The 57,405-nt window shown below is 30.3% G+C and carries 56 protein-coding genes; 42 read left to right on the forward strand and 14 right to left on the reverse strand.

Annotation, left to right across the window (positions count from 1 at the left end):
* The coding region (locus SPD90_RS02130) for an ATP-binding cassette domain-containing protein (protein ID WP_320924168.1) at nt 1–653 on the forward strand (653 nt) is incomplete at its 5' end.
* Nucleotides 654–706: 53 nt separating this feature from the next.
* On the forward strand, nt 707–1,345 hold the full coding sequence (locus SPD90_RS02135; RefSeq protein WP_320924169.1) for a TIGR01906 family membrane protein: 639 nt from the start codon (nt 707–709) through the stop codon (nt 1,343–1,345).
* Nucleotides 1,346–1,464: 119 nt separating this feature from the next.
* On the opposite strand, the gene SPD90_RS02140 is transcribed toward SPD90_RS02135, so the two are convergent.
* Nucleotides 1,465–1,731 (reverse strand): cysteine-rich small domain-containing protein, encoded by a 267-nt coding sequence (locus SPD90_RS02140; protein WP_320924202.1) that lies wholly within the window; start codon nt 1,729–1,731, stop codon nt 1,465–1,467.
* Nucleotides 1,732–1,838: 107 nt separating this feature from the next.
* Here SPD90_RS02140 and SPD90_RS02145 point away from each other — a divergent pair, with 107 nt between their 5' ends.
* From SPD90_RS02145 to SPD90_RS02180, 8 genes are all read left to right on the forward strand, one after another.
* Nucleotides 1,839–5,588, forward strand: a complete 3,750-nt coding sequence (locus tag SPD90_RS02145; RefSeq protein ID WP_320924170.1) for an AAA family ATPase — start codon at nt 1,839–1,841, stop codon at nt 5,586–5,588.
* Nucleotides 5,589–5,605: 17 nt separating this feature from the next.
* A complete protein-coding gene (locus SPD90_RS02150) occupies nt 5,606–6,649 on the forward strand; it encodes a hypothetical protein (RefSeq protein ID WP_320924171.1) in 1,044 nt (347 codons plus the stop codon).
* Nucleotides 6,650–6,838: 189 nt separating this feature from the next.
* A complete protein-coding gene (gene hflX / locus SPD90_RS02155; RefSeq protein ID WP_320924172.1) occupies nt 6,839–8,125 on the forward strand; it encodes a GTPase HflX in 1,287 nt (428 codons plus the stop codon).
* Nucleotides 8,126–8,127: 2 nt separating this feature from the next.
* Entirely contained in the window at nt 8,128–8,829 is a 702-nt protein-coding gene (locus SPD90_RS02160; protein WP_320924173.1) for a HEAT repeat domain-containing protein, read from the forward strand.
* Nucleotides 8,816–9,460: a YigZ family protein gene (locus SPD90_RS02165; RefSeq protein WP_320924174.1), complete on the forward strand. Its 645-nt coding sequence runs from the start codon at nt 8,816–8,818 to the stop codon at nt 9,458–9,460. Before SPD90_RS02160 ends, SPD90_RS02165 begins: the two co-directional genes overlap by 14 nt.
* A gap of 53 nt (nt 9,461–9,513) precedes the next feature.
* Nucleotides 9,514–11,091: a tetratricopeptide repeat protein gene (locus SPD90_RS02170; RefSeq protein WP_320924175.1), complete on the forward strand. Its 1,578-nt coding sequence runs from the start codon at nt 9,514–9,516 to the stop codon at nt 11,089–11,091.
* 129 nt (nt 11,092–11,220) lie between these two features.
* On the forward strand, nt 11,221–11,550 hold the full coding sequence (locus SPD90_RS02175; RefSeq protein ID WP_320924176.1) for a PadR family transcriptional regulator: 330 nt from the start codon (nt 11,221–11,223) through the stop codon (nt 11,548–11,550).
* 1 nt (nt 11,551) lies between these two features.
* Nucleotides 11,552–13,000, forward strand: coding sequence for a hypothetical protein (locus SPD90_RS02180; protein ID WP_320924177.1), 1,449 nt, complete (start codon nt 11,552–11,554; stop codon nt 12,998–13,000).
* Between the two features lie 47 nt (nt 13,001–13,047).
* Here SPD90_RS02180 and SPD90_RS02185 read toward each other — a convergent pair whose 3' ends face one another.
* Together SPD90_RS02185 and SPD90_RS02190 are read right to left on the reverse strand one after the other, a co-directional pair.
* Complete coding sequence (locus SPD90_RS02185) at nt 13,048–13,413, reverse strand: sulfite exporter TauE/SafE family protein (protein WP_320624877.1); 366 nt, start codon at nt 13,411–13,413, stop codon at nt 13,048–13,050.
* A 15-nt stretch (nt 13,414–13,428) separates the two neighbouring features.
* Entirely contained in the window at nt 13,429–13,788 is a 360-nt protein-coding gene (locus SPD90_RS02190; protein WP_320924178.1) for a sulfite exporter TauE/SafE family protein, read from the reverse strand.
* A gap of 157 nt (nt 13,789–13,945) precedes the next feature.
* Between SPD90_RS02190 and nadE the strand changes: the two genes are divergently transcribed.
* Together nadE and SPD90_RS02200 are read left to right on the forward strand one after the other, a co-directional pair.
* Entirely contained in the window at nt 13,946–14,698 is a 753-nt protein-coding gene (gene nadE, locus SPD90_RS02195) for an NAD(+) synthase (RefSeq protein ID WP_320624875.1), read from the forward strand.
* Nucleotides 14,699–14,846: 148 nt separating this feature from the next.
* On the forward strand, nt 14,847–15,569 hold the full coding sequence (locus SPD90_RS02200; RefSeq protein WP_320624874.1) for a YebC/PmpR family DNA-binding transcriptional regulator: 723 nt from the start codon (nt 14,847–14,849) through the stop codon (nt 15,567–15,569).
* Nucleotides 15,570–15,819: 250 nt separating this feature from the next.
* On the opposite strand, the gene SPD90_RS02205 is transcribed toward SPD90_RS02200, so the two are convergent.
* From SPD90_RS02205 to SPD90_RS02215, 3 genes are read right to left on the reverse strand one after another with little or no spacing between them, the layout of a single operon-like run.
* Nucleotides 15,820–16,650, reverse strand: a complete 831-nt coding sequence (locus SPD90_RS02205; RefSeq protein ID WP_320624873.1) for a VanW family protein — start codon at nt 16,648–16,650, stop codon at nt 15,820–15,822.
* A 2-nt stretch (nt 16,651–16,652) separates the two neighbouring features.
* The gene (locus SPD90_RS02210; RefSeq protein ID WP_320624872.1) at nt 16,653–17,192 is read right to left on the reverse strand and encodes a YqeG family HAD IIIA-type phosphatase; all 540 of its coding nucleotides are present in this window, start codon (nt 17,190–17,192) and stop codon (nt 16,653–16,655) included.
* Nucleotides 17,193–17,201: 9 nt separating this feature from the next.
* Nucleotides 17,202–17,870, reverse strand: a complete 669-nt coding sequence (locus SPD90_RS02215; RefSeq protein WP_320624871.1) for a hypothetical protein — start codon at nt 17,868–17,870, stop codon at nt 17,202–17,204.
* Between the two features lie 262 nt (nt 17,871–18,132).
* Between SPD90_RS02215 and SPD90_RS02220 the strand changes: the two genes are divergently transcribed.
* Both SPD90_RS02220 and SPD90_RS02225 read left to right on the forward strand, forming a co-directional pair.
* A complete protein-coding gene (locus SPD90_RS02220; RefSeq protein ID WP_320924179.1) occupies nt 18,133–18,753 on the forward strand; it encodes a TetR/AcrR family transcriptional regulator in 621 nt (206 codons plus the stop codon).
* A 3-nt stretch (nt 18,754–18,756) separates the two neighbouring features.
* The gene (locus tag SPD90_RS02225) at nt 18,757–19,977 is read left to right on the forward strand and encodes a cation:proton antiporter (RefSeq protein WP_320924180.1); all 1,221 of its coding nucleotides are present in this window, start codon (nt 18,757–18,759) and stop codon (nt 19,975–19,977) included.
* A gap of 62 nt (nt 19,978–20,039) precedes the next feature.
* Here SPD90_RS02225 and SPD90_RS02230 read toward each other — a convergent pair whose 3' ends face one another.
* Nucleotides 20,040–20,951: a LysR family transcriptional regulator gene (locus SPD90_RS02230; RefSeq protein ID WP_320924181.1), complete on the reverse strand. Its 912-nt coding sequence runs from the start codon at nt 20,949–20,951 to the stop codon at nt 20,040–20,042.
* A gap of 168 nt (nt 20,952–21,119) precedes the next feature.
* On the opposite strand from SPD90_RS02230, the gene SPD90_RS02235 reads away from it, so the two are divergent.
* On the forward strand, nt 21,120–22,457 hold the full coding sequence (locus SPD90_RS02235) for an MATE family efflux transporter (RefSeq protein ID WP_320626842.1): 1,338 nt from the start codon (nt 21,120–21,122) through the stop codon (nt 22,455–22,457).
* 291 nt (nt 22,458–22,748) lie between these two features.
* Entirely contained in the window at nt 22,749–23,495 is a 747-nt protein-coding gene (locus tag SPD90_RS02240) for a cyclase family protein (protein WP_320626843.1), read from the forward strand.
* A 131-nt stretch (nt 23,496–23,626) separates the two neighbouring features.
* On the opposite strand, the gene SPD90_RS02245 is transcribed toward SPD90_RS02240, so the two are convergent.
* Complete coding sequence (locus SPD90_RS02245) at nt 23,627–24,826, reverse strand: aminotransferase-like domain-containing protein (RefSeq protein ID WP_320924182.1); 1,200 nt, start codon at nt 24,824–24,826, stop codon at nt 23,627–23,629.
* Nucleotides 24,827–25,471: 645 nt separating this feature from the next.
* Here SPD90_RS02245 and SPD90_RS02250 point away from each other — a divergent pair.
* The 14 genes from SPD90_RS02250 to SPD90_RS02315 all read left to right on the forward strand — a co-directional run bounded on the left by SPD90_RS02250 (nt 25,472) and on the right by SPD90_RS02315 (nt 39,595).
* Entirely contained in the window at nt 25,472–26,149 is a 678-nt protein-coding gene (locus SPD90_RS02250; protein ID WP_320626845.1) for an ATP-binding protein, read from the forward strand.
* A gap of 46 nt (nt 26,150–26,195) precedes the next feature.
* The gene (locus tag SPD90_RS02255) at nt 26,196–26,411 is read left to right on the forward strand and encodes a 4Fe-4S dicluster domain-containing protein (protein ID WP_320626846.1); all 216 of its coding nucleotides are present in this window, start codon (nt 26,196–26,198) and stop codon (nt 26,409–26,411) included.
* Between the two features lie 30 nt (nt 26,412–26,441).
* Nucleotides 26,442–27,518: a 3-methyl-2-oxobutanoate dehydrogenase subunit VorB gene (locus SPD90_RS02260; protein ID WP_320924183.1), complete on the forward strand. Its 1,077-nt coding sequence runs from the start codon at nt 26,442–26,444 to the stop codon at nt 27,516–27,518.
* Nucleotides 27,518–28,276 carry a thiamine pyrophosphate-dependent enzyme gene (locus SPD90_RS02265; RefSeq protein ID WP_320924184.1) on the forward strand — a complete coding sequence of 253 codons (759 nt, stop codon included), beginning with the start codon at nt 27,518–27,520 and terminating at the stop codon, nt 28,274–28,276. Before SPD90_RS02260 ends, SPD90_RS02265 begins: the two co-directional genes overlap by 1 nt.
* A gap of 1 nt (nt 28,277) precedes the next feature.
* On the forward strand, nt 28,278–28,817 hold the full coding sequence (locus tag SPD90_RS02270) for a 2-oxoacid:acceptor oxidoreductase family protein (RefSeq protein WP_320924185.1): 540 nt from the start codon (nt 28,278–28,280) through the stop codon (nt 28,815–28,817).
* A 284-nt stretch (nt 28,818–29,101) separates the two neighbouring features.
* Nucleotides 29,102–30,034 (forward strand): LysR family transcriptional regulator, encoded by a 933-nt coding sequence (locus SPD90_RS02275; protein ID WP_320626850.1) that lies wholly within the window; start codon nt 29,102–29,104, stop codon nt 30,032–30,034.
* Nucleotides 30,035–30,407: 373 nt separating this feature from the next.
* On the forward strand, nt 30,408–31,310 hold the full coding sequence (ptb, locus tag SPD90_RS02280) for a phosphate butyryltransferase (RefSeq protein ID WP_320626851.1): 903 nt from the start codon (nt 30,408–30,410) through the stop codon (nt 31,308–31,310).
* 83 nt (nt 31,311–31,393) lie between these two features.
* The gene (buk, locus tag SPD90_RS02285) at nt 31,394–32,467 is read left to right on the forward strand and encodes a butyrate kinase (protein ID WP_320924186.1); all 1,074 of its coding nucleotides are present in this window, start codon (nt 31,394–31,396) and stop codon (nt 32,465–32,467) included.
* A gap of 244 nt (nt 32,468–32,711) precedes the next feature.
* A complete protein-coding gene (locus SPD90_RS02290; protein WP_320924187.1) occupies nt 32,712–33,875 on the forward strand; it encodes a B12-binding domain-containing radical SAM protein in 1,164 nt (387 codons plus the stop codon).
* A gap of 187 nt (nt 33,876–34,062) precedes the next feature.
* Entirely contained in the window at nt 34,063–34,827 is a 765-nt protein-coding gene (locus SPD90_RS02295; protein ID WP_320924188.1) for a helix-turn-helix domain-containing protein, read from the forward strand.
* 28 nt (nt 34,828–34,855) lie between these two features.
* Nucleotides 34,856–36,235, forward strand: a complete 1,380-nt coding sequence (locus tag SPD90_RS02300; RefSeq protein WP_320924189.1) for an MATE family efflux transporter — start codon at nt 34,856–34,858, stop codon at nt 36,233–36,235.
* A 125-nt stretch (nt 36,236–36,360) separates the two neighbouring features.
* A complete protein-coding gene (locus SPD90_RS02305) occupies nt 36,361–38,358 on the forward strand; it encodes an NAD(+) synthase (RefSeq protein ID WP_320924190.1) in 1,998 nt (665 codons plus the stop codon).
* 238 nt (nt 38,359–38,596) lie between these two features.
* The gene (locus tag SPD90_RS02310; RefSeq protein ID WP_320625069.1) at nt 38,597–39,007 is read left to right on the forward strand and encodes a hypothetical protein; all 411 of its coding nucleotides are present in this window, start codon (nt 38,597–38,599) and stop codon (nt 39,005–39,007) included.
* 105 nt (nt 39,008–39,112) lie between these two features.
* Entirely contained in the window at nt 39,113–39,595 is a 483-nt protein-coding gene (locus tag SPD90_RS02315) for a hypothetical protein (protein ID WP_320624747.1), read from the forward strand.
* Nucleotides 39,596–39,645: 50 nt separating this feature from the next.
* Here the strand turns inward: SPD90_RS02315 and SPD90_RS02320 are convergent, their stop codons facing one another.
* The 4 genes from SPD90_RS02320 to SPD90_RS02335 all read right to left on the reverse strand — a co-directional run bounded on the left by SPD90_RS02320 (nt 39,646) and on the right by SPD90_RS02335 (nt 45,724).
* Complete coding sequence (locus SPD90_RS02320; protein WP_320924191.1) at nt 39,646–44,025, reverse strand: acyl-CoA dehydratase activase-related protein; 4,380 nt, start codon at nt 44,023–44,025, stop codon at nt 39,646–39,648.
* Nucleotides 44,026–44,057: 32 nt separating this feature from the next.
* Entirely contained in the window at nt 44,058–44,708 is a 651-nt protein-coding gene (locus SPD90_RS02325) for a TetR/AcrR family transcriptional regulator (RefSeq protein WP_320625545.1), read from the reverse strand.
* A gap of 305 nt (nt 44,709–45,013) precedes the next feature.
* Nucleotides 45,014–45,337: a DUF1540 domain-containing protein gene (locus SPD90_RS02330; RefSeq protein ID WP_320924192.1), complete on the reverse strand. Its 324-nt coding sequence runs from the start codon at nt 45,335–45,337 to the stop codon at nt 45,014–45,016.
* A gap of 66 nt (nt 45,338–45,403) precedes the next feature.
* Nucleotides 45,404–45,724, reverse strand: a complete 321-nt coding sequence (locus SPD90_RS02335; protein ID WP_320625543.1) for a hypothetical protein — start codon at nt 45,722–45,724, stop codon at nt 45,404–45,406.
* Between the two features lie 156 nt (nt 45,725–45,880).
* Between SPD90_RS02335 and SPD90_RS02340 the strand changes: the two genes are divergently transcribed.
* From SPD90_RS02340 to SPD90_RS02380, 9 genes are all read left to right on the forward strand, one after another.
* Complete coding sequence (locus SPD90_RS02340; protein ID WP_320924193.1) at nt 45,881–46,456, forward strand: hypothetical protein; 576 nt, start codon at nt 45,881–45,883, stop codon at nt 46,454–46,456.
* A 184-nt stretch (nt 46,457–46,640) separates the two neighbouring features.
* Nucleotides 46,641–47,138, forward strand: a complete 498-nt coding sequence (gene ruvC / locus SPD90_RS02345; protein WP_320924194.1) for a crossover junction endodeoxyribonuclease RuvC — start codon at nt 46,641–46,643, stop codon at nt 47,136–47,138.
* 19 nt (nt 47,139–47,157) lie between these two features.
* Nucleotides 47,158–47,751, forward strand: a complete 594-nt coding sequence (gene ruvA / locus SPD90_RS02350; protein WP_320924195.1) for a Holliday junction branch migration protein RuvA — start codon at nt 47,158–47,160, stop codon at nt 47,749–47,751.
* A gap of 41 nt (nt 47,752–47,792) precedes the next feature.
* Complete coding sequence (gene ruvB / locus SPD90_RS02355; protein WP_290691363.1) at nt 47,793–48,809, forward strand: Holliday junction branch migration DNA helicase RuvB; 1,017 nt, start codon at nt 47,793–47,795, stop codon at nt 48,807–48,809.
* A gap of 95 nt (nt 48,810–48,904) precedes the next feature.
* Nucleotides 48,905–49,930: a tRNA preQ1(34) S-adenosylmethionine ribosyltransferase-isomerase QueA gene (gene queA / locus SPD90_RS02360; RefSeq protein ID WP_320625539.1), complete on the forward strand. Its 1,026-nt coding sequence runs from the start codon at nt 48,905–48,907 to the stop codon at nt 49,928–49,930.
* A gap of 31 nt (nt 49,931–49,961) precedes the next feature.
* A complete protein-coding gene (locus SPD90_RS02365; protein ID WP_320924196.1) occupies nt 49,962–50,471 on the forward strand; it encodes a hypothetical protein in 510 nt (169 codons plus the stop codon).
* A gap of 13 nt (nt 50,472–50,484) precedes the next feature.
* Complete coding sequence (tgt, locus tag SPD90_RS02370) at nt 50,485–51,606, forward strand: tRNA guanosine(34) transglycosylase Tgt (protein ID WP_320924197.1); 1,122 nt, start codon at nt 50,485–50,487, stop codon at nt 51,604–51,606.
* Between the two features lie 74 nt (nt 51,607–51,680).
* Nucleotides 51,681–51,962 (forward strand): preprotein translocase subunit YajC, encoded by a 282-nt coding sequence (yajC, locus tag SPD90_RS02375; RefSeq protein ID WP_320624993.1) that lies wholly within the window; start codon nt 51,681–51,683, stop codon nt 51,960–51,962.
* Nucleotides 51,963–52,017: 55 nt separating this feature from the next.
* Nucleotides 52,018–52,377, forward strand: a complete 360-nt coding sequence (locus tag SPD90_RS02380) for a TIGR04086 family membrane protein (RefSeq protein WP_320624992.1) — start codon at nt 52,018–52,020, stop codon at nt 52,375–52,377.
* An 80-nt stretch (nt 52,378–52,457) separates the two neighbouring features.
* Here the strand turns inward: SPD90_RS02380 and SPD90_RS02385 are convergent, their stop codons facing one another.
* Complete coding sequence (locus SPD90_RS02385) at nt 52,458–53,414, reverse strand: helix-turn-helix transcriptional regulator (RefSeq protein WP_320924198.1); 957 nt, start codon at nt 53,412–53,414, stop codon at nt 52,458–52,460.
* Nucleotides 53,415–53,817: 403 nt separating this feature from the next.
* Between SPD90_RS02385 and modA the strand changes: the two genes are divergently transcribed.
* The 3 genes from modA (at nt 53,818) to SPD90_RS02400 (ending at nt 56,500) form a co-directional block, all read left to right on the forward strand.
* Nucleotides 53,818–54,636 carry a molybdate ABC transporter substrate-binding protein gene (gene modA, locus SPD90_RS02390; protein WP_320924199.1) on the forward strand — a complete coding sequence of 273 codons (819 nt, stop codon included), beginning with the start codon at nt 53,818–53,820 and terminating at the stop codon, nt 54,634–54,636.
* 107 nt (nt 54,637–54,743) lie between these two features.
* Nucleotides 54,744–55,436 carry a molybdate ABC transporter permease subunit gene (gene modB, locus SPD90_RS02395; RefSeq protein WP_320626241.1) on the forward strand — a complete coding sequence of 231 codons (693 nt, stop codon included), beginning with the start codon at nt 54,744–54,746 and terminating at the stop codon, nt 55,434–55,436.
* A gap of 2 nt (nt 55,437–55,438) precedes the next feature.
* Nucleotides 55,439–56,500 (forward strand): sulfate/molybdate ABC transporter ATP-binding protein, encoded by a 1,062-nt coding sequence (locus tag SPD90_RS02400; protein WP_320924200.1) that lies wholly within the window; start codon nt 55,439–55,441, stop codon nt 56,498–56,500.
* 61 nt (nt 56,501–56,561) lie between these two features.
* Here the strand turns inward: SPD90_RS02400 and SPD90_RS02405 are convergent, their stop codons facing one another.
* Nucleotides 56,562–57,026, reverse strand: coding sequence for a low molecular weight protein-tyrosine-phosphatase (locus SPD90_RS02405; RefSeq protein ID WP_320924201.1), 465 nt, complete (start codon nt 57,024–57,026; stop codon nt 56,562–56,564).
* Between the last annotated feature and the right edge of the window lie 379 nt (nt 57,027–57,405).

Here is a 57,405-nt window from a genome sequence, read left to right on the forward strand (position 1 = left end):
TAGAAAAACCAAAAGAAAAAATAAAACCTCAATTTGCTTTTAGAAATGCAAGAGCTGCAGCTAGAATAATATTTGAAACAAAGGACTTAGTGTTAGGATATAATGAGCCATTAACTAAGCCTTTAAATTTCCAGCTAGAAAGAGGTCAAAAGATAGCTCTAAAGGGTATGAATGGTATAGGAAAATCAACTCTTCTAAAGACTTTACTTGGAATTATAAAACCCTTTGAGGGTGAAGTTGAGCTAGGAGATTATTTAGAGGTTGGATATTTTGAGCAAGAAAGCTCTATGGAAAATTACAATACAGCTCTAGAAGATGTATGGCAAGAATATCCAGTTTTAACTAACTACGAGGTTAGACAAGCTTTAGCTAAATGTGGACTTACTAACGAACATATAACAAGTCAAGTTAGAGTTCTAAGCGGGGGAGAAGCTGCTAAGGTTAGATTATGTAAATTAATGCTAAAGGATATAAATTTCTTAGTGCTAGACGAACCTACAAACCACTTAGATGTGGAAGCGAAGGACGAATTAAAGAAGGCTATCAAAGAATTTAAAGGAACTGTACTTTTAGTTTGCCATGAGCCTGAATTCTACGGAGATATAGTAGATGATGTTTGGAATATAGAAGATTTTACTACAAAAATAGTTTAATATCAGTGATACTTATATCGGAAAATGAGTAAACTGAAGGAGGATGATAACTGTTGAATAGGTTATCAAATATTGTTGTATCTCTGTGCTTAGCGTTGGCGATGATAGGAGTATCAGTTATCGTAACTCTAAATATAAGAGATATTTACTATAATGATATAGATAAATTAAATATAGAATCTATGAGTGGATTATCTAAAGAGGAAATTATAAAAAACTATGATTATCTAATCGACTATAATCTTAACTCAAATGTAGGTGAATTCCAATTACCGACACTAGCTTCTTCTAACGCTGGAAAAATTCACTTTGAAGAGGTTAGAGATATATTTCAAAATGTAAAATTGCTTACTATGATTTGCGGAGTTATAGCTATTGTAGGCGGTATTTTACAAGTTAGAAAAAGAGAATTTAAATTTTTAAAAAATTCATCGATATTGATAATAATAATGCCTGTGTTGTTGGCGATTCCAATTGCTATAAATTTTAATGCTTGCTTTATATTATTTCATAAAATAATGTTTAGCAATGATTATTGGATTTTCGACCCGCAGCTAGATCCAGTTATCAATATGCTACCAGAGGAATTTTTTATGCATATGGGAATTACAATTTTAATTATGATGTTGATTGTAAGTATAATACTGCAATTGATATATAAATTAATTAAAAAAATAAATTTCCAAGATTAAAAAAGATTGAAACGAAACAAAATAAATGATATGATTGATTTATCAAGTTAAGACTGAAACAAAAACTATGAGACGAAAAAAATGAGTTAGATGGCGCAAATTCATCTAACTCATTTTTTTTACTCATTATCTAGCTTTGTTATTTCTACAATTTCTTGAAATTTTCCTATGATATAATCGTAATTATCCCTTTTATGTGGAAGAGTGCAATTTGTACAATCTTTTATACCTTTTTCTGTGTATCTAAAATTACCGCCACATTTATCCTTTAAAGCATATAAAGGACAGTAACAGAATAAACAGTTAAAATTTTCTAGGTCATTTGTTTTATGACATGGAAAATACTCGCACTTGTTATTATTAAAAAATTTGTAACTCAATTTAATTGTACCTCCAAAATTTATTTTATAATTATAATATGAGATAATTTTATTATACTATTTTGACTCAATTTATTATACTTATAATATAGAAATTTTTAAGGAGAATGCTTATGAGGGATTTTAGAGAAGTTTCAACTATGGAGTTGTTTTTTAGCATAACTACAGATTTTAAAATTAAAATGCATAGGTTTGAAGAGCTATTTAGAGAAAAATTGTTTAAGATGACTTCAAAACCAGAAAATGAAGATATGAAAAAGGAATTGAAAAATGAAAAGGATTTTAAAATTGCAAATAAAAAAATAAAAAAATCTGTAGTTTTAGAATTAGAAAAGGAAGCAGAAGAAGGCGATTTAGATGCGCAATTTTGCTTGGGAAATTATTATTTTATTTCAGATAAAGGAAGGGATAACGAGGAAAATAATAAAAAAGCATTTAAATGGTATAAAAAAGCAGCAGAAAATGGATTGTCTGAGGCACAATATAATTTGGCAAATTTCTATATGAATGGTCTAGGAACGGAAGAAAGTAGAGACGACGCATTTGAGTGGTATAAAAAAGCAGCAGAGCAAGGTCATATAGAATCAAATATCTGTCTTGCTATTTGTTATGAGCAGGGAATAGGGACAGAAATAGATGAGGAAAAAGCATTTAATATAGTAAAATCGATTGAGGATAAAAATAATCCTAATATAGAGTATTGTCTAGGTATTTACTATGAGCTAGGTGTAGGAACAGATATAGATCTTGAAAAAGCGTTTGACTGTTATAAAAACTGTGCTAATAAAGGATATGATAAGGGACAGCTTAGAGTTGCATATTGTTACGAAAATGGCATAGGTGTAAAGCAGGATTACAAGAAGGCATTTAACAGATATAAAAAAGCCATGAGCAATGGAAATGAAGATGCAAAGTATTTATTAGGACGTTGCTATGAGGAAGGAATTGGCACAAATGTAGATTATAAAAAGGCTTTTTCAATATATGAAGAGCTATACGACATAGAACACGAAGAAGGTATTTTAAAATTGGCACAATGTTATGAGCATGGAATAGGAATAGATGTAGATAAGGAAAAGGCTTTTGAATTGTACAATGAGTTAGCTAGTATAGACAATGAGGATGCTAAATTCTATCTAGCACAATGTAATGAAATCAGTCGTAAAAAAAATAACCAGAATAACGATGATTATATCGAAGAAAGCTGTATAGAATGCGATGAAAAAGAGGACAATGACAGTGTGCAGGTTGAAGAAGATAAAATAGCTGAAGATTATGAAGATGATGCGATTGAAGAAGTAGCTGAGGATATTGAGCTAGAGGACGATATCTTATTTAGCGACGACTTAAATATAAATGTATTCTTAGAGCAAACTATATTTAAACAGGTTAAAGATAGAAATCTAGAAAGAGACTTAAAAAAATTAGTAGTAAAGATTGATAAATGTCTAAATTCAACAAATGGAGCGTTAAATTTCAAGAGTCTAGGTTTTAAAAAATACGAAGGTGTCAATAATAAAATCTATGGGTTTGATTTTAACAATAAGGTTAACGATAGCGACAGAATAATAGCATGCTTTGTAGATGATTACTCTAAGAAGAATGAATTTGATTTTGAAAGATACAGTACTAGAGATAATAAGGATAAACAAGGTATTATATTGTTTTCAATAGCAAAACACAACGATCAAGAGAGAGAAGCGCTAAAGGTATCAAAAAAAATCAACAGTAATTTCTATAAACAAAACAAATTTAAAAGCTTAAATAAAAATAAAAGCAAGAAATATATTCTTAGAGCAGCTGTTTCTGACAATGATATGCAAGAAAATAATATGACATTTAGATCTATGAATTTCAACGACAAAGAAATCATATATCAAGAGGTATTGACTAAGGAGCAAGCAAATAATATAAATTCATTTATACAAAAGTCAGAGCCATTTATACTATCAGGAATAGCTGGAAGTGGTAAAACCTTATCGACTATAAACTTAATTCCAGATATGGTAGAAAAAATAAAAAATAGCGGAACTACAGATAAGATACTATACGTTACTTTTTCTAACAATCTAAAGGAATATGTAAAATCAAAGGTAATGGAGAGTTACTATGAGCTAAACGAATATGTAGACATAAGAACATTTGAGGATATATGCACAGAAATCAATTATAAATACAACGACAAAAAAATAGACAGATTAAAAATAATAACTCAAAACTCCTATGATAAAAGCTTTACAAAGTTTTTAAATTGGCTGTATAGAACTTCAAGAGACAGTAATATTTTAAAATTTATCAAAAAATACGAGAATGAAAAAAATATTATCTACAGTGAAATATTCGGAATACTAAAAGGCTCTATGTATGTCGATTGGGATAGAAAGGAACCTAACATAGTAAATAAAGAATATTACATAAAAAGCAGCAAAAAAATAGTAGAGGATTATAAAATTTTTTCTGAAGAAGATAGAGAGGTTATTTACTCTATAACTGAGAAGTACAACGATTGGCTAGTTGAAAATGGATATTACGATATAAACGATATAGCATTTGAATTACAAGGCTTAATCCAAGAAAAATCTATAGGCTATGAATATGTAGTAATAGACGAGGTTCAGGACTTTACTGAGGTTCAAATATATATGCTGTTTTTATTGGCTAAAGAACAAGAAATCTACGGCAGAAATAAAACGAGAAAGATTTTACTAGCTGGAGATCCAAATCAAATTATCAATCCTACTTTCTTCAAAATAGGAAGACTTACAAAGCTATTTTACCTATATGGATATAAATACGAGGTGCAAAGACTTAACGAGAACTTCAGAAATTCCATAAATATAATGAAGATGAATAATATAGTAAATGGAATTATCAACGAAAAACTTCCTGCAAGAAAAGAAGAAGATAGACAAGATGAGGTTACTAAAAACAATAAATCTGGAATAATAGAGCAGCTTGAAGCTACAGAGGATAACCTTAAAATCGTATTTAGAGAAATAGATGCTTCGGCGAAGGTTGCACTTATAGTTTCTGATGACGAGAGAAAGGAATATTTAAAGGAAAAATACGACTGCAAAAATGCATTTACAATATCAGAGTTTAAGGGCAAGGAATTCGACAATATAATAGCCTATAATATCCTGTCTGATTATGCTGATATTTACGAAGAGATATACAAAAAGGACGATATAAAGGAAGGTCATTACAGCTATTATTTTAATAGATTTTATGTTTCTATAACTAGAGCTAATTACAATTTAGTTTTAATAGAAGAAAAGGAAACACAAATACTAAATGAAATCAAAGAAAAGCTAGGTGACGATTTAAAATATATTGAAAGCATAAGTCGTTTTAAGGATTTGAATTTAGGAGAGGTAGTTGGAGATAGCATAGATTTATTTAATCTAGGTATGAAGTTCTTCAATGATGAAAAATATTCAGTTGCGAAAAACTACTTTATTAGAAGTATAGAGCCAAATTCAAATAGCTTAGCAGATTTATGTGATTTATTTGAACAGGATGGCAATTACGAAGAGAGAGGAGATAAATTATTTGAAATAGGCGAATACAAGCTAGCTCAAGGGTATTACCAAAAATCATATGAGTTTTCAAAATTTGCTATTATGTACTTGTATATAGATAGTTTATCTTACGAAAAACAGCTTAAGGAGTTCTATAATTGTCTAGAAAAGGAAAATATCGATTTTAGCGATTTATACGATGAATATTCATCTAAATTTGATAAATTAAATGATATTTTAAGACATAAAATACTTAAAACAGAAAAATTGCAATCAGAAATTCAAGAAAAAATGAACAGCATAAATAAAATGATGAAAAATATAAACAGTAAGTTTAACTAAAAATGGGGAGAGAAATTATGGCAAATAATGAGATAAATACAAAGGGTATAATAAATTCAATCGATAATTTTAATGAAAATAGTGAAAAAATATGTGTGTCATTAAATGGTTTAGAGGCTAGTTTAAATGAGTTTAATAAATCTATATCTAAATTAGATGGTTTAAAGCAGATAGATTTAACTAAGCAAAAGATAGACCAATTAACAACCTACAAAGACAAGGTATCTCGTACAATAGAGGGCTTAAAGACGATAGATCAGGATTTATCTGGTATAGAAAGTTTAATCGAAACTATTTCAAAGTTCAGCGAAGAGATTCAATCTATTATGAAAAATAGTAACGCGATAAACTTCAATGCTGTATCAAAAAATGTAAGAGAGCTAGATAAAAGGATAACTGCTTTTAATAAGAGGATTGATACATTTGTTCAAAGTGAATTGTTGAAAAAAATGGATGCACAATACGAATCTTTAATCGAACATTTCAATAGTGCATTAGAGAAACAACAAAAAACTATAGAATCAATGGAGGAAAAATTAAGTCAAATTGAAGCACAAAGTGGACAAATAACTGGACTAGCACCAGCAAAAATCGATCCGTCAAAAATAGTTTTTGATGGGTTTGATAATATGGAAAATATGTTTAAGGACTTTATAGAAGAGATTATATCAGAATATAGTAAAGCTGAACCTTCAAAGGCTAGTATCTACCGTGGATTTAGTGAAAATGTATTAAAGGCATTATCTGATGAAGGTGAATTAGAAGCAAGCTACATATTAGGTCAAAGATACTACGAATCAGGTCAAATAGACATGGCAGTAGTTGAATACGAAAAGCTTGTCGATGCTGGAGACGATAGATGCAAGGATAGATTGATTGAGGTCTACAAAGAAAAGTCAAATGAAGGAAATGCATTATATCAAGAAAAATTAGGATTTGAATTATATAGAGGTAAAATAATCGAAAAGGATGTAGATGAAGCAATTAAATTATTAGAAAAGGCGAAAAGTAACGGAAGCCCTAATGCTAAAAAATATTTAGAATTAATAAGATTGAAATAATAGCGAGATAGATTAAAGGGAGTATAGAGGATTTTATTTATACTTCCTTTGTTTTAATTTGCATGAATATAAACTAAATTAAAAAAATACATATAAAAGTTATGGTTTAATGATATAATTATTAGGATATAATAGGACTGAAAATATAAATACGTTTAATTTATAAAATAACTAAAAAGAGGTGATTATGTGGAAGAGAATCAAAAAGAAAAGGCCCTTTTAGTAGGCCTTAACATAACAACTAATGTGAAAAAAATCGACGATATTGATATAAATGAATCTATGCAAGAATTAAAGGAACTAGTAAAGGCAGCTGGAGCAGAGGTAGTAGGCTCTGTAATTCAAAATAGACCAGCGAGAGATGCTGCTTATTTCATCGGAAAGGGTAAGGTCGAAGAAATAAGAGATTATTGCTATGCTCTTGGTGCTACTATGGTAGTTTTCAACGACGAATTATCTGGAGCACATATGAGAAATATAGAAGATCTTATAGGTTTAAAAATAATAGATAGAACTGCCCTAATACTAGATATATTTGCGCAGAGAGCTCTAAGTAAGGAAGGTAAGCTACAGGTCGAGCTTGCTCAGTTGAAATACAGACTTCCTAGACTTTACGGAATGGGTGGAGCGATGAGTAGAACTGGTGCAGGGATAGGAACTAGAGGACCAGGTGAACAAAAGCTAGAAATAGACAAAAGACATATTTTAAATAGAGCAGCAGATATAAGACGCGAGCTTAGAGAGGTAAAGCAAAATAGAGAAACTCAAAGAGTTCAACGTTTAAAATCAAATATTCCAATAGTTGCGCTTGTCGGATATACTAATGCAGGAAAATCTACACTATTAAACGAATTAATAAAGACACACAAGGATTACGAAACAGAAAAAGAAGTCTTTGTAAAGGATATGCTGTTTGCAACGCTTGATGTAACCTTGAGAAAGGCTACTCTACCAAACAAGAGAGACTTTTTAGTAGTAGATACTGTTGGATTTGTAAGTAAATTGCCACATGATTTAGTAGATGCATTTAAAGCAACACTAGAAGAGGTGCAATATGCAGATTTAATACTACATGTTATAGATGCTACAAACAAAAGCTACGAACTTCAAAAACAAACTACAGAAGAAGTTCTAAAGGAGCTTGGTGCATCAGATAAGAAAACTATTTTAGTCTACAATAAAATAGACAAATTAGAATTAGATATTTATCCAAGAAATAGAGAAGATAGAGTTTATATTTCTGCCAAAAAAGGCATAAATATGGATAAGCTTTTAAAAATAGTAGAGAATGCTTTAATGGAAGACACTTATCAAGTTAAATTACTACTTCCATACGACAAAGGTAATATATTCAGCAAAATAAAAGACAAATACAGTGTAGACAACTTCGAATACGTTGAAAATGGAACAAAGCTTGAAGTTAATTTAGATGAAGAAGATTACAATATGTACAAAGGATATATAGTAGAAGAATAGATATGGACATAAGCTGGAGCAATATCGATAATTTAGAGGATTATTTTATCACGTATCTTCTTTATACTGAATCTAAGACAGTGTCACAAATTAGCAGGATTAGAAATATACCGATTTCAGAAGTAAATGATCAATTAATCAAAGCAAAATTAGAAATAAAATCGGCTAACAAGCAAAAAATAGAATCTTCAAAGGATGTATTGGATAAATTTTTAGAATTGGGAAAGGATTCTAGACTTGAATTTATGGAAAATTTAAGCCTAGATCAAGAAAAAGAGCTAAATTTTAAAAGAGAGTTATACAAAAGAATACTTAAAGAGAAAAATGCAGATGATTTAATTGTCTTAATTTGGGCAACTGGAGAAACTAGGGATGATAGATTTTTAAAAATCCTTCATCCTCTGACAAATCACAGACATTCAGATGTAAGAAGGATAACATATTCAGCTATTAGAAAAATATCTTCTTCAAAGAGCAAGGCTGTATTAGAAAAGGGATTATACGATTCTAATCCGCAGACTAGACAGTACTGTGCTAAGGCTCTTGCCAAGGTGGGAGATGATAAGACAGTCGATATCTTGCAAAGACTTATAAAAAATAAAAAAGCAAACGAAAAGGAATACGTTATAAGAGCATATAATGAGGCTATTTTAGCCTTGAAATATTTAACGGCGGGGGGAGAGAAGTGTTATGAAGACGTATAAGACGTTACATGACTTCGGCTCAGATGAATACGTAGTAGAGAAATCTACATTTATAGGATACGCAAAGCCTATAAAATCTGAAGAAGAAGCAGTAGAATTTATAAATCAAATAAAGAAAAAACACACGGATGCAACTCACAATGTATGGGCTTACACTGTAGGAGAAACTATGAATATTCAACGCTACAGCGACGATGGAGAGCCACAGGGAACAGCAGGTATACCTACATTAGAGGTCATAAAAAAGGAAGATCTAAGAGATGTAGTTGTTGTTGTAACTAGATATTTTGGCGGTATCAAGCTAGGTGCAGGTGGACTTGTCAGAGCATATACGAAGGGTGCAAAGATAGGAATTGAAGCAGCACAAATTATTCAAAAGGTAAAATACAAAGAAGTAAGTGTAACTATAGATTACAACCAAATAGGAAAAGTACAAAATGAAATAATGAACATGGGTTACACTATAAAAGACACCTTATACAGTGAAAAGGTAGAAATTATAGTTTATTCTAGGGAAGAAGAGGCTGATTCACTTAAAGCCAAAATGATAGATATAACAAGTGGAACTGCAGATGTAGGCGAAAGTGAGAGCTTCTATCTATCAGAAAAAGATGGGAAAATCCTTTTATAATTAGGTAGACAAAATTCTTTTGACAGTAGATTTATTGAGGGGGGATAGTCCTGATGGAAGGTGAAAGACTTAAAAGATCAAGACATATAGCAATTTCATTAGCTATAATAGGGATTTTATTTTTAGCTATAGTTGCTTTGAAATTATCTAAAAACGAAGAGATAATAATATTCTGTTTTATGTATGGATTTATGGTTTTCATAGCAGTAAATATATTTAAATTAGCGAAGAAGGACAATATAGATATAAAAAATAATATTGAGAATTTAAATAAATTGCAACAAGATTTAGAACGACAAAGCTTCATACAAGATATGTTAAATCACGCCAACATGGAATTTGAAATAAATGAAAAAATGGCATACGTAAATCAAATTATTGAAAAATATAAAGATAGCGCTGATGGATATTACTATCGCGGTGAATTTTATATTAAATTTGAAAAATTTTACGCTGCAATAAAAGATTTTGAAAAGGCTTTAGAAATAGATCCAAACTACAAAGAAGCGTATAGAGGCAAAGGTGTCTGCTATAGTAGATTAGGTGATAATGATTTAGCTATAAAAAATTATAAAAAAGCGATAGAAATAGATCCAAACTACGAAGTTGCATATTACAATTTAGGGGTATCTTATAGCAATTTAAAAGAATACGACAAAGCTATGGTAAATTACACTAAAGCTTTAAAATTAGATGAAAATGATGTAAGTGCTTATTATAATAGAGGTAGAATATTAGCTTATTTAGGTAGATATAAAGAAGCTTTAAAGGATTTTACAAATGCTATTAATCTTGAAAGATACGATGAGAGATTGGTCTATGAAAGAGCAGGAATCTATTATTTGATGAGACAATTTAAAAATGCTCTACTAGATTATAAAGTGTTTATTGAATTGGCTCCAAACATGAAAGAGGGATATTTGGGAATGGCAGATTGCTATTGCCAAATGAATCAAAATAATAATGCAATTGAATACTACAATAAGGCTATTGAAATCGATCCAAATTATGAAGAAGCATATTTAAATAGATCAGTTGCGCACTTAAAACAAGACAATTTAAAGAAGGCTGTGAGAGATTTAGATAAGGTAATTTTATTAGATCCTAAAAATGGAGAAGCTTACTACAACAGAGCTCTTGCATATAGTCAAATGGAAAATCATACAAAGGTAATACGTGATTTTTCAAAGGCTATTAAGATGGGATACAAAGTAGGAAGAACCTATTGCAATAGAGGCAAGGAATACTCTTTAATAGGAAACTTTGAAAAGGCGAAGGATGATTACACTAGAGCTATAGAACATGGATATGATAGCTATATGGTTTATATGGGAAGAGGAGCAGCTAATTTAGATTTAAAGAAATACGATGAAGCTGTAGATGATTTTAATAAGGCGATAGAATTAGATGACAGTCAAAATAGAAACTATTACTATAGAGGATTGGCTTATTACAATCTAAAAAAATATAAGGAAGCTATAAATGATTTTTCTATTGCAATAGAAGGAAATCCTTCAGATATTGAAGCATATCAAAAAAGAGGAGATTCTTATTGTCATATAGGCGATTATGATAATGCTATAAGTGATTTTTTCACTTTAAATAGCTTAGAAAAAAAGATTAAAAATTAACGAATAACAGTAAAAAGCAAACTTTTATAAAAACAAAAAAGTTTGCTTTTTTGTTGTAAAATTACGTTACTTGCATTACAATATACTTAATACTTGCAATACAAGTAACGTGAAAGGCAGGTGATATTTATGATTAATATTACTCAGATGTCGAAGGGAATCTTAGAAGGATGTGTGTTGATGGTTGTAAAGGATAAACCACTGTATTCTAAAGAAATTGTAGAGAGTTTAAGAGAATATGGATTTAATGATTTGACAGGAGGAACTATATTCCCAATGCTTGTCAGACTTGAAAAGCAAGGGCTCTTTGAGATTGAAAAGGTACCCGTAAGTTCTGCACCTAGTCGTAAATACTATTCTTTGAGTGAAAAGGGAGAGCAAGAACTAATTCAGTTTCAAAATGTATGGAATGAATTTCGCAATATTGTAGATAGTATTATGAAGAAAGGGGAAGCTTAACATGACAAATAATAAAAATTTGAAAGCGGAAAACAAAAAGATATTAAAATCTTTGCAGGATAAATATGCAAAAGAGTATAAGAAAATAAAAAGTATGTTAAGTGAAGATATAAAATCAAAAGAGCAAGTAGAGGAAATTTTAGAGGATATCTTGGTATTGCTATTTGATGCACAAGAAGAAGGAAGGGAACCTGAGGAGATTTATGAAGGAAGTTTTGAAGAATTTTATAGAAATTTACTGAATGCTTTATCTTCTAGTGTTGTTACTTCAGAAGAAAAACTAAAAAATAAGAAGCAAAAAAATATTTTAATTGGATTACTGAGTTTTCTTATTGTAATACTTGTGATAGCTGGAGTTTTATGGAAAAATGGCACAATAGGTATTTGGAGATATGGAATGACATTTTTAGAAGCTGATTCTTCATATATTGTGAAAAGTAGAGAATTATATAATTTAAATATTGAAATGCAAATTGATTTAAATGATTTAGATAGTAATGTAGGTAAAATAATATATGACGATGGGAAGTGCAAGATAGAAATTAAATCAGTTTCTTATGAAAATGGAGATTATAAGGTGTATTTTAAATCATATGGAAAATACGATAGAAAAGGTGGAATTTTAATTTCGCCTATTTCACATAGTAATGATTCATCGAAACAAGATGCATTTATACAGACAGGTGTAGATGACAATTTGAATTATTTAGGCAAACTTTGTTACAGTACTTCTTTACTTAAATATGGCGATGAATTTGGTTTTACAATTTTATCTTCAGATGTATTAGAAGAAAAAATTGCAGATAAAAAAGTAAAAGATGTAATTAAGCAGGAGGATGGCAAGGTCAAAGTAACACTTTCTAATTTTATACAATATACTTGGATTAGAGAAAATATTGATTCTCAATATGATGATAAAGTAGATGGATATATAGCTTTAAAAAACATAGCAAGTGAATATCTAGAAAAAATTTATAGCGTATTAAATGATGATGTCGAATACAAGGTATTGGAGTTTTCGTTGAATATAGATGAAAATGATAATATACGTAGTTTATATTTTATAATTTATGAGGATATGTCAAATGGCTCTTGTTATCAAATAGCATACAAGGATGGAGAAACTGATGTAAATAAAATGGAAGATGGTTTTTTGAAGGATTACGACCAGGTTGAATTAAATCAGAAAAATATATATTTAGATCAGTTTTTAGCAATTTTAGAAAAAGTAAATTTTAAGAAATATAAAAATGCTAATGTTTATACATATACATATAATAAGTTTGATGACAATTTAATAAATTATGATGAAGTTTATAAAATCGACAAAAATAATAATTTAAAAGAATCTAACAAATCTAATGAGAAAAAACTTCAATATATTAAATGTATTGCACAGAATAATCAATCGACAGTTAAGCGTGTTATTTATCTTATATCTGATAAGTAAAATTACACAATAAAAATATCTTATTTAAAAATAAAACCTAAAATTTTTTAGGTTTTATTTTTATGAGAGATACCTTTTTGTATTTCAAATATGCCTATAATTAATAAAAATACTCCAAAAAATCTTCTAAGAGATTCAGAAGAAACATATTCAGCTAGTGTAGAACCTAATATAGCTCCCACAATACCGAATAATGCTATAGGTAATACGAGTTGTGTTTCTACGTTTTTCTTCCTTGTGTGTATTATTAACGCTGCAATTGTCATGGGTATAGAGGATAGTAAGTTGATACTTTGAGCGATTTTGGGGTCTATACTTGCAAATAGTACTAATGCAGGTATCAATATTGTTCCACCGCCCATTCCCATTCCACCTATTATTCCTGCAAAAAATCCGATTATTCCAATTAGCATAATTCCTCCTAGAATTTAATAAAAAATCATTCTACATGCAGCTATTATCATAACAATTCCAAAGGCTATTCTCAAAAATTTGCCAGTAACCTTGCTGAGTAATTTAGCTCCGATAAGTCCACCTATTATACTTCCTATCGAAGCTTGAATTGTCGAGGGAATATCGTAGGTACCCTTGGAAATATATATAGCTGAGCTCGCGGTCGTTAAAAATATTATGATGGCAAGCGCTGTAGCATGTGATTTGTGCTCCTCTACTCCTAGAATATTATTTAAGATAGGAACTAAAAGAGTCACACCGCCAGAACCAAACAAACCGTTGATAAAACCAGTAAAGCTGCCGATTAAAGAGTTTTTAAAATTAAATGGATTCATACTTTCACCTACCTTGTATTATTATTTACGATTTTGATAAAAATATGTATAAATAAAAAATAAATATACAAATTAAATAATAAAAATAATAGGATAAATTTTATTAAAAAAATGTGGTATTATAAGAGTATATTTTTATGCGAAAGGGGCAAAATAAATGGAAATAAATCAAAAAATTGACAAAATAGTAGATTGGCTTAGAGAAAAAGTCAAGGAAGCAGGATGCAAAGGTTTAGTAGTAGGAGTTTCAGGAGGGATAGATTCAGCAGTAGTTTGTTATCTTATCAAAAAAGCATTTCCTGATAATTCTATAGGCGTAATTATGAGTATCAACAGCAATCCTAAAGATAGAGAAGATGCACTTAAGGTTATAAACGGATGTGGCATTGATTATATAGATTTAGATTTAACTGAACCACAAGAAATGATATTAAACACTGTTACATCAGCACTTAAAGAAAAAGGACTATACAATGAAAATGGACTAAGATCAGCTGATTCTAACTTAAGAGCGAGAGTTAGAATGAGTACTGTTTACACTGTTGCAAATGATCTAGGATATTTAGTTGTAGGAACAGATAATGCAGCAGAAATACATACTGGTTATTTCACAAAATACGGTGATGGAGGAGTAGATTTAGTTCCAATAGCTAACCTTACGAAGGCAGAGGTTTACGATTGGGCTAGAGCATTAGGAGTACATCAAGATGTAATAGATAGAGCACCATCAGCTGGACTATGGGAAGGTCAAACTGACGAAAACGAAATGGGAACTACATACAATATGATAGACAAGGTTGTATTAGGCAAAAGAGACGAAGTACCTCAAAAAGATCTAGATATTATAGACAGACTTCACAGAATTAGCGAACATAAAAGACATACTGCGGCAAAACCTCCAATATTCTAATTTACTTAATCGTGTTTTTGTGCTAAAATTTACTTTGGCGATAGATTTATAAATGGAAATAATTCAAAATTAAGGGCGAATTTATATCGGGAGATTTATTTATAAATCTATAAATGAACGAAATTAAAGTTAAGGAGTGAAACAAACTATGGGTCGTATACATAATATTATCAATAGAAAAGGTAAACAAGACGCAAAAAGAAGTTCAGTATTTACAAAACATACAAGAGCAATAACAGTTGCTGTTAAAGAAGGTGGACCAGATCCAGAATATAATGCAGCATTAAAAACAGCTATAGATAAAGCTAAGGCTGACAACATGCCAAATGACAACATAAAAAGAGCTATATCTAAAGGTGAAGCATCAGGTTCTGGAGAAGACTATGTTGCAAACACTTACGAAGGATATGGACCAGGTGGAGTTGCAGTTATAGTAGAAACATTAACTGACAACAAAAACAGAACTGCTGGTAACATGAGATTTTATTTTGACAAAAACGGTGGAAATTTAGGAACAACTGGATGTGTATCATTCATGTTCGATAACAAAGGTCAAATATTAATATCAGACGAAAATGGAGTAACAGAAGACCAATTAATGGACGATGCTTTAGAAGCTGGTGCAGACGATATAATTGCTGAAGATGGAGGATTCGAAGTTATAACAGCTCCAGAAGATTTCAATGCAGTTAGAGATGCATTACAAGAAAAAGGATATGAATTCGTATCTGCTGGTGTTAAATTAATACCTCAAACTACTACTGTTTTAGAAAATGAAGGTCAAGTAAAGGCTATGGAAAAATTAATAGACTTACTTGAAGATGATGACGATGTTCAAAACGTGTACCATAACTGGGAAATAACTGAATAATTTCTAAATGGAATACATTTAAAGAATTATGACAAACAGACACCTTTAATTGTTCATATGTGAGTAATTCATATAAGAATAATTGGAGGTGTTTTTTAATGCTTATTTATGTTCTTCTAAATGCAACCTAATTATTTCTTTCTTGTCTTCGTATGTTAATTTAGCCAATAAAAAAACCCTCCTGTCGGCGCTAATATAATAAATATACTGTCCAACATTTGGGGTGCAGTTCACTATTTATCTATATATATTATACTATGATTTGATCTTTAGGAATTAAATCGTAATCGTACATAACTTTTGAACGATTATCCCAAATAAGTTTTTTATCTAATATCTTTCCAGTTGATTTTTCAGTAGTATTTCTATAAATTTTTGAAACTCTATAATATTTATCATCTTTTTTTTCAAAATGATGATTTTCTTCAACTAATTCATAACTCCAAGGAAATTCTTTCTCACTTCGTAGTTCTCCATATAGCTTTCCATCTTGACACCATACAAGCAGTTGAACATTTTGTTTAGTATTATTTTTAAATCGATAATCAATATAATTGTAGCTAATAGATGTTCCAGAGCTAAATGGAACTCTTTTTCCCTGATCCGGAGCCAAAGCGTCAGAGTGTTTATGAAGCTCAGTAATTTCTAGAGGACTATGTAAAATCAATAGATTTATTGTATTCGCTAAATTGCAAAGACCTCCACCAGTTCCAGCTTTTAGCTCATTATTTACTATTACACGACCATCTTTATATCCATTTTTACTTGTAGCAGGCCCTACTGTCTTCCAAAAGGAAAAGACTTCTCCTGGACGAATTATCATACCATTGATTTTTTTACAAGCTAGCATGATATTGACTTCTTTATTTTTTTGGAGGTTTATATCAATTCCTTTTCCTCTTTTAATTATATTAGAGCTGTGGCTAGAAACAATATTAGATAATTTTTCGTTTTCTATAGTGCTAGCAAATTTTTCTTTACTCAAGAAATCTTTTAAGTATCTTTTAAAAATTTCTTTTTTTACAGAAATAGAGTAACAAATAGGATGAAGCTCGCAAAAATTTTTGTTTTTGAATAGCATATTTAATCGACCTCCTTTTGGAAAATATCACCAAGTCGGTGTGTATAAGATTTATTTCTTTTATAGAATTTAAGAATTAGATTTTCTAAATGTCTTCTTTTCCCTATTTTGGTTTCGTTTTCAAGTCGTATGTATTTAACTAATATATTAGCTATTTGGCTTTTATTAGCTCCTAAAATATCTGTAAATATTTGATCGCCTATGAATATACTTTCTTCTTTTTTTATATTCATCATTTCTATAGCTTTCAAATAATTATCTACATTTGGCTTTTTAGCATCATGTATATATAAAGAGTCGATATTTTTTATAAATCTTTTAATTCTTTTTTCGCTGTTATTTGATAATAAGAGTGTTTTAAAGCCTATATTTTGAATTGTTTGAAATAAATCATCTATTTCTTTTGTTGAATCATCACCATGATGTACTAGGGTATTATCTATATCAAATATAATTCCTCTATAGCCCTTATCGTATAATTTCTTGTAATCAATAGAAAAAACGTTTTCGACATATTCATAAGGGTAAAAAATCTTAAGCATTTAATCCTCCTATTTTTCCATATAATCACATACGTTATTAATTTGCTCATTAAAGCTTTCACCAAATTTATTTTCAAAAAAGGCTCCACCGATGGTAAATGTCCATGGATTAGCGTCCTTTAACTCATCAAGTCTTTTATAACTGTTTATACTACCAGCTATACATACTGGAGCTTTTACTTTAGAAACAAATTCTTTATTAAGTTCAGTGGCATTTTCTGTATATCTATATCCTAATAAATCAAATCCGTAGACACCTTTTTCAAGACATATATTGGCCTCGTTTACCATTTCATCAATAGTTCCTTTAAGAATAGACGGGCGGCCTTCAACCCTTCCCACAAATGGCATATATTTAAGATTGTTTTCTTTACAAAATTCATTGACTGAATCGAAAAATTTTGTTCCCATAAGAATATCACATCCACACTCGACCGCCTTCTTAGCACCTTCTAAGCACTTTTCTTCTGTGTATGCCACAACTTCGAGAATAGTTGTTTTACCACATTTTTTCATGTAAGCATATAACTTTTTCATTTGGTCAATTGGTAGAGGTTCTTCTTTAAATCCCCAAAATTTTGCTTTTGAGTCTTTACATTGATCAAAAATTTTATAAGCATTATCAACAGTTTTATCATTATGTGTTAGCATTACGATTAACTTTGGGTTATCGTTCATAATTATAACCTCCAAATATATTATTATATATTTTAAATATATTTACATAGTATCAAAAATGATACGAATTTACAATATTTTACATAGTTTTGTACACATTGTAACTTAATAGATATTTAAAAATCAAAAAAATAAAAGAATAAAAAAATATGATGGCAAATAATAAGGATATAAAAATAATTTTTTAAATTTATTAACCATATGGTCGATAAATGTTAATATAATCATGGTTAACCGAATTATCCATAAATGGAGGCAAATTATGAAAAGAGCAAAACAAAATGAATTAATGATTCAAAAAATTTTAAACAACGCAATTGAAGAATTTAATTCATATGATTATGAATCTGCTTCTTTAAATCGTATTTGTAAGAAAGGGCAAATTTCTAAGGGAATTATCTATCATTATTTCAAAGATAAAGATGACTTGTATTTAAAATGTGTTCAAATATGTTTTGAAACATTAATTGAATATTATAATCAAAAAAATTTCAATTGTTTAGATTTATCAGAAGCAGTTATAGGATATATGCAGATAAGAGCACAATTTTTTGAAGAACATACCGAATTTAGGGGATTATTTTTCAATGCTTTATTGAGAACACCATCACATTTACAACATGAGGTGAATAACTTAAAAAAGGAATTAGATACGATTAATTTATCTTTTCTTAAAAATCAATTATCGAAAATTACATTAAAGGATTCTATATCAGTAGATGGAGCGGTTAAATTTTTAGATATTCAAATAAACTCGTTTAATGAGTATTTTCAAAAAGCAGCGGAAGAAAATAAAAACTTTCATTCGGTTATAGAAAAACATGAAGACATGATAGTAGAATGGTTAAACATAATACTTTATGGAATTGTAAAGGAGGTTTAGTTAATGATATTAAGATATGTACTAACAATTGTATTGGCTATATTACTTGGAAAGGCTGTTTCAAAGTTGAAGCTTCCAGCTATTTTAGGTTGGCTTTTGGCAGGAATGATTTTGGGACCACATGCATTTAATTTATTAAATCAAGATATTTTGGATACCGAATTTTATAAATATGCTATTAATATTTTAGAATGCTCTGTCGGTCTTATGATTGGAACAGAGCTCGTTTGGAGAAAAATAAAATCTGCTGGAAAACAGATTGTTATTACAACTTTAACACAATCATTGGGAACATTTCTATTTGTATCATTGGTATTTAGTATTGTATTTAAAGTCATGAATATAACATTATATTTAGCATTTTTATTTGGAGGTATAGCATTGGCTACTGCTCCTGCACCAGCGCTATCAATAGTTCGTGAGTTTAGAACAAAAGGAGATGTTACTAGTACTCTTATTCCTATGGCAGCTCTTGATGATATGGTAGGTGTTGTTGTATTCTTTAGTACAATTGCAATTGTAAGTAGACAGCTATCTGCTGGTAGTATGCCAATTTATATTATACCTTTGTTTATTTTTTTACCGCTTGGAATTGGATGTCTTGTAGGATTTATCAGTGGATATATTATGAAAAAAACAAGTGATAAAAATTATATATTTATAAACTTGATTATTTCTATTTTGATAGCTTCTATTATAGGAATTACTTTAAATTATTATATACTACCAACACCAATTTTAAACTTTATGTTGATTGGAATGGCATATTCAACAGTATTTTCTAATTTAATAAGTGACGAGCAACTAGAGATTTTAATGAAGGATTTTAATCCTATACTAGCTATTGCTATGATTACAGTAATATTAAATTTAGGAGCACCTCTTGATTATCATTTAATTTTTGGAGCTGGATTATTTACTGTTATTTATATTGTTTCAAGAGCATGTGGAAAATATTTTGGAGCTAGATTTGGTGCAACAATAACTCATGCACCAGATACAGTAAAAAAATATTTAGGATTTACTCTGCTTCCACATTCAGGAGTATCGCTTGTGTTTACAGGGATAGCAGTCAGCACTTTAAGTTCGTCTGCACCAGAGTGCGCAAAAATTATTCAAGGAACAATTGCTGCAGCTGCAGTTATTAATGAGATTATAGCTGTTATTATCGCTAAAAAAGGATTTGAATGGGCAGGAGAATTGTCTACTAGTGAAGAGGCATAAAATATAGATGAAAGTAAAAAATAGGTAATAGCAACATATAAATGTAGTTATTACCTATTTTTTTATGATAATTTTAATAGAAATACGATACCAGGAATTGAATCCAAATGATATTGTAGTATACGCAAAAATATATTTATATATTTAGAGTGATAATCCATATGTTGTATATAATAATAAATTCGCTCAGGAGGTCCATCATCCATTTCATGAATTTCTAAATTACTATTGTTCTGAGCAAGCCAATATCCGATACTAAGTGGAACTATAGCCCAGCTGTTTTTTATTTGAAGAAAATTATCTAAAAGAGACATCTTATCCACGACAATTAGTGATTTTGATAAAGATCCAAACCAGTAATTATGCCACTTATCGAATTCAGGATTCCATGGCAATCTGATTTCTAGCTTGCAATCTAGCTTTGAAGGATGTATAATTTCTGGATAATTATCTTCTTTATTGTAGATAAAACACATTTTTTCGCTGAAAATAGGTACAGTTTTCACATCTTTACTGTACATATCATCAGAAATAAATCCCAAATTTACAACTTTATTTTCGACATATTTATAGCAATCATCAGAATGCAAGCTATGAATCACAAGGTGAATTTGGGTATTTTCTTCTACAAAGGATTTATAAACTTTCGGTAAAATATATGTATTTATACTATCGATAGCTGCTATATGAAATACTGTGTTTTTAGGTAGAGTTTTAATTTCCTTTGTTTCAAGCCAGAGCTGTTGCCATTTTTCTGCAATCGGAATAAACGCCTCGCCTTGAGGAGTTAGTATTACATTTCGAATACCCTTTTGTCTTATAAATAATTCGTATTGGAGTTCGTTTTCTAGTGATTTTATTCGTCGACTTAAAGCTGGTTGACTTATATATAAAACTTCGGCGGCCTTAGTAATACTTCCATATTTTACAATATTTAAAAAAGCTTCAATTTCTAATTGGGTCAGTGGAATCACCTCCTATGTTAAAAAATATAAACTATACTTTATATTATATAGTATAAATATGCATTATATAAAAATATAAATTGGTGTTACAATTTTTATAGTACATAGCAAGATAAATAATTTTGAAATCAAGATGTTCTTATAAATAAAGAGAAAATTAGGAAGGGAGATAAAATTATGGAACAAACATATAATTTGACGGAGGGAAATATAAAGAAACAGCTAATATATCTTTCTATACCACTACTAATAGGTAGTATATTTCAACAATTTTACAACACAATAGACAGTATAATCGTAGGAAAGTACGTTGGACATGATGCCTTTGCTGCGATTGGAATTGCAGGAACTGTAATGCATTTATTTATATTTATAATAATTGGGTGTTGCGCAGGGATATCTATAATAACTGCACAGCTATATGGTGAAAAAAATTACGATTCCATGAGAAATGAAATATTTTTATCTTCAATTTTAGGTGGAGCGGTGAGTGTTATTATAAGTATTTCAGGAATTTTATTTTTGCCTTTTATTTTGAAAATAATTCAAACACCTAGTTCATTGACGGGCTTTGTTACTCAATATATGAATATTATTTTGGGAGGACTTATAGCTACTTTTTTATATAATTTTTTATCGTCTATTTTAAGATCAGTTGGAAATACAAAGATGTCACTTATATTTTTAATAATTTCGATTGTAATGAATATAGTTTTAGATTTATTATTGATAAAAAATTTTTCTATGGGAATAAGAGGTGCAGCATTAGCAACAGTTATATCTCAGTTATTCTCAGCTTTTTTATGTTATTTATACATAATTTATAAAATTCCAATTTTAAAGGTTAAAAAGTCAGATATGAAATATAATTCTAGTTTAGTAAAACAAACTTGTCAGTATTCATTTGTATCTGCTCTGCATCAATCTTCACTTTATATAGGAAAGCTTCTCGTTCAGGGAGCAGTAAATTCACTTGGAGTTGATGCGATTTCAGCATATACAGCAACAGGCAGAATAGAAGATGTAATATTGGCATTTGGAAACAGCGGTTCAGAGGCAACTTCAATATTTATAGCCCAAAATACAGGAGCAAAAAATTATAAAAGAGTTTTAGAGGGCTTTAAAGATGCAATGATATTAATACAATTAGTTTGCATACTTATGATTTTATTTTTATTTTTCCGTTCAGATATTTTACTTAATTTTTTTGTATTTGATGAAGGAAAATCAGTATTAAATTATGGAGTGCAATATTTTAGAATAATATCATTGTTTTATGTCATTAGCTTAGTCGGAAGTATATTTGTAGGATATTATCGTGGTACAGGTCATGTCAATATACCTGTTATAGGGACAACATTGCAACTAAGCATAAGGGTTGTACTTTCTTATTTATTAGTTGGTTCAATGGGTCTAGGTGGAGTAGCCTTGGCAACTGGAATAGGATGGATAGGTATAATTACATTTCAAACAAGTATATTTGTTAAAAATAAATACTATAAATTAGATGTTTAAAATTAATAGCAAAAAATTTAAAAATCGACTACAATATAGATTTCTAAATTTTTTGCTAATTTTTTTAGACAATATTGATATGAACAATTATTCAACTTTATTAAAAAAAAATGTAAATTTACATATACTTTAAGTTAGTGTTATACTTTAGTTAATTAATTAGTAACAAAAAATTAAGTTAAATTTGTTATATTAAAAAATGTTATAACACATATTAAAAAAATTTTACAGAATATTATGACATTTAATTCTCGGAAATCTAATAACTACATTATACAAGGAGGTATATATATGAAACATTTTTTATGGGAACAAATATCTAAGTGGAGAGACGATTGTGAATGGGTAGAACTAAGCCGTGAAGTGAGTCTTGAAACTCCACATCATAGTGCATTTCCTGATATGGAAATGAATATAATTTATGATTATGACAAGGGTGATGGATTCCAAGCTCATGTGTATAAGATGGCTGGACAATATGGAACTCATGTGGATGCTCCTATCCATATGTCTGAGGGTGGTAAGACTTTAGAAGCCTTTGGACCAGCAGAAATGTTCCTTCCTCTATGTGTGGTGGACCTATCAAAAGAGGTAGCTAAAAATCCTAATTATGCCTTATCAGTTGATGATTTAAAGGATTGGGAAGAAAGAAATGGTAGAATTCCTGAAGGTGCTTTTGTAGCATTTAGAAGTGATTGGTATAATAGAAAAACATATGAAGAAATCCAAAATTTAGATGCTGAGGGTAATGCAAATTATCCAGGATGGAGTGTAGAGGCTTTAAAATTCTTAAATGAGGAGAGGGGAGTAGTCGCAATTGGTCATGAACCTGCAGATACTGATCCGGCCGAAATAGCAAGTACAATTGGATGGATAGCTGAAAAGTATTGGCTTTCAAATGAACTTTATCAAATTGAGCTTATGGCTAATTTGGACAAGTGTCCTGAAAGTGGTGCTCTTATTTTCTGTACTTTCCCTAAAATAAAGGGAGGTTCTGGAAGTACAGCTCGTTGCATTGCTTTAGTACCAAAAAAATAGTTAAAATGAGATATCAAAAATATTTTTAAGATAATGAAAAAAGAGAATTAAGCTAAAATACTTAATTCTCTTTATTTAAATTAAATGAAAAGTGAGTATATAAAATATAAAATAAATTATATTTAGCAAATTTATTTAGCTAGTTCAGCTAGCTCTTCTCTAAGAACTTGACCCATTCTCTTAATACCTTCAACTATCTTGTCTTCAGGCATGTTAGAATAGTTTAATCTACAAGTATTATAAACTCCGCCATTTGGATAGAAAGATTCACCTGGAACATAAGCAACGTCCTTAGCTAAGCATTTTTTAGCCATTTCACCAGCATTTATTCCTTCAGGGAATGTAACCCAAGTGAATAATCCGCCTTGAGGATGAGTAAATTCTACACAATCAGGGAATTCTTCTTCCATAGTTTTCATCATAACATCTCTACGTTTTACATAACAAGCTTTTATTTTTTCAACATGAGCATCTAAATCATACATTTCTATGAATTTATTAACTTCCATTTGAGATATAGTAGAAGCTTGAAGGTCAGCACCTTGTTTACAAATATTGAATTTGTTTAATATTTCAGGAGCTGCACAAGTCCATCCTAATCTATATCCAGGACAGAATATTTTAGAGAATGTTCCTAAGAATATAACTAAACCTTTAGTATCTAAAGATTTTAATGATGGTAAGAATTCTCCGTCGAATCTTAATTCTCCATATGGATTATCTTCTATAACAGGTATTTCATATTTATTTATGATTTCCATGAATTTTAATCTTCTATCCATTGGCCAAGTTCTTCCTGATGGATTTTGGAAATCAGGGATAACGTAAATCATTTTAACTCTATCAGTAGTAGCTAATACTTTTTCTAATTCTTCCATAATCATACCGTCATTATCAGTAGGTATTTCTATGAAGTTTGGTTGATAAGCTTTCATTGCATTTAAAGCACCCATATATGAAGGACTTTCACATAATATAACGTCACCTTCATCTATAAATACTTTACCAGCAAAATCTAAACCTTGTTGAGATCCACTAGTTATTAATATATCGTCAGCTTTAACGTTAGTTTTTAATTTAGTATTCATTCTATCAGCGATTTTTTCTCTAAGTGGAGCATATCCTTCTGTAGTTGTATATTGAAGAGCAACTTGTCCTTGTTCTTCTAATACAGCAACTGAAACCTTCTTCATTTCTTCAACTGGGAATAATTCTGGAGCAGGCATTCCTCCAGCGAAAGATATAACTTCCGGTCTTTGAGTAAGTTTTAAAAGTTCACGTATTGCAGAACCTTCTAAATTATCTAATCTTTTTGCAAATTTTATTGCCATAAAAGCACCCCCTATAAATTTTAAACATTTGTAATTAGATTATTAGATTATAAATTTACTTATTCTTCAAATAATAATTTTCTAACATATAAAGAAAAATAATACATTGTTTACAATAATTATACATAGAAAAAGTAAGAATTCGCTAATAAGTAATATTTATAGAAAGGAATAAAAATTACTTATGATTTAAGAAAATTTAATTTGTTGAAATTTAAAAAATGAGCTATTTCAAGGGTTCTAGGGGTATGAAAAATAAAAAATAGTAAAAAATATAAAAAAACGTTTATTTGTTAGAATATAGCGTTGGATAGGTGTAACTTTATTTTTGTTAAATTTTTTTGTTTTTTTTAGGTGATTTACTTTATAAAAAAATGTATTTTAAGGAAAACGTTTTTTATTTAAAATGTAATAAAAAATATTTATACCCAAGGATAAATTTTACATATTAGCGTTTTCCTGTTGAGTGTATGTATAATTTAAGTATAAGAATTGTTCAAGTTTTAATTTTAATTTAGCTTATAAAAAAATATAACATATAATGAATTTTAAAAATAAGATGAATTATTTATTTAAATTTATAACAATTTATAACCATAGAAAAGAAGCTAATTTTATTAGTATCTAAAAGATAGGTGATAAGAAATGATAAAAGATGATAAAAGGGTAAGGCTATTTATTGGACATTATGGAAGTGGAAAAAGCGAGGTCTCAATAAATTACGTTACTAAGCTAAGAGAAGCAGTAGATGGAGAAGTAGCATTTGCAGATTTAGATATAGTAAACGTATATTTTAGAACTAGAGAAAAAAAAGATGAGCTTAGATCTATGGGCATAAATCCAATCGATAGTTCCATTGAAACAAACACATTGGATTTACCAGCAGTATCAGCACAAATAATGACACCTTTACACAACAAAGATACAAATTATGTATTAGATGTTGGTGGAGATAATGTCGGGACAAGAGTTGTTGGAAGATTCGCAGAACATTTTGTAGAGGGTGAATACGATATGTTTTGTGTGGTAAATGCAAATAGGGAACAAACTCAAACTGCAGAAGATGTGATAAGATTTATCAAATCTATGGAGGATAGTTCGAAATTAAAGGTAACAGGGTTGATTAACAATACTCATTTTATAAGACAAACTACTATAGAAGACGTTTTGAAAGGACAAAAATTAGTTAAAGAGGTTTCTGAATTAACTAATATTCCTATAAAATACGTCTCTTGTTTAAAAGAATTAGTAGATTTATTACCGAGTGATTTAGAAGGGGATATACTACCAATAGATTTATACATGAGAGAAATTTGGATGTAGTATGAGTTTTTAATAGAAAAAACACAATGTTAAGGGGGGCTTTGAAATGGCTAAAGGTAAAGTAACTTTCGATGTAGAACGTTGTAAGAGTTGTGGATTATGTGTTGCGGCATGTCCAAAGGAAATATTAGCAATAGATACAGAGTTTATTAACCAAAAAGGATATAATCCAGCAAAAATAGTTGATGAAGAAAAATGTGTTGGTTGTGCAAGCTGTGCACTAATGTGTCCTGACGTAGTTATAACTGTAGAGAGAGATTAATTTTATTTCAAAATTAGGGGGGAATTAATAATGGCTAAAATACTTATGAAAGGTAATGAAGCATTTGGTAGAGCAGCTATAGAAGCTGGATGCCATTACTTCTTTGGATATCCAATAACTCCACAAAGTGAGTTACCAGAATATTTATCAAGAGAACTTCCAAAGGTTGGAGGAGCTTTTGTACAAGCAGAATCAGAAGTAGCTGCTATAAACATGGTTTATGGTGCAGGAGGATCAGGTGTTAGAGTTATGACATCTTCATCATCTCCAGGGGTTGCATTAAAACAAGAAGGAATTACATACTGTGCAGGTGCAGAAGTACCTTGTGTAGTTTTAAATATAATGAGAGGTGGTCCAGGACTTGGAACTATACAACCTTCTCAAGCGGATTATTACATGAGTACTAAAGGTGGAGGAAATGGTGACTACAGAACTCCAGTATACGCTCCAGCTTCAGTTCAAGAAGCAGTTGATATGATTATAGAAGCTTTCGATGTAGCTGATCAATATAGAACTCCAGTTATGGTAGTTGCAGATGGTATGATCGGTCAAATGATGGAACCAGTTGATTTCGAAAAAGAACGTAAACACAGAGATTTACCAGAAAAAGATTGGGCTTCTTGTGGACATGATAATAAGAGAAAACCTAATATAATAAATTCTTTATATTTACAATCAGAAGAATTAGAACAACATAACTTAAAATTAGAAAAGAAATATAAAACTATAGAAGAAAATGAAGTTCAATATGAAATGTACAAAACTGAAGATGCTGATTTAGTATTTGTAGCATATGGAACAGTTTCAAGAATAGTTAAAACAGCTATAGAAGGGTTAAGAAAAGAAGGATATAAAGTAGGTTTAATTAGACCTAAGACTTTATGGCCATTCCCAAATGAAGCATTCAAACAAATACCAAATGCTAAGGATTTATTAGTAGTAGAAATGAGTTTAGGTCAAATGATAGACGATGTTAAATTAGCATGTGAATGTAAATTACCAGTTCACTTCTACGGAAGAAGTGGTGGTATGATACCTACTCCAGCTGCAATAGCTGAAAAGGCTAAAGAAATATTAGGAGAAGTTGCTTTAGGAGGTGTAAAATAATGGCTGTAGTATTTGAAAAAACAAAAGGTTTAACTGATGCTGTAACTCACTACTGTCCAGGATGTACTCATGGTATAATCCATAGATTAGTAGCTGAAGTTTTAGATGAAATGGGTATATTAGGGGAAACTATAGGAGTAGTTCCTGTAGGATGTTCCGTTTTAGCATATAATTATTTTAATGTAGATACACATGAAGCTGCTCATGGTAGAGCTCCAGCTGTAGCTACAGGTGTAAAGAGAACTCACCCAGATAAAACTGTATTTACTTATCAAGGTGATGGTGACTTATCTTCAATCGGTATGTGTGAAATAGTTCATGCAGCTGCTAGAGGAGAAAAAATAACTACTATATTCGTTAACAACGGTATATATGGTATGACTGGTGGACAAATGGCACCAACTACATTAATAGGCCAAAGAGCTACAACAGCTCAAGATGGTAGAGATCCAGAAAGAAATGGATTCCCTATAAGAGTTAGTGAAATGCTTGCAACTTTAACAGGTGCAGTATTTGTAGAAAGAGTAACTGTAGATACTCCTGCTAACGTAAGAAAAGCTAAAAAGGCTATAAGAAAAGCTTTCGAAGTTCAAAGAGCAGGTTTAGGATTTGGTATAGTAGAAGTTTTATCTACTTGTCCAACTAACTGGGGTATGGCACCAACTGATGCTTTACAATGGTTAAGAGACAACATGATGAAATACTATGAACCAGGTAATAAAAAAGATATAGACATAGAAGCTAAGGAGGTGAAATAATATGTCAACAGCTAGAGTAATTTGTGCAGGATTTGGTGGTCAAGGTGTAATGTCTATGGGACAATTGTTAACATATGCAGGTATGCTAGAAGGAAAAGAAGTTGCATGGTTACCTTCTTATGGACCAGAAATGCGTGGAGGTACTGCAAACTGTGCAGTAACTGTATCTGATGAACCAGTTGGATCACCAGTTATAACAGACGATGCAACTTGTGCTGTAATAATGAATTTACCTTCTATGAAATTCGTTGATGACGTAGTACCAGGAGGACATGTTTTAGTAAACAGTTCATTAATAGACACAAAAATAGAGAGAGATGATATAAAAGTTACTTATATACCAGCTAACGATTTAGCAGGTGAAATGGGAATGCCTAAGGTTGCTAATATGATAATGTTAGGTGCTTGCTTAAAGGTAACTAATGCAGTTGATATAGAATCAGTATTACAAGCTTTCTTAAAGGTATTTGGAGAAAGAAAATCTAAATTTATACCAATAAATAGAGAAGCCTTACAAAAAGGCATGGATGCTGTTAGTTAAAAAATTTCATATATTTAGACCAAAAAATTAATAAAAGGCCCAAAGGGAGGCTTAATAGTTTATAACTATTAAGCTTTTCTTTATGTTATGAAAATATAAAAAAAGTATGATATAATGTTAATATAATATATATAAATTAAACTTAAATTTCAATAAATATTTTAATACATATAGATATAAATACATTTATAAAGGGGCCTATGGGAAGGATTTTTATTTACTAATATATAATATATAAAAATATAATATATTAATAAATATAATTAAATGAAATAGGTGATTATATGAAACTAGAACAAATAAGTTATATTTTAGAAATTGCTAAACAAGGCTCAATAGGTAAAGCAGCAAAGAAGCTGTATATGAGCCAACCTAATCTAAGTATGTCTATAAGAATGCTAGAAGAAGAATTAGGATTTAAAATTTTTGAGAGAAGTAATTCAGGTGTGGAGTTGACTGCTAAGGGAATGGAGTTACTTCAATACGGTGAAGAAATTGAGAGAAATATGGATCTAATTAGAAATATGAACACTATAGCAAAGGACGAAAAGGTTAATTTTAGGATTTCTTCATATTACATATCCTTTATAAAGCATATTATTTTAGAACTAGGTAATAGACATAAAGAGGAAATGTTAAATCTAATAATAAATCAAGATACATTTTCTAATGTAATTAGAGATGTTGAGACAGGCCTTTCTGATATTGGAATAATAAAAATAACAAGACCAGTTAGCTTTACAAATAGAAGAACTCTTATGTCTAAGAACTTAGAATTTGTAAAAATTACAGATGGACATGTTTACGTACAAGTAAGACAAGGACATCCTCTTTGTAGTGAAGAGGGAAAGGTTGAAATTGACGACTTAAAAAAATATGTATTATTGACTAATGAATATGTAGATAGAAGCTATATATCTATGTGGATTGGAAATGAGTTAGATTATGATAATTTTAATAATTTCATAACAGTTCAAGATCATGATATGCTATTTTATTTTTTACATGAAATGGATGGCGTATTTTTCTCTTTAAGAGGTGGACCTATTAAGGAAAAAACTTATCTAGATGATGGTACAGTTTTAATTCCTTTGGCTAAAAATATTATTTTAGATTGTGGTTACATAAAGAGAAAGGATGAGGCATTATCTCCTATAGCAGAAGAATTTGTTAATCTTTATAAGGAGTTTGCTGAAAAAGATGATTTAAGAGATTAAAAATACAGAATATATTGAGAGCTATAGGGATTTTTTATCCTTATAGTTCTATTTTTTGTACAAAAAACTAATAAAATAGATTTTTTATATATTAAAAAATTAAATTTAATATTTCATATTAATACAATTAAAAAGATAATTTAAATGTTAAAAAAAATTAAATCGGTTATAAAAAATATTTATAGCAAAGGATAAAAAATACATATTATCTGTTGGGATTAAAAGGAATATATAATTAAATTAAGGATAATAAGTTTTAACTTGTAACAATTCTATGGAAATAAATAATTAAGAAATTAGCTTTTGGAATTATATAATAATTAGACATAAATTAACATGAATATAACTTTAATAGGGAAGAAGAGGTGGCTTTATGAAAATAGAAGATGTTATAAAATTAGCTAAAGAAAGAGGACCAAAAACAGTATCTGTTGCATGCTGTCAAGATAAAGAAGTTTTAGTGGCAGTTGAAAATGCAAGAAAAGAAGGAATAATAAATGGAATTTTAGTAGGGGATATAGATAAAACAAGAGATATTGCTTCTGAATTAAATATAAATCTAGATAATTACGAATTAATAGATATAAAGGATCTTAGTGAAGCATCTTTAAAGGCTGTAGAACTTGTTTCTAGCGGAAAAGCGGATATAGTTATGAAAGGCCTAGTAGATACATCAATAGTATTAAAAGCCGTTTTAAATAAAGAGATAGGTCTTAGAACAGGAAATGTATTAAGCCATGTTGGTGTTTTCTGTGTTGAAGGATACGATAGATTATTTTTCGTAACAGATGCAGCTATGAATATAGACCCTGATTTAAATACTAAGAAACAAATAATTGAAAATGCTGTAAAAGTAGCGAGAGCATTAGATATAGATGAACCAAAGGTAGCTTTACTTTGTGCTAAGGAAAAGGTTAACCCTAAGATGCCTGATACAGTAGATGCTAAGGAACTAGAAGAAATGTATAAAAAAGGCGAAATCAAAAATTGCATAGTTGGTGGACCATTTGCATTAGACAATGCTATCAGTGAAGAAGCAGCTAAACACAAAGGAATAGACCATCCAGTAGCAGGAAAAGCAGATATATTAGTAGTTCCAGATATCGAAGCTGGTAATATATTCTACAAAGCTCTTACATTCTTTGCAAATGCACAAAGTGCTGGATTAGTTTTAGGAGCTAAAGCACCAATAGTATTAACTTCAAGAGCTGACAGCGATGTTACAAAATTAAATTCAATTGCATTAGGAGTATTAGCAGCTTCTAAAAACAATTAATTATAGAAAATTTGATAGTTTAAAATGCAAATTAATTACAAAAATTATATTTTTAAAATTATTAGGGAATAGGAGAATATGTTATGGAAAAAATATATAAAGTTTTAGCAATTAATCCAGGATCAACTTCTACTAAGATAGCAGTTTATGATAATGAAGAAGAAATTTTAGAAAAAACACTTAGACATTCATCTGAAGAAATAGATAAATTTGAAAAAATAGCAGATCAATTTGATTTTAGAAAAAATATAATAGAAGAGGTTTTAAAGGAAGCTGGTATAAAATTCAGCGATTTAGATGCAGTAGTAGGTAGAGGGGGACTTCTAAAACCTATTCAAGGTGGAACATATGCAGTAAATGATGCAATGGTTGAAGATTTAAAAATAGGAGTATCAGGACAACATGCATCAAACCTTGGTGGTATAATTGCAAGAGAAATAGGGGATGAAGTAAATATACCAGCATTTATAGTAGACCCAGTTGTTGTAGATGAAATGGAAGATGTAGCTAGATTATCAGGCGTACCTGAAATGCCAAGAATAAGTATTTTCCATGCTCTAAACCAAAAGGCAATAGGAAGAAGAGCTGCTAAGGATTTAGGTAAAAAATACGAAGATTGCAACTTCTTAATAGTACATATGGGTGGAGGAGTTACAGTTGGAGCTCACAAAAAAGGTAGAGTAATAGACAATACTAACGGTCTTGATGGAGAAGGACCATTCTCTCCAGAAAGAAGTGGAGGACTTCCTGTAGGAGCTTTATTTAAAGCATGCTATGGCGATGAAATGACAAAGGATCAAATAGCTAAGAGAATCAAAGGACAAGGTGGTGTAGTTGCTTACCTTGGAACTAATGATATAAGAGAAGTAGAAGCCATGATAAATGATGGAGATGAAAAAGCTAAGCTTGTTCACGAAGCTATGATTTATCAAATTTGTAAAGAAATTGGTGCATATGCAACTGTATTAAAAGGTGATGTAGATGCGATAATATTAACTGGTGGTATAGCTTATTCTGCTATGGTCAGAGAAATGATAGAAGACAGAGTTAAATTTATAGCAAAGGTTATAGCTTATCCAGGTGAAGACGAAATGACTGCTTTAGTTGAAGGTGGGCTTCGTGTATTAAGAGGGGAAGAAGAAGCTTTAGTTTATTAAAATTTGCTCAAGAAAATTTCATTTAGAAATTTTTAAGAATATATACCTATGAGATGGGGGGTAGCTTTTTAGCTACCTCCTGTTTTTTTGAAAAAATATTTAGGTTAAATAATTGTAAACTAATATTGCTATGTTTGTAAATGATAGGTTACATATTGAAAATACTGGTTTATAGACTGTTTAGGTGTGAATTTATATATTTATACTATAAATTAAATTTGTAACAAGGAGAGGTAGATATTATATGATAAACAAGATTAGATTTATTGAACCAGGTAATTTCTCTAGGTATAAAAAATCGTTTAAAAATATTTATACATACAATAAGTACATTAAAAATCCATCCACAGGATTGATTATTTTAACGACTATTGCTAAGAAAATAATAGATGACACATTGATGTACAGTGAGTCTATTTCAAAAGTTGATTTTAAAGATGTATATAGCTCGGATATAGTTTTTATATCTATTAATACATATAATGCTAAAAGAGGATATGATCTATGTTCGAATATAAGAAATCATTCAAAGGCAATAGTAGTTTTAGGTGGAATGCATGCATCTTTAAATTATTTAGAGGCTGTGGAGTATGCAGATTATGTTTTGATGGGTGATGGAGATGAATTAATTGTAGATTTTATAAATTGTATGAAAGAGGATAAAAAAATTGATTTTAAAGGTGTTGTTTATAAAAGAGGAGATATCTTAATTAATACAGGAAAAAGAGAACAACCTTTAGATATAGATATGATACCAGATAGAAATTTAGTTTATAATTATTCAAAGCTAGCTAAAAGATATAATACATTATGGCCACAGGTTCACGGTTTAAGAGGATGTCCACATAATTGTGATTACTGTGCAGTTATACAACATTTTGGGAGAAAAATACGTCATAGAACGCCTCAAAGTATAGTTCAAGATATAAAAGAAGCTATAGAGTTTCATAGAATAAAATTTATGCCTAGGCTTAGTAATTGTGTGTGGATTACAGATGATAACTTTGCAGAGGATAGGGATTGGGCGGTTTCTGTTTTAAATGAAATTATAAATAGTGGTATTAAGTATAATTTTTCTGTTCAAGCTAGGTTTGAGGTCGGATTTGATAATGAGTTATTAGAGCTGATGAAAAGGGCTGGATTTGTAGAATTGGCACTAGGAATAGAGTTTTTAAATGACGATTCGTTTAAAGAATTTCATAAAAAAAGTAATTACAACGATATAAAAAAATCTATTAAAAATATCAAAAAGCATGGAATTGGAGTCAGAGGCCTATTTATAGTAGGAGCGCCTACTGATACTAAAGGAATATTTAAAATATTGTTTATAGGTGAATTTTTTTGGCAGAGGGAAGTCATTAGAAACTATAAAAAGGAAGTAAAATCTCTAAAAAATATAGAAATTTAAAATGGAATGATGTTTTCATCAAAAAATGTCTCTTAGTATTAAAAAGAGGCATTTTTTGATGAGTTTCAAAAGATTTTAGGCTAGTTTAATAATCTTTAAATCAATACTTTTTTATATTATACTAGAATTATAGCAAGGATTTACTGAATGTAAATCTTTATTTTTGACATTGAAAAAGGGGAATTTTATGATAATAATTGGAGAACAACTAGTGAAATTGAGGAAAGAAAACAATATGTCTCAAGAAAAACTAGCAAAACTATTGGGAGTATCGAGACAGACTATATATAAATGGGAAAATAATAAGGCATATCCTGATATGATAAATTTGGTTACTATAAGTGAAATTTTCGATGTTTCGATGGATGAACTTATAAAAGGCGATAAAAAGAACAATCAAATAGTAAATCAAATCCAAAGTAGAAAAAATAGTTACGAATACAAAAGTGAGAAATATATAGGAAATTTACCATTGATACATATAAACCTAGGCATGAAAAACTGTAAAGCAAAAGGAATAATAGCTATAGGAAATGTAAGTGTGGGACTTATATCTATAGGATTGGTATCAGTTGGATTGTTCTCACTTGGAGCTTTATCATTGGGATTTTTTGCGATAGGCTTGTTGTCTCTAGCTATTATAGCGAGTGGATTTTGTGGGATAGGAGCTATTTCTGTAAGTATAATAGCTGTAGGTATATATACTTTAGGAGCTATATCTCTAGGTTTATTTTCTATAGGAGGACTTAGTTTTTCTAAATATTTATCTGTAGGATATTATGCTAAAGGATCTGTAGCCATAGGTGTAGGTGCTAAAGGTTCAGTGACTTTAGTAAAAGATAATTTTAATGATTTATTAAACATATCTAAATTAGAAATACATAATTTATTTTTATCTAAATATAAATATTTAAATGAAGGGTTACTTTGGTGGTTTGATATATTTTTCTAAAACAATGATTTTATAGGGAGGAAAAGAAATGCAAAAGGATCAAGCACAATTTATTAAAATGACTGAAACTCCAGTACCAAAGCTTATAATATCTCTAGCTATACCGACTATTATAAGTATGCTAGTAACTGCTATATATAACATGGCAGATACTTTTTTTGTGGCAAAATTAGGAACTAGTGCATCTGGTGCAGTCGGGATAGTATTTTCGTTGATGGCGGTAATACAGGCTATTGGATTTACTCTTGGTATGGGTTCTGGGAGTTTGATTTCGAGATTATTAGGAGCAAAACAAAATGAAAGGGCAAATGAAATCGCTTCTTCAGGATTTTTTACTGCTATTTTATTTGGATCGTTGCTTACGATATTTGGATTATTAAATTTAGATAACTTGATGAGGATATTGGGAGCATCTAAAACTATTTTGCCTTACGCTAGTAGCTATGCGACTTATATTTTAATAGGGGCTCCTATTATGTGTGCTTCATTTGTTTTAAATAATATTTTGAGATCAGAGGGAAGAGCTAAGTTCGCAATGATAGGAATTGCGTTTGGGAGTATTTTAAATATATTTTTAGATCCAATTTTTATATTTGTATTAGATATGGGGATATCAGGTGCGGCTATTGCGACTTTGATAAGTCAAGCAACGAGCTTTTGCATACTGTTATCTAGTGTAATAAGGGGAGTTACAGTATCTAGATTGAATATTAAATTTATGTCAAAAAATATTTCAACTTATATACTTATAGTTAAGACGGGACTGCCTTCATTTGCTAGACAGGGGTTGGCTAGCTTATCTACAGTGTTATTAAACTTATGTGCAGTTGGATATGGAGATGCAGCTGTTGCGGCGCTTTCTATATTTAATAAAGTATTTATGTTTATTTTTTCTGTCGTAATAGGATTTGGGCAAGGATTCCAGCCTGTAGTTGGTTATAATTATGGTGCTAAAAAATATGATAGAGTTAAAAAGTCATGCTTTTTTACATTTAAAGTAGGTATGACGATTATGCTTATAGGATCTGTGTTAGTATTTGCTTTTGCGCCTGAAATCGTAAAATTATTTATAAATGACGATTTAGAGGTAATAAGCATAGGAACATCTTGCTTGAGGGCTCAATGTATTGTAATGCCATTTATACCATTTTGTACTGTTTGCAATATGACCTTCCAAATGATAGGAAAATCGTGGACAGCTACATTTTTATCTTCAACTAGACAGGGACTGTTTTTTATTCCGATATTATTTATTGGAAATGCAGTATTTGGTCTTAGAGGTATAGAATGCACTCAAGCCTTGGCAGATATGGCATCTTGTATTTTATCTATACCATTTGCGAGAGGATTTTTAAAGGAATTAAAGCAAAAAATAAGTGAGCAAGAAAATGAGCAATTGCAGGTATAAATGACTTATAATAAGATTTTTTTATAAAAATTATAGATTTGTGATAAAATATCTCATTAATATATGAAAAAATTGTCTAAATAGGATTTTATGAGATTATAAATTCTATAGATTGGAGATATAAGATGAATAATTTATTAAATCACGGGATTGTTGAAGTGGCGACAATTATTCCAAATGAAATAAAGATTGCCGACCCAAAGTTTAACGTAGATGAAATGTTGAGGCTTCTAGATGAGGTTTGTGAGGAAAATAAAACAGGAAAAAGACAAACTAGAATTGTAGTATATCCAGAGTTGAGTATAACAGGATATACTTGTCACGATTTATTCAACCAAAGCAGATTGATACAAAGGGCTTATGAAGAGCTTTTGAGATTTGCAAAGCTTTCAAATAAAGAGTGTAGTCCACTTATATTTGTAGGAGTACCTCTTAGAAAGGACAATCAATTATTTAACTGTGCAGTTGCGATAAATAAGGGAGAAATATTAGGAGTAGTTCCTAAGATATTTATCCCAAATTATTCAGAATTCTATGAAGCGAGACATTTTTCAAGCGCTGTAAATAGAATAGACAATAAAATTGTATTAGATGGAAAAACAGTTCCATTTACTACTAATTTACTGATAGAGGATAACACGACAGGAGCTGTAGTTTCTGCTGAAGTATGTGAAGATGTTTGGGTGCCAATTCCGCCTTCAAAATACCATTGTTTGCATGGAGCCAATATAATTGTAAACTTATCTGCAAGTAATGAGACTATAGGAAAAACTAAATATAGAGAAGATTTAATAAAAATGCACTCAGCTACATCGAATTGTGGATATATCTACGCATCATCTTCAAGAGCTGAAAGTACGACTGATACTGTTTTTTCAGGACATAGCTTAATAGCAGATAATGGATATATAGTATCTGAGAGCAAGTTTTTAGAGGATATAGAAATTACTTATGGAGAAATAGATATAGAAAGATGCTTAAACGATAGAACAAAAACTACATCATATATGACTGTTGTAGATAGACAAGAATACGAACATATTTATATAGAAACATTTAAGCCAGTGACAGATAAATTTATTTCACACAGAGAAATTTCAATACTTCCTTTTGTTCCAGATAACATAGATGAGCGTTCTAGTGAAATATTAAAATTACAGGCAGCAGGACTTGCAGGCAGATTGAAAAAAATAAACTGTAAAAATGTAGTTATAGGCATTTCTGGAGGCTTAGACAGCACTCTAGCGCTAGTTGTAGCGTCAGAGGCATTTGATATAAATGGATTTGATAAAAAGGGAATTCATGCCATTACAATGCCTTGCTATGGAACTACAGATAGAACCTTAAATAACGCCAAGAGCCTGATGAAGCTATTAAACGTAACTTCATATGAAATTAATATAAAAGATGCCTGTGAACAACACTATAAGGATATAGGACACGATAAATCTAAGCTAGATGTTACATTTGAAAATGTACAAGCTAGAGAGAGAAATCAAGTGCTAATGGATGTATCAAATAAAATAGGTGGCTTAGTAGTCGGAACAGGTGACTTATCTGAATTAGCCCTAGGATGGTGTACATATAATGGAGACCAAATGAGTATGTACGGCGTAAATGCATCTATACCAAAAACTCTAGTAAGAGGAATATTAGAGTCTTATGCAAAATGTCATGATGATTTGAGAGAGACTCTACTAGATATTTGTGATACACCGGTAAGCCCAGAGCTACTACCTCCAAATGAGGATGGAACAATAAAACAAAAGACAGAGGAAAAAATAGGTTCATATGTAATTCACGATTTTACGCTTTACTATATGCTAAGGCATGGATTTGGTCCTAAAAAAATATTCGATTTATATATAAATGCAAAAATTATGAAGGATAAAAAAGCAGGCGTGGAGAATCCAGTAGTGGACAAAAAAGCCTTGATTAGAAATATGGAAATATTTTATAATAGATTTTGGACTCAACAATTTAAACGTTCTTGTATGCCTGATGGTATAAAGGTAGGTAGTGTTTCGTTATCACCAAGAGGAGATTGGCGTATGGCTTCTGATGCATGCCAAAATATATGGCTAGAGGAATTAAACGAGTTAAAAGAAATCTATCATAACTAATTTGAAAAAAATATGAAAAAATTTAAAATTAGGTCTGTAAATTATATGATAAGATGATACAATATTATAAAGAGGTTAGCATGATTAGAGTTTGTTATAAAAGCCTTACTGAGGAAGATAATTAAAATATTAAATAAACAATTTTTGTGCACCTATAGCCTACATATACATAAATTTATATGTTTTAGGGAATATATAATAAATAATAATATGGTAACGAGAAAGGGGTAGGATACATATGTTATACACACCAAAATACATTTTAGCAGCAGAGTTAGACAAAAAGGTATGCCAATGCTCTGAATGCAAAAAATTTAGAGTTTTATATAATCACAGCGAAATGACTGAAAGCAAAGACGAAGATATTTGCGATTCTACAAGTGATATAATTGCAGTTTGCTCAAAATGTGGTAGAATGTACAGATTTGATATGAAATACACTAAAAACGGAACAGATCAAAGACGTACAGTTTCAAAAGTAAGAGAAATATCTGAAACTAACAGTCAAGTAAGAGAACACATCAAACGTAACTATGGTTCTTATGAAGCATTATTCACTATAAGATCTGAAGATTTTGTTACAAAAATAGTTGATGAAAAAGAAGTAAAAGAAGGAAAATATACAGAATACGTTTATATGGAAAAATAATTTTGATTTTGTATATGTAGATTTAGAATAAAATATAATAATTAAAATAAAGGCTTTAAAGCCTTTATTTTTTGATTTAATTCTTGAGAAAGTGAGAATGATTCTATGGTTACAGTAAATAAATATCTATATAGAAAAGATTTTGGACGAGGAATATGTCCTTGCTCAAATAAACAAGAATATAAAGTATTATTTAGAGAAGTAAGTGAAACAGAGCTAAAGACAGACGAATTAGAGTTAGATGCTGTTGCAAAGGCTTCTATATATAAAATGGAAAAGCTAGTAGTTATGTGTACTGAGTGTAAAAAAATCTATTTCGTAGCTATGTCTTCTGAAATAAGCTTTAAAGAACAATTTGTTACATTAGAAAGCGTTGAGTTATTTGATGATACACCACTTGAAGCTAGAACGTTAATAAATAGAATATATTCAGAATATAAGGATGTGCTAGTAAATATAGCTACAGATGATTATGTTATAAAGGTGCTAGAACAATCTGAGGATGATGAAAAAATCGACACTAGATATGTTTACTTAAATAGAGAAGATAGTTTATTATACGCTGATTTACAAAATGAAGAAATATAATTTAAATAAAAAGGAATCTAAAAAATAACTTTCTAGATTCCTTTTTTAATTTACATATTTACAGCTTTTTTATTGTTGTTGTGCTTTTGCTTGTCTGAATTAGCATTAATATGAGTCACAGAGAACTCCTTTTGTTTTGATACCTGCTTTTTTATATTTTTGTCCTCTTTATCATTTAAATTTTTAAATGCTCTAGATAGCATAAGCTTTATTCTATTTATTTGGTTGACCTCACTAGCTGATGGGTCGTAGTCTATAGGAATTATATTAGCCTTTGGATATCTAGCCTTTAATTCCTTTATAGGTCCCTTACCGATTATGTGATTAGGTAGACAACCAAATGGTTGCATACAAACTATGTTTTCAACTCCACTTTCGATTAACTCGATCATTTCACCTGGAAGTAGCCAACCTTCACCTGTTTGATTACCTATAGAAACTAATGAAGCAGTTTTCTTAGATAATTCTATTATATTTTCAGGTGCAGTAAATCTCTTGCTCTTTTTCAATTCTTTTACATAAGTTTTTTGGTAGAAGCCGACTAAACCTATGAAGAATTTTGACATGAACTTACCTTTAGTTGTTCCCTCTAGCTTATGGTCTTTTCTGTATATGCTGTTTACAGCAGAGTATAGGAAGAAGTTTGCCATTTCAGGCATTACTGCTTCTGCACCTTCTCTTTCAAGGACTTCTACTATGTTATTGTTAGCTGTTGGGTGGAATTTAACTAGTATTTCTCCAACAAGACCAACTCTAGGTTTCTTGATATCTAGGAGCTCTAGATTGTCAAAATCTCTTATTATATTCTTAATATTTTTACTGAAGGTAGAGAATTTTGCATCTTCTAGTGAGTTCATGCAAATTTTAACCCATTTTTCATATAGAGCATTTGCGCTTCCTTTTACTTTTTCATAAGGTCTAACTCTATATAGAACCTTCATAAATAAATCTCCATATACGACTGCCATGAATCCTCTGTTTAGAAGTTTTAGAGAGATATTATCCATAACGCCGTTATCTTCTAGTCCTTGAGCACTTAGAGAAATAACTGGTACATCTTTAAAACCTGCTTCGTGCATAGCTTTACGTAAAAATCCTATATAGTTAGTAGCTCTACAGCCTCCACCAGTTTGAGTTATAGCAACTGCTACGTTGTTTAAATCGTATTTACCTGATTTAAGTGCGCTTATTAATTGACCTATAACTATTATAGCTGGATAGCAAGCATCGTTGTTTACATATCTTAAGCCTTCTTCAATAATTTCCCTGCTAGTATCTTGAAGAACTTCTATATTCCATCCACTTTCATTTATAGCTTTTTCTACAAATTGGAAGTGAATAGGCGACATTTGAGGAACTAATAATTTACGTTTTATATCGAATCTATCGTTCTTAGTGTAGTTTATTTTATGTTCTTCTATATTTTTGACGCTTATATTGTTGGCTTCTCTTTCTAGCATTGCAGCCTTTAGAGAACGAAGTCTTATTTTTGCTGCTCCTAGGTTGTTACCTTCATCTATTTTAATTACTGTGTAAATTTTTGATTTTTCAGCTAGTATTTCTTGTACTTGCTCTGTTGTTACCGCGTCAAGACCACAACCAAATGAATTTAGCTGAACAAGTTCGATATTATCGTATTTCTTTACAAATTCAGCCGCCTTATAAAGTCTAGAGTGATACACCCATTGGTCTACAACTCTTAAAGGTCTCTCAACTTGAGCAAGGTGACAGATACTGTCTTCTGTAAGCACTGCCATATCTAGTGAGTTAATTAGCTCTGGCATACCGTGGTTGATTTCTGGATCAAGATGATATGGTCTACCAGATAAAACTATTGCTTTTAAGTTTTCCTTCTGTATTTTTTTAAGTGCTTCTTCGCCAGCGTGTCTTATATCGTCTTTGAAGGCGAACTCTTCCTTTGTAGCTGCATCTACAGCATGGTTGATTTCTTCTTTTGAGACCTTCATGTCGGCAAAGTAGTAAGAAAATACTTGGTAAAGTCTTCCTTTTAAGTTTTCCTTGTCATTTAAAGTCATAAATGGATTTAGGAATTTAATGTTTTTTTTCTTTAAGTCTGGAACATTATTTTTAATTATTTCAGAATAAGATATAACTACAGGACAGTTGTAGTGGTTATCTGAAGTTTTATCTTCTCTGTATTCATGTGTTACAGCAGGGTAGAAAATAGTTTCTACACCCTTGTCTATTAGACTTTGGATGTGGCCGTGAACCATTTTACCTGGGTAACAAACTGTTTCAGAGGCTATACTAGTCATACCTCTTTCGTAAAGCTTTTTAGAAGATCTTCCTGATAGAGTAACCTTAAATCCTAAATCTGTGAAGAAAGTAAACCAGAAAGGATAATCCTCGTACATGTTTAGAGCTCTTGGTATACCTATTTCTCCTCTTGGTGCATCTTCAAGCTTTAATGGTTTATAGTGTTTAAATAATCTATCGTATTTGTAGGCAAATAGATTTATAGGTTTTTCTTTGTTTGGGTCAGATTTTTCTGCACCGTATAGAGCAGCACCATTTTCGCATCTATTTCCTGATACAAATATCTCAGTTTCTGAGAATTTATTTATAGTAAGTAGACATTTGTTTGAGCAACCTTTACATCTACGAACTGCACTGTCTACTTTTATGTTTTCTAGCTCTTCTAAGCTTAAAAATTCTGTTTGATGACCTGCTTTGAATTTTTCCTTACTGATTAAAGCAGCTCCAAATGCACCCATTATACCTGATATGTCAGGTCTGATTACATTTCTTCCGATTAATTTTTCAAAGCTTCTAAGAACTAAATCGTTGTAGAAGGTACCACCTTGAACAACTATATTTTTTCCAAGCTCATCTAAATCTCTTATTTTTATAACCTTAAATAGGGCATTCTTTATAACTGAATAAGAAAGCCCAGCAGATATATCTGCAACAGTTGCCCCTTCTTTTTGTGCTTGCTTAACTCTTGAGTTCATGAATACTGTACATCTAGAACCTAGGTCAACTGGGTTTTGTGAGAATGTACCTTCCTTTGCAAAGTCTTCAATTGACATAGAAAGTGATTTTGCAAAAGTTTCAAGGAATGATCCACAACCAGAAGAACAAGCCTCGTTAAGTATTATACTGTCGATTACTCCGTTTTTTATTTGAAGACATTTCATATCTTGACCACCTATATCAAGTATGAAATCAACTTCAGGGTCGAAGTATTTAGCTGCTTTGTAGTGAGCCATAGTTTCGATTTCGCCGTAATCGATTTTTAGAGCTTTTTTAAGTAATGCTTCACCGTATCCTGTAACACAAGAAGAAACTATATTTACATCCTTAGGTAAGCATTTATATATGTCTTTTATTATGTTTATAGAAGTTTGAAGAGGGCTACCTTCATTACTGCTGTAGTATGTGTAAACTAGGTTGCAGTCTTCATCTATTAATGCTGCCTTTGTAGTTGTAGAACCAGCATCAATTCCCAAGAAGCAGTTACCCCTTACATCGCTAAAATCCTTTTTAGTAACCTGTGATTTATTATGTCTATTTAAAAATTCATCGTATTCCTCTTGATTTCTAAATAGAGGTTCTAATCCTTCTGAATTAGATAAATTCACATCATCAATTTTTTTTATTTTGTTTATTAAATCTGATAAATTTACATCAGGCTCATCCTTTGCTAATATAGATGCACCCATAGCTATGTATAACTGAGCATCCTTTGGAAAAACTATATCTTTATCATCTAAATTTAATACGTTTTTAAAGGCAGTTCTAAGCTCTGATAAGAAGTACAGAGGACCACCTAAAAATGCTACCTTGCCTTCAATTGCTCTACCACAAGATAGAACACTTACTGTTTGAACGACAACAGCATTGAATATACTCATAGCTATATCAGCTTTTCTTGCACCATCGTTTATCAACGGCTGAATATCTGTTTTTGCGAAAACTCCGCATCTAGATGCTATAGGATATATGACTTCATAATCCTTAGCCATTTCATTAAGACCAGCTGCATCTGTTTTTAGTAAGCTCGCCATTTGATCTATAAATGCACCAGTACCACCGGCACATATACCATTCATTCTTTGGTCTATACCGCCACTTAAATAAGTTATTTTAGCGTCTTCTCCACCAAGTTCAATTACAACATCAGTTTCTGGATTGAAGGTTTCTATTGCTTTTGTAGATGAAATTACCTCTTGTACAAATTTTAAACCTAGATATTTAGAGATATCTATTCCCCCAGAACCAGTTACTACAGTAGAGATTCTAATATCTCCAAATTTATTATATACTTCTGTCAAAACGTCTTTAACAGCTTTTTTTACGTCAGAAAAATGTCTTGTATATTTTTTGAAAATTACTTTGTCTTGATCTAAAACGACAATTTTAACTGTAGTAGATCCAACATCTATACCTACATTAAATATTTTTTTCATAAATTAAACCTCCTCAAACTGACCCAAAATAATTATAAACTAAACGCATTAACGATTAAATCTTCTATGTATTGAAGTTCTTTTTTATCGTCGTAATTTTTATCGGGATTAAAGATATATTTTTGTACAACATATCCCCCCATATTTGCTAAAATAGTTCTAACTATAAATCCGTTTGGTATATCCTTTATCATTTTCTTTGATTTAAAATAATTTAATATATGGTTAAAGTTATCCATTATAGTCGGCATCAATGTGTCTATAATTTGAACTCGAAGCTCTTCTCGATAAAGTACTTCGGCAAATAAAACATGGGCAACTTTATAATTTTGATTTAAAAAATTAAATCGTTCATATATTAGATTGTGTATAAAAGATCTAAAGTCAGGATAAACTTCATTTATATTTATGTTTTTGAAATCTATTACCATTTCAGGTAGAACATATTCAAATATAAAAGGTGTAATAGAAGAAAGTAGTAAGTTTTCTTTTGTACCAAAATGTTTAAAAATAGTACCTTCAGCTACACCTGCAATTTTAGCTATTTCGCTAGTAGATGTATTTGAATATCCATTTTTAGCGAATAAATCAATGCTAGTTTCTAATATTTTTTTTCTCTTAGCGGTCATAGTCTTATTTTCTAAGATATCTTTCTTATATGAATCTAAAATAGAATATTGCATTTAAAATTCTCCTAAAGTTTGAAGTTTTATATTAAAATAAAATTTTTATTAATAAAGTGAGTAAGCACTCATCATATAAAACATAAAAATAGTGAGTAAATACTCACATATATAAAAGCATTATAGTTATTTATACCATTATTTGTCAATCGAAACATGTATTTTTTGTGTTAAACTTGTGTTAAATATTAATATTAATCTATAATGTGATTTTAATTTTATATATCAAGATAAAATAAACCCTATACAGAAGGTGTTATAAAAAAGTATCTATCTGTATAGGGTATTTTTGAATTTGTCATTAATTATTTACATTTAAAGCTTGAACAATATGTCTCTGAATATAGGTTAGCTGTATCAGCATTAGATGTTATAGTTATATTATCTAAACTACAGATATTGTTGGCGTTATAAGTACATGTTTTGACATTACATCCTATGTAGTCACAGCTACCATTAGTATAAGTGTTACTTGTTAAATTACTATAAGTAGATTGATCTAAGAAGGAAGAGCAACAAGTGTGATTGCTTGTGTGTGCCTTTTTGCCTGTTACGGATATTCTATTTGCGTAACAAACACCTCCGTCATTGTGAGAACAATTTAGTACATTACATCCTATTCTAGCCATTTGTAGACCTCCTATTAAATTTGATTATTAATAGAAGTATTTCCAAAATATTAAAAAATATGTGTATTAAAAGGAATTATTAATTATCAAATTAAAGGAATTTTTATCCAATAAGCATTTTGCTATTAATGAGTATGAAGAAGGATAGCTTTTGATAGGAGGCCATATATCTGTTATAGATTTTTCGTAATCATGTATGGTTAATTTTTCACCACATGCAATTTTTTTGCAAAATTCCTTTGAAAATTCCTTCATTTCAAGGTAAATATCTATATTCAGATCAAAAAAAATAGATGCTTTATGACAAGGCTGTTTTAAAATAAGTAGGTTTTGTCTAAATTCTAGATAATCAAGTCGGTTTAATATATCATAGGCGTTATTTTCCAACTTCAGTACACCTCCATCTTTATAAAAGTATTATTAATTTATATGTAATTAATTTTGAAAATAGACCGAAATATCGATTTGTAGATGTATAAATATTAAAAAAATGGCAAAAATACTAATAAAATTCCTACATATTATATAAGGAGGATAAATGCAATGAGTAGAGATAATTATCGCTGGATTATTCCATCATTGATAGCGCTGGGATTAGTATTATTAAGTGGAGGTATTTTTATAGGAGTTAAGAGCTACGAGACGCTTGAGGCAAGTAATAATAATTTTAAAGAATCAACTGCAAAGAGTATTTCCAATAAGCAAAAATTTAAACTAGATGAGTATTGCCAAATCTGGTTCCAGGATGAGGATAAAATACCGGTGATGCTAGGCAAAGTAACTGAGGACTTATTAAATAAAACCGAGGATGAAATAAAAGCAATATTAAAGGAAAAATACCCAGACAAAGAAGTATCGACTATGAACAAATACCAAATAATTTTAAAGACTTCTAAGGATAGTACCGATTTATCTAAAGCCAACAAATATACATTGGAAGGAGAAGATGGATATATAACTGTCTTCAAATACGACAAAAAAGGTCAAAGGAAATTAATAGAAAAAACTTCAATACAAGTAGAATCTCTTCCAAAATCTGTACAAGATGAGTTAAAAAATGTGATAGTATTAGAAAATGAAGACGAAGCTTATTCTAGATTAGAGGATTTAGGAAGCTGATAGATATAAGATATGTTCTTTTTATGCTATACAGTAAACTGTGCTGGTGGCATTGAGAGAGCATATTTTTATGTTTATGGAAATATTTATTTTTTTAGTTTATTTGTGAAAGCTTTAATTTTATTTGATATAATAATGTATTAGAACATAGGTTTGTATAAAAAATGCGATTAGGAGGATAGATTTGGTTATTTTAGGAATAGATCCAGGGATAGCTATAGTTGGATATGGAATAGTAGAATATAAAAATAATAAATTTAAGGTTATCGATTATGGAGCAGTGACAACTCCTGCGAATATGCCTACTGATCAGAGATTAGCGCTTGTCTACAAGGGGATAGATATTTTAGTAAAGAATTATAATATAGATGAGGTTGCGATTGAAGAACTGTTTTTCAATAAAAATGTAAAGACAGCTATAACAGTAGCACAGGCTAGAGGTGTTATAATGGTTGCGTGTACACATAACAGCAAGCCTATTTACGAATACACACCACTACAAGTAAAGCAAGGCGTGGTAGGATATGGTAGGGCTCAGAAGATACAGGTGCAGCAGATGGTGACATCTCTTTTGAAGTTAAAGGAGATACCAAAGCCAGATGATGTGGCAGATGCTCTAGCCGTGGCGGTTTGCCATGCACATGCAAATAGACTTGAAAAAACTTTAAAGAATTTTAAGTAATAATTTATAAGGAGAATTTATGTACAGTTATATAAAAGGAATTATAGAAGAGGTATATTTAGATAAAATTATCTTGGAAAATAACGGTATAGGTTATGAGATAAATGTTTCTACTTATACAGCACAAAGCGTTCAAAAAGGAAAAAATGCGAAAATATTTACTAAATTAATAGTTAGAGAAGATGATATGAGCTTATGTGGATTCGCGAGTAAGACGGAGCTAGAGATGTTTAAACTGCTTACATCAGTATCAAAAATAGGACCTAAGGTAGGCCTTGGAATATTATCTTCTGCAACTCCGCAGCAATTGAGTGCGTATATATTGAGCGAGGATATAGCTAAGCTATCAAAGTGTCCAGGTGTAGGTAAAAAGACAGCAGAGAGAATAATTTTAGAACTGAAGGATAAGGTAGACAAGGATACAGCTGAATTTGAAGCTACTCTATTTAATCAAGAGCCGACGGGGCTTGAGCTAGATGAAGCTTTAGAAGCATTACTAGCGTTGGGATATTCTACTAGCGAGGCTAAGGAGGCAGTGCAAAAATTCAAAAAGGACGGATTAAAAACGGAGGATATCATTAAAAAATCTCTTACATATTTAATGAGTAAGTAAATTAATATATTTCATATAAAAATAGGAAAGGAGATGAAGAAATGTTTGATTTAGAGGATGAAAATAGATTGATAACTTCAACTATGAAGATAGAGGATAGTGAAACTGAAGTCAGCCTAAGACCTAAAGTATTATCTGATTATTTAGGTCAAGAAAAGGTAAAAGAGCAGTTAGGAATATTTATAGAAGCTGCAAAGTCTAGAAATGAGCCATTAGATCATGTACTACTATATGGACCTCCAGGTCTAGGTAAGACAACTCTAGCTGGAATAATAGCGAATGAGATGGGCGTAAATTTGAGAATTACATCGGGACCAGCTATCGAGAGAGCTGGTGATTTGGCGGCAATCTTAACTAACCTAGAAGAAAATGATGTATTATTTATAGATGAAATACACAGAATAAATAGAAGTGTAGAAGAAGTTTTATATCCTGCTATGGAGGACTATTGTATAGACATAATAATAGGAAAGGGACCTTCTGCTAGAAGTATAAGACTTGATTTGCCGAAGTTTACATTAATAGGAGCGACAACTAGAGCAGGTATGCTTACAAATCCACTTAGAGATAGATTCGGGGTTATATGCAAATTAGACTATTATTCAGTTGATGAATTGGCGAAGATTTCTATGAGATCAGCGAATTTATTAGATGCAGAAATTAATTTAAATGGAGCTATTGAGATAGCTAGACGTTCTAGAGGGACACCTAGAATTGCAAATAGACTTCTAAAGAGAGTCAGAGATTATGCACAGGTCAAGGCAGACGGTAAGATAACTGACGAGGTTGCTACTAAGGCTCTAGAGCTGTTGGGTGTGGATAACCTAGGGCTTGATGATGTAGACGAAAAATTACTGCTTACAATAATCCACAAATTTGGTGGAGGACCGGTTGGCTTAGATACATTGGCTGCTTCTATAGGTGAGGATAGAAATACAATAGAAGATGTTTATGAGCCTTATTTACTTCAATTAGGATTTATAAATAGAGGACCTAGAGGACGAACAGTCATGCCTAAGGCCTATGAACACTTAAATATAGAATATCCAAATAAATGATAGGTTCAAAAAAGTCTACACAAATAAATAAATATTTGATATTATTGTAATTGTATGTTTTGACAAATATTTATTTAGAAAGGAAGTTAATATAATTGAAAACAAGTGATTTTAATTTTGATTTACCACAAGAATTAATAGCTCAAGTTCCAATAAAAGACAGAACTAGCTCTAGACTTATGGTACTTGATAAAGAAACAGGCGAAATTGAACATAAAATATTTCGAGATATAATAGATTACTTAAATCCAGGAGATTGCTTAGTTTTAAATGATACTAGAGTAATACCTGCTAGACTTATAGGTTCAAAGGTTGAAACTGGAGGAAAGATAGAATTTCTTCTTTTAAAGAGAACAGAAGATGATACTTGGGAGACTTTAGTTAAACCAGGTAAAAGAGCTAAGATAGGAGCTAGATTTTCTTTTGGAGAAGGAAAGCTAATTGCAGAAGTAGTTGGAATGGGAGATGATGGAGCGAGAATTGTTAAATTCGAATACGATGGTATATTTGAAGAAATTTTAGACGAATTAGGAAATATGCCACTGCCTCCATATATAACAGAAAAGCTAGAAGAAAAAGAAAGATACCAAACAGTTTACTCTAAACACAACGGATCTGCTGCAGCACCAACTGCTGGACTACATTTTACAAAGGAATTACTACACAAAATAGAAGAAAAGGGTGTAGATTTAGCATTTATAACCCTACATGTAGGTCTTGGAACTTTTAGACCTGTAAAGGTTGAAGATGTTACAAATCACCAAATGCATTCAGAGTATTATATAGTTACTGAAGAAGCAGCTGAAAAGATAAACAGAGCCAAAGCTAGTGGACACAGAGTAATAAGTGTAGGTACAACAAGTACGAGAACAATAGAATCAGTAGCAGACGAAAATGGATTAGTAAAGGCTACATCAGGATGGACAAATATATTCATATATCCTGGATACAAATGGAAGGTTATCGACAACCTTATTACAAATTTCCATCTACCAGAGTCTACTTTAATAATGCTAGTTAGCTCTCTAGCTGGTAAGGATCATGTATTAAATGCTTACAAAGAAGCTGTTAAAGAAAGATATAGATTTTTTAGCTTTGGGGATGCTATGTTTATAAAGTAATAGAAAATTTGACCTAATTAGGGGGACACATATGAATAAAGATATAAAGCAATATTTTATTAAAATAGCACATTTTTCTGAGATTTTATTATCGATGGTTATATTATTGGTAATATTTTTAGGCATATGCGATATTTTGAGAGAAATTTATGCCGCTTATATTATAGATTTTGCTCATCCTGTGAATTATGACCAGCTTAATGATTTCTTAGCTCAGATATTACTACTTGTAATAGGTGTTGAATTAGTTATTATGCTTTGTTTACATTTGCCGGAGACTTTGTTAGAGGTTTTACTTTATGCAATCGCTAGAAAGCTACTTCTAGTACCAAAGACAGCAGGTGTAGCAGATTTACTTTTAGGAGTATTAGCTATAGCAGGTATATTTTTCATTAAAAAATATCTAATGCCTAAGAAAGGCGAAACTTTAAATAAAGAAGAAGAAAGAGCGATAAGAGATTACTTGAGAAGAAGAATTAAAGATTACGACAAAGAAGATAAAAATGATAATAAAAAAGTAATTTCTGAAGAAAATAATTAAAGGAGACATAAACATGAGTGCGATAAGCTATGAACTTATAAAGACTTGCAAACAAAGTGGTGCAAGGCTTGGTATATTACACACACCACATGGAGATATAGAAACACCTATATTTATGCCGGTTGGAACACAAGCGACTGTGAAATCTATGACACCGGAAGAATTAAAAGAAATAGGCTCACAAATAATTTTAAGTAATACTTATCATTTATATATGAGACCAGGTCACGAATTAGTTAAAGAAGCTGGTGGTCTTCATAAATTTATGAATTGGGATAAACCAATACTTACAGATAGTGGAGGATTCCAAGTGTTTTCACTAGGACCACTTAGAAAGATAACTGAAGAAGGAGTTACATTTAAGTCTCACTTAGATGGTTCAAGCCACTTCATAAGTCCAGAAAAGGCAATAGAAATTGAAAATGCTTTAGGTGCAGATATAATAATGGCATTTGATGAATGTGCACCATATCCGGCAGATAGAGAATACGTAAAGAATTCTCTAGAAAGAACTACTAGATGGCTTCAAAGATGTAAGGATGCCCACAAAAACACAGAAAACCAAGCTTTATTCGGTATAATCCAAGGTGGTATGTACAAAGATTTAAGAGAACAATCAGCTAAGGAAATAACAGCTATAGATTTACCAGGATACGCAATAGGTGGTCTTAGTGTTGGAGAACCTAAGCCTATGATGTATGATATATTAGAGCATACTACACCACTTATGCCAGCAGACAAACCTAGATATCTAATGGGTGTCGGTTCACCTGATGACCTAATAGAAGGTGTAATCAGAGGAGTAGATATGTTTGACTGCGTACTTCCAACTCGTATCGCTAGAAATGGTACAGCTATGACTAGCCAAGGAAAAGTAGTTGTTAGAAATGCTACTTATGCGAGAGATTTCAGCCCACTAGATCCTGAATGTGATTGCTACTGCTGTAAAAATTACACAAGAGCATATATAAGACATTTAGTAAAGGCGAACGAAATATTAGGTGCTAGACTTATAACTACACACAACTTAAGATTCTTACTTAAATTAATGGAACAAATAAGACAAGCTATTAGAGAAGACAGACTTCTAGATTTTAGAGATGAGTTTTTTGCAAAATATGGCTATGAATTATAATATATTTAATATATAATATATTATGTTTAAAAATAAATAATTTAATTGAATAAAATTAAAGGAGAGAGATCAAAATGAATCAACAATTAATATGGTCAATAGTCTATATAGTAGCTTTATTTGCAATATTCTATTTCTTATTTATAAGACCTCAAAAGAAAAAAGATAAGGAATTAAAAGAAATGAGAGATAGCCTTGCTGTTGGAGATACTATAGTAACTATAGGTGGTATTGTTGCTAATGTAGCAAAAATAGAAGAAGAAACTGTAGTTATAGAATTCGGACCAAGTAGAACTAAAATGCCAATACAAAAATGGGCTATAGGTTCAGTTCAACCAAAGAAAGAAATTCAATAATTAGTAATTTAAAACCTCCCACTTAAATATATATATTTAAGAAGGGAGGTTTTTTATGTCTAAGGTTATAAATATTTTTAAGGGTCTCGGGTATGCATACATATTTACTTTGATCGTAATTTTAATTTACAATGCGCTTTTGACATTTACAAAGTTGTCCTCTGATAATACGGGATTAGTGCTTTCTATTATTACGACATTTGGTTCTGCTTTTGGTGGATTTTATGCATGTAAGCAAATAAAAGAAAAAGGGCTTATATATGGATTGATAGAGGGACTTCTCTATATAGTATTTCTAATTGTTTTAATTTTTTTAGCTAGAGAGACTTTTTCCTTTGAGATGAGTATGCTGTATAGTACGATTTTGACTACTTTAGCTGGAGGAATAGGAGGCATTATAGGGGTTAATTTTTAATTTGTCTTATGTTTTAACAAAATAAAAAAGGAATTGATTTATAGCTTTAATCAATTCCTTTTAAAAAAGTTAAAGGTGGGTTATGTTTCTGATATTATTTTTCCCGTATCTCTTAAATCATAACCACCAATTCCTTCTAATTCAGCTTTGAAATTTTCAGAAGATAAAATATTGAGCATTTCTTTATATACTGGATCTTGTAGGTTTTCTTTTTTGATGACTAAGTCATATCTTTCTTTTTGAAGAGGAACAAAGTCTACATTATCTATTTGGCGTGAAACCTTTTCGATTCCTATACCGAAATCTGCCTTTCCTCTTGCAACTGCACTTGCTACAGAAAGATGAGAATTTTCTTCGTAGTCATAACCATTTACTTGGTCAGACGGAATATTTAAAGCACGAAGCTTTCCATCTAGTAAAACTCTGACTCCACATCCTCTTTCTCTGTTTACATATGTTAAATCTTTTCTTTTTAAATCATGCCAACCTTGAATATCTTTTGGATTTCTTTTTTTAACGTAAAATCCTTGAACTCTATAAGTTAAATTTACAATTACGCAAGGAATTCCTGGAAGCATTTTTTTTACAAAGTCAGTATTGTATTCTCCGGTTTCCCAATCCCATAAATGACATGAAGCGACAGAGACTTTATTATTGTAAAGGTTGTATAAATTATTATAGCTTCCTGAGTAAGATCTATATGATTTTATATTTTGCATACTGCCTTCTAGGTGTCTACTTAAAACATCTAAAATCATATCTTGACCAGAAATTATTATATCTCTACTATCTACTTCAGCGCTGTTAATTAAAGAGCTTACATTTGCATTGCTTATATCAGCTCTAGAAATAGATTTCATTGGAGTATTATTCTTTTGGCTATTTATATAATTTTCTACATCTTCTTTATCAATACGTAGCTTTCTTCCGACTTTATAGGCTGGGATTTCTCCTCTTTTTACTAATTCATATACTGTGTTTTTAGTTATTTTTAAGATTTCAGCGACTTCCAAAGGTGTTAATGATGTTGAATCCATATTCATCTTCCTCCTTACTCTATATAAATTTTATTCAATAAAAAAATCTCTATATGTTTAAATGTAACATAAAATGACATAAAAGATAATAGAATATTAAAAAAAAGTTTGAAATTTGTATAAAATTAAAAATTAGTTAAGAAACAATATATAACAATAATAAATAAGTTTAAAAAAATAAATAAACAATGTATAACAATATTCAAAAAAATAAAATATTAAAACATGATAAAAAATGACTAAATTAAGTGTATAGACATATCTATTTATATTAAAACATATCTAATAGAAATTTAAATATACTGGAAAATTGTTGAAAAATTAATTTAAACAATATATAATTAACTTAAAAATAATAAAACGTTATTAAACAATGTATATAGTTTTAGGAGGAGATGTTAAAATGAAAAAATTAGGAATTTTAAGTATTGTTTTATGCTTAGTATTAGGATTAGTTGGTTGTAGTTCTAGTTCAAAGGGATCATCTGCAAGTAGTGCTGCTAGTTCTGCACAAGATGGAGATTCAGCAAGTATAGAATTAAACATATCAGCTGCAGCTTCATTACAAGAAGCTATGGTAGAAATCGAAAAAGAATTTAAAGAAGTTAATCCTGATGTAAAATTAACAGTTAACCTAGGTGCTTCTGGTGCATTAATGCAACAAATACAAGAAGGTGCTCCTTGTGACGTATTTATATCTGCAGGTGCAAAACAAATGGATCAATTAGTTACTGATGGAATAGTAGAAAAAGATGCTGCAAAAACATTATTAACTAATGACTTAGTATTAGTTGCTGCTAAAGGTGAAAAAGTAGACTCATTAGACGCTTTAAAAACTGATGATGTTGAAAAAATAGCTATCGGCGATCCTGAAAGTGTTCCAGCTGGTAAATATGCTAAAGAAGTTTTAGATAATACTAAATTATACAGTGATGTAGAAGATAAATTAGTTTTAGCTAAAGATGTTAAAGAAGTTTTATCTTGGGTACAACAAGGTAACGCAGATGTTGGATTTGTTTATTTAAGTGATGCAATAGGTCAAGAAGATACTTTAGACGTAGTTTTAACTACTGATGCTGACACTCACTCAACTATAGCTTATCCAATAGCAGTTTTAAAAGAAACTAAACAAGCTGAAGCTGCTCAACAATTTGAAGACTTCATGTTAAGTGATGAAGGACAAGCTATATTAGAAAAATATGGATTTAATAAAGCTGAATAATATTAAAATTAAAAAATTTTAATAAAAATATATGTAAGTTATAAATTAAATACTATAATATAATTAGAATGTAAAGAGAAATAAAATTTAAGAGGAGGAAGAACAACATGAATGCAGGATTAACACCCCTTTGGATTTCCCTTAGAACATCTTTATTAGCGACTGTAATAACGTTTTTTACAGGAATAGTGACAGCTTACTTAGTTGCAAATTATAAAGGAAAGTGGAGGGGGCTGATTGATAGTGTATTCACATTACCACTTGTTCTTCCTCCTACTGTTTTAGGGTTCTTTTTATTAATATTTTTTGGAAAAAATGGAGTAGCAGGTAAATTTTTAATGAATTTTGATATAAATATAATTTTTACTTGGACAGCAACTGTAATTGCAGCTGTTGTAGTAGCTTTTCCGATGATGTATAGATCTGCGCGTTCTGCTTTCGAGCAAATCGACGACAATCTAATTGCAGCAGCTAAAACTCTAGGAATGAGTAATTTTAAGATATTTTATAAGATAGCAGTACCGCTTGCATGGCCAGGTATAATAGGTGGAGTAGTGTTATCTTTTGCAAGAGCTTTAGGTGAATTTGGAGCGACACTTATGATAGCAGGAAATATCCCAGGAAGAACTCAAACTATGCCACTTGCTATATTTTTCCAAGTACAAGCTATGAATTACAAAGGGGCTATGCTATGGGTAGCTACAATTGTGGCTATATCTATAATTATGATATTAATACTGAACTTTTGGTCAGATAAACAACAGGATATTGTTGGTAAAAGAGTTAGAGGAGGTAAATAAAAATGTCTTTATATGTTGATATAGAAAAAGATTTAGGCTCCTTTAAATTAAAAGTAAAATTTGAACAAGAAAAAGGTACATTGGGATTGCTAGGTCAGTCTGGGTGTGGAAAAAGTATGACGTTGAAATGTATAGCAGGAATTGTAAAACCGGACAAGGGCAAAATAATAATGAATGACAAGGTATTTTTTGATTCTGAAAAGAAAATAAATATCCCTACTCAAAAAAGAAAGGTAGGATTTCTATTTCAAAACTACGCGTTATTTCCACATATGTCTGTAAAACAAAACATACAATTGGGAATTGAAAATCTTACTAAAAAAGAAAAAGACGATATAACTAGTGAATACCTTAAAAAATTTAAGCTAGAAGGATTTGAAGATAGATATCCATGGCAATTATCAGGAGGACAACAGCAGAGAATTGCTTTAGCTAGAGCTTTATGTTTAAATCCAGATATATTGATATTAGATGAACCTTTTTCAGCTTTAGATTATCACCTTAGAAGTAATATGGAAAATGAATTATGCGAAATATTAAAGGATTTCAATGGAAATGCTTTGTTTGTTACTCATGATATTTCTGAGGCGTATAGAATAAGTGATGAAATAATCGTTTTTGAAGATGGTCTTTCTCTACCAAAGAGGGCTAAAGAAGAATTATTTGTACATCCAGCATCTATGACTGAGGCTATAATAACAGGATGTAAGAATGTTTCAGCATGCGAGGTTATAGATGAGCATACTGTTTATGCAAGTGATTGGGGATTTAAATGTAATTTAGATTGCAATGTAAATCCAAAATCAACTCATGTTGGAATAAGAGCTCATCATATGAAGGTAATTCAAGATAACGAAGTGAGTATGGAAGATGAAAAGAATGTTTTCGATATGGTAGTTGTAAAGGTAATTGAAAACTCATTTTCTTATAATATTCATGTGAAATACCCAGGAGATGAAAATAATCTTTCATTACAAATGGAAGTTGATAAATATATAAATAAAGTAGAAGTCGGTCAAATGATAAAGGTTAAATTTGATTACAACTCAGTATTCGATTTTTAAAGCTAGAAAAGAGTATTGCAAAATGAAGTTCAAATCTATTTTGCGATACTCTTTTACATAATTATTTGATATTATTTTTTTCGATATAATTTAAAAGGGCTTCACAGCCTTCGATTATATCATTGTATGTATCTTCGAAATTTCCAGTATACCAAGGATCAGCGATATTTCTTGGATTATTTGAAAAATCTAGTAAAAGCTTAATTTTATCGTCCTTATCATTTGGTATAATACGGGATAAATTTCTAATATTATTGTTATCCATACAAAGTATAAAATCGTATTTATCGTAATCTGATTTAGTTATTTGAGTGGCTCTTCTAGGTGTAAAAGGGATACCGACCTTTTTTAGCTTGTTTTTAGTTCCATAGTGTATATCATTGCCGATTTCTTCTCTACTAGTAGCAGAGGATTCTATGTGAAAATTATGAGATATTTTGCGTTTTGCAACCATATCCTTTAGTACAAATTCTGCCATAGGTGAACGACAGATATTCCCATGGCATACAAACATAATGTTTATCATATACATGCTCCTATCTATTTTGTATTTAAATTTATATTTGAAAATAATGATAATATAATTTTGAAGTTTTGACAAATTGTAGTATGATTTTTTTTAAAATATAATAATATAAAATTAAAAATCATGTAGTTTTACATTATTATATTTTATGATAGACTTAAATCATAGGTATCCAAAAAATTGTGTTAAAAAATAAATTAGAAGGGATGTATGAATATGATTAAAGAATTTGATGGAATCAAGCCTGAAATAGACGAGTCTGTTTTTGTGGCAGAGAGTGCAGATATTATAGGCGATGTAAAAATAGGGAAAAACTCAAGTGTATGGTACAATACTGTTCTTAGAGGTGATGAACACGCTATAAGAATAGGAGAAAACA

This window comes from Intestinibacter sp. (assembly GCF_034113885.1).
Taxonomy (GTDB): Bacteria; Bacillota; Clostridia; order Peptostreptococcales; family Peptostreptococcaceae; genus Intestinibacter.

What these genes read in the sequence shown, in the direction of transcription:
- SPD90_RS02145 (WP_320924170.1), top strand. Translation starts at nt 1,839, where the DNA reads ATGAGGGATTTTAGAGAAGTTTCAACTATGGAGTTGTTTTTTAGCATA.
- SPD90_RS02150 (WP_320924171.1), top strand. Translation starts at nt 5,606, where the DNA reads ATGGCAAATAATGAGATAAATACAAAGGGTATAATAAATTCAATCGAT.
- SPD90_RS02160 (WP_320924173.1), top strand. Translation starts at nt 8,128, where the DNA reads ATGGACATAAGCTGGAGCAATATCGATAATTTAGAGGATTATTTTATC.
- SPD90_RS02165 (WP_320924174.1), top strand. Translation starts at nt 8,816, where the DNA reads ATGAAGACGTATAAGACGTTACATGACTTCGGCTCAGATGAATACGTA.
- SPD90_RS02170 (WP_320924175.1), top strand. Translation starts at nt 9,514, where the DNA reads ATGGAAGGTGAAAGACTTAAAAGATCAAGACATATAGCAATTTCATTA.
- SPD90_RS02175 (WP_320924176.1), top strand. Translation starts at nt 11,221, where the DNA reads ATGATTAATATTACTCAGATGTCGAAGGGAATCTTAGAAGGATGTGTG.
- SPD90_RS02180 (WP_320924177.1), top strand. Translation starts at nt 11,552, where the DNA reads ATGACAAATAATAAAAATTTGAAAGCGGAAAACAAAAAGATATTAAAA.
- SPD90_RS02185 (WP_320624877.1), bottom strand. Translation starts at nt 13,413, where the DNA reads ATGCTAATTGGAATAATCGGATTTTTTGCAGGAATAATAGGTGGAATG.
- SPD90_RS02190 (WP_320924178.1), bottom strand. Translation starts at nt 13,788, where the DNA reads ATGAATCCATTTAATTTTAAAAACTCTTTAATCGGCAGCTTTACTGGT.
- nadE (WP_320624875.1), top strand. Translation starts at nt 13,946, where the DNA reads ATGGAAATAAATCAAAAAATTGACAAAATAGTAGATTGGCTTAGAGAA.
- SPD90_RS02200 (WP_320624874.1), top strand. Translation starts at nt 14,847, where the DNA reads ATGGGTCGTATACATAATATTATCAATAGAAAAGGTAAACAAGACGCA.
- SPD90_RS02205 (WP_320624873.1), bottom strand. Translation starts at nt 16,650, where the DNA reads ATGCTATTCAAAAACAAAAATTTTTGCGAGCTTCATCCTATTTGTTAC.
- SPD90_RS02210 (WP_320624872.1), bottom strand. Translation starts at nt 17,192, where the DNA reads ATGCTTAAGATTTTTTACCCTTATGAATATGTCGAAAACGTTTTTTCT.
- SPD90_RS02215 (WP_320624871.1), bottom strand. Translation starts at nt 17,870, where the DNA reads ATGAACGATAACCCAAAGTTAATCGTAATGCTAACACATAATGATAAA.
- SPD90_RS02220 (WP_320924179.1), top strand. Translation starts at nt 18,133, where the DNA reads ATGAAAAGAGCAAAACAAAATGAATTAATGATTCAAAAAATTTTAAAC.
- SPD90_RS02225 (WP_320924180.1), top strand. Translation starts at nt 18,757, where the DNA reads ATGATATTAAGATATGTACTAACAATTGTATTGGCTATATTACTTGGA.
- SPD90_RS02235 (WP_320626842.1), top strand. Translation starts at nt 21,120, where the DNA reads ATGGAACAAACATATAATTTGACGGAGGGAAATATAAAGAAACAGCTA.
- SPD90_RS02240 (WP_320626843.1), top strand. Translation starts at nt 22,749, where the DNA reads ATGAAACATTTTTTATGGGAACAAATATCTAAGTGGAGAGACGATTGT.
- SPD90_RS02245 (WP_320924182.1), bottom strand. Translation starts at nt 24,826, where the DNA reads ATGGCAATAAAATTTGCAAAAAGATTAGATAATTTAGAAGGTTCTGCA.
- SPD90_RS02250 (WP_320626845.1), top strand. Translation starts at nt 25,472, where the DNA reads ATGATAAAAGATGATAAAAGGGTAAGGCTATTTATTGGACATTATGGA.
- SPD90_RS02255 (WP_320626846.1), top strand. Translation starts at nt 26,196, where the DNA reads ATGGCTAAAGGTAAAGTAACTTTCGATGTAGAACGTTGTAAGAGTTGT.
- SPD90_RS02260 (WP_320924183.1), top strand. Translation starts at nt 26,442, where the DNA reads ATGGCTAAAATACTTATGAAAGGTAATGAAGCATTTGGTAGAGCAGCT.
- SPD90_RS02265 (WP_320924184.1), top strand. Translation starts at nt 27,518, where the DNA reads ATGGCTGTAGTATTTGAAAAAACAAAAGGTTTAACTGATGCTGTAACT.
- SPD90_RS02270 (WP_320924185.1), top strand. Translation starts at nt 28,278, where the DNA reads ATGTCAACAGCTAGAGTAATTTGTGCAGGATTTGGTGGTCAAGGTGTA.
- SPD90_RS02275 (WP_320626850.1), top strand. Translation starts at nt 29,102, where the DNA reads ATGAAACTAGAACAAATAAGTTATATTTTAGAAATTGCTAAACAAGGC.
- ptb (WP_320626851.1), top strand. Translation starts at nt 30,408, where the DNA reads ATGAAAATAGAAGATGTTATAAAATTAGCTAAAGAAAGAGGACCAAAA.
- buk (WP_320924186.1), top strand. Translation starts at nt 31,394, where the DNA reads ATGGAAAAAATATATAAAGTTTTAGCAATTAATCCAGGATCAACTTCT.
- SPD90_RS02290 (WP_320924187.1), top strand. Translation starts at nt 32,712, where the DNA reads ATGATAAACAAGATTAGATTTATTGAACCAGGTAATTTCTCTAGGTAT.
- SPD90_RS02295 (WP_320924188.1), top strand. Translation starts at nt 34,063, where the DNA reads ATGATAATAATTGGAGAACAACTAGTGAAATTGAGGAAAGAAAACAAT.
- SPD90_RS02300 (WP_320924189.1), top strand. Translation starts at nt 34,856, where the DNA reads ATGCAAAAGGATCAAGCACAATTTATTAAAATGACTGAAACTCCAGTA.
- SPD90_RS02305 (WP_320924190.1), top strand. Translation starts at nt 36,361, where the DNA reads ATGAATAATTTATTAAATCACGGGATTGTTGAAGTGGCGACAATTATT.
- SPD90_RS02310 (WP_320625069.1), top strand. Translation starts at nt 38,597, where the DNA reads ATGTTATACACACCAAAATACATTTTAGCAGCAGAGTTAGACAAAAAG.
- SPD90_RS02315 (WP_320624747.1), top strand. Translation starts at nt 39,113, where the DNA reads ATGGTTACAGTAAATAAATATCTATATAGAAAAGATTTTGGACGAGGA.
- SPD90_RS02320 (WP_320924191.1), bottom strand. Translation starts at nt 44,025, where the DNA reads ATGAAAAAAATATTTAATGTAGGTATAGATGTTGGATCTACTACAGTT.
- SPD90_RS02325 (WP_320625545.1), bottom strand. Translation starts at nt 44,708, where the DNA reads ATGCAATATTCTATTTTAGATTCATATAAGAAAGATATCTTAGAAAAT.
- SPD90_RS02330 (WP_320924192.1), bottom strand. Translation starts at nt 45,337, where the DNA reads ATGGCTAGAATAGGATGTAATGTACTAAATTGTTCTCACAATGACGGA.
- SPD90_RS02340 (WP_320924193.1), top strand. Translation starts at nt 45,881, where the DNA reads ATGAGTAGAGATAATTATCGCTGGATTATTCCATCATTGATAGCGCTG.
- ruvA (WP_320924195.1), top strand. Translation starts at nt 47,158, where the DNA reads ATGTACAGTTATATAAAAGGAATTATAGAAGAGGTATATTTAGATAAA.
- ruvB (WP_290691363.1), top strand. Translation starts at nt 47,793, where the DNA reads ATGTTTGATTTAGAGGATGAAAATAGATTGATAACTTCAACTATGAAG.
- SPD90_RS02365 (WP_320924196.1), top strand. Translation starts at nt 49,962, where the DNA reads ATGAATAAAGATATAAAGCAATATTTTATTAAAATAGCACATTTTTCT.
- tgt (WP_320924197.1), top strand. Translation starts at nt 50,485, where the DNA reads ATGAGTGCGATAAGCTATGAACTTATAAAGACTTGCAAACAAAGTGGT.
- yajC (WP_320624993.1), top strand. Translation starts at nt 51,681, where the DNA reads ATGAATCAACAATTAATATGGTCAATAGTCTATATAGTAGCTTTATTT.
- SPD90_RS02380 (WP_320624992.1), top strand. Translation starts at nt 52,018, where the DNA reads ATGTCTAAGGTTATAAATATTTTTAAGGGTCTCGGGTATGCATACATA.
- SPD90_RS02385 (WP_320924198.1), bottom strand. Translation starts at nt 53,414, where the DNA reads ATGGATTCAACATCATTAACACCTTTGGAAGTCGCTGAAATCTTAAAA.
- modA (WP_320924199.1), top strand. Translation starts at nt 53,818, where the DNA reads ATGAAAAAATTAGGAATTTTAAGTATTGTTTTATGCTTAGTATTAGGA.
- modB (WP_320626241.1), top strand. Translation starts at nt 54,744, where the DNA reads ATGAATGCAGGATTAACACCCCTTTGGATTTCCCTTAGAACATCTTTA.
- SPD90_RS02400 (WP_320924200.1), top strand. Translation starts at nt 55,439, where the DNA reads ATGTCTTTATATGTTGATATAGAAAAAGATTTAGGCTCCTTTAAATTA.
- SPD90_RS02405 (WP_320924201.1), bottom strand. Translation starts at nt 57,026, where the DNA reads ATGATAAACATTATGTTTGTATGCCATGGGAATATCTGTCGTTCACCT.